This is a genomic window from Lagierella sp. ICN-221743 (assembly GCF_037890055.1).
Lineage (GTDB): Bacteria > Bacillota > Clostridia > Tissierellales > Peptoniphilaceae > Mediannikoviicoccus.
The window spans coordinates 1-45,019 of sequence record NZ_JBBKBD010000015.1; the positions used below are offsets into that span (position 1 = coordinate 1).

Below are 45,019 nucleotides of genomic sequence, written 5' to 3' on the forward strand. Positions count from 1 at the left end.
ATAATATAAGACCATCTAAAGATGCAAAAGAATACTATCTTATACAGGAAGGAAGTTGTGAGGGAGAACTTATAGGAGGAAACCTTTGCACACTGAATCTTTTGCAAGGAACAAAATTTATGCCTAACTTAAAGAACAAGATATTATTTTTGGAAGATGATAATATTATGGGGAATTATTTCGCTGCCGAGTTCGAAAGAAATTTGCAATCTTTAATTCAAATCTTAAAATTTAATGGAGTAAAAGGAATATTATTTGGGCGATTTGATGATAGTTGTAAAATAGATATAAATGTAATTCAAAGAATAGTATCAACTAAAAAACAACTTAAAAATATACCTATTGTATTTAATGTTGATTTTGGACACGTATTCCCCTTTGCAACATTTCCAATAGGTGGACTAGTAAGGGTGAATGCAACAGAAACTTCCATTTTATTGGAGGTAGTGAAGCATTAGTTAATAATCTCTAAAGGCATATAGAACACTTCTATCAACCATTAAAAGAGAAAAGTTAACCAAAGAGGGAGATGTTATAAATGAAAATGGAAGTTAGAAGGGTTTTAACAAAAGATGCTGATGATATAGATGGTATTATGTAAATGATGGAGAAAAACTTCCTTAGATTCCTACAAAAAACTTAAAAAATTACAACATAAAGTCTAGATTTATTGGTGAAAAAATAGAAGAAATTCTTAATAGCGATAAAATTATACATATTATCAATGCAGAGAATGTATTTTGAATAGAGGATGATGTTAATAATTTAATAAAGTAATCAAATATTAGTCTTCCAGATATAATTGTTTGATTTTCTATCCACAGGTACAGGTAAGTCATATGTTATATATGGAATAGCTCAGATTTTATTATCGGAAAAACTAGTAAAAAGGGTATTAGTTTTATGTCCTTCATTAACAATTGAAAAAGGGTTGACAGAAAAATTTGAAGATTTAGTTTCAAATCCAGAATTAAGGAATGCAATACCTGAAGAATCCAAAAATATACTACCTAGGATAATAAATGCAAATTCAACAATAATAGAAGGAGATATATGTATAGAAAATATACATGCAGTATATGAATCTACTGGATCTTCTATAAAAGATAGTTTTAAAAATGGAGGTGAAGATACACTTGTTTTAAACGATGAATCTCACCATATTTTTAATAAAACAAACGAAAAAGATATAAAAAAATGGAAAGCATTTCTTTTAAATGAAACTTATAATTTTAGATATATACTTGGATTTACAGGCACTGCATATATAGATGACGAATATTTTAATGATGTTATATACAGGTATTCGCTAAGAAGTGCTATAGATGATAAAGTTGTAAAATCTATAGATTATGTTCAGAAAGATGATGTTTCTAGAGATAGAGAATACAAATTTCAAAAAATTCATAAAAATCATGAAAATAATAAGATAAAATACAGTAAAATTAAGCCCATTTCAATTTTAATTACAAAGGATATTAGAAGTGCAAAGAATCTATATGAAGATTTTATTGATTTTTTATGTGATTTTGAACAAATAAACAGAGAAAAAGCTGAAAGAAAAGTTCTTATAGTAACATCTGATAAAAAGCATAAGGCAAATCTAAAAATGTTAGATTTTGTAGATGAGAAAGAAAATTCTTTTGAATGGATAATTTCGGTTAGTATGCTTACAGAAGGATGGGATGTTAAAAATGTATTTCAAATTGTGCCATGGGAAGATAGAGCCTTTAATTCTAAGCTATTAATTGCTCAAGTGTTAGGAAGAGGTCTTAGAATCCCACCTGAATATTCTACTCCTCAACCTTCAATTATAGTATTTAATCACGATAGTTGGAGTAAAAATATAAAATCTTTAGTTAATGAAGTTCTTGAAATAGAAACGAAAATAATAAGTACTGTAAAATTTGAGGGAGATAGGAATAAATATAATTTTTCAGTTAAAAATTTGCTGTACGATAAAGAGGAAAAAGAAGTTAATACGGAATCTAAGCAATTAAATTATAAAAAATCTTGGAATCAAGGTATAAAACTTAAAAGTCAAATTTTATCCTCAAAAAAAGAAACAGAATATGAAAATTTATTAACGGGTAAAAATACCAATATTAAATATGACATAAAGTTGAGAACTAAAACTGTAGATGAAGTTTTAGATAAGATATACCATGAATTTAGGTTAAGAGACTGGGAAACGGAAATACTAGGTCTTGGAGATGAAGTTTATTCAAAAGATAATTTACCCCCTAGAGAAAAGTTGAAAGAAATTATTAAAAATTCTATGCAAAATGCAGGTATAGAAGGAGATATCTTAATAGAAGAAAATGCGAATAAAATATTTACTGCATTTTCAACATTATTTAGATCAAGAAGTAAAACTGTAATAAATTCTATCAAATCAACTGATTTTATTGAGGTTAACACAAATGATATAAGAGATGAAACAAGAGGAATATTATCATTTAGAACGGATTCAATGCTTTTTTATTCAGATAGATATAAAGACGAAATCTCAAATGAAGAACAGAGGGAAATAATAGAAAAATTTTTAGAAGATGATAACTTGCCAAGAAAGGCTTGCAATGAAATAAATTTTTTTGATTTTAAAACACCCCTAAATCTAGTAATATCAACAAGAGATCCAGAATATAAATTTATAAAAAAATATCTTACAGATAATAAAAATGCTCAGAAAATAGATGCTTGGATTAAATCAAGAGATATGGGATTTTATAGTATAGAGTACTCATATAAAATGAATTCTCATACAAAAATTGCAAATTTTAATCCTGATTTTATACTAAAATTAAAAAGTGATGAAGATATTTACGTTGTTATTGAAATTAAAGATAATAAAGATGATTCTGCTGAAAATAAAGGTAAAAATAGAGCGGCAAGAGAACATTTTAAGTTGTTAAATGAAAAGTTAGAAGCGTCTGGAATCAAAGAAAAGTATCTTTTTCATTTTCTAAGTCCAAATGATTATGAAATATTTTTTGAATATTTAAGAAATGACAAACTAGATACTTTTGTAAGTGAATTGGATAATTTGCTTGATGAGATATAGAAGTAGAGAAGGTTTACCTCTCTACTTCCTTTCCATAATAATTTTCATAGTTTTTCCTATATTGAACAAGGTCAGAAAATTGTTCTTTATTTAAAGAATACTCTTGCATAAGGGTGTTCTTTTTTTCTTGCAATTTATCGAGATTTGATAGTATTTCTTTTGTTTTTGGAAGCTTTTTATAGTTTTCTAAAATTTCTTTAGCAGCTATTTTGTAGACGGAAAGTTCACTATAATACTCATCTACAAATTGCTTGTCTTCAGGATTTTTCTTATGGTATTTATAGATTTCACGATACTTATTTATAGTATTTATATTTTCCATATCTTGAGATAAACTCTTCATTTCAGTTTCAATCTTCTTTATTTTATCCAACAAGTCTTGTCTATCATCAGCAGATTTTTTGATTAGATCATCTAGTTGAGTGATTGAATTAATTCCTTGTTCTCTAAGTTTAATTATTGAATCAGCCATTGTTTTGATATTGTGTTTTCTTGCCCAAACTTCGTAACCTTTAGAGGATTGTGCTTTTTCATTAGTAGATATATCAATAACATTTCCTACTCGTTTTTTAATAGGATTAGCTTTATTTTTGATAGCTAAATCTATTCTTTCTTTGATTTTTTCTTCAGTATAATCTTCTCCGATAGTCTTCGATCTTGTAAATCTTTGCTTATCTTTATGACGAAAAGCAATGTGTTTACAAAACTTAATTTCATAATCAAGAGACTTCATATTTTCTAAAAACTCTTCCCACGTTTTAGACTTATTAATCATTCTATCTATATCAAATTGCAGTTTAGACTTCCAAGAATTTCCTTTCTTATTTTGGTCATATTCGTACCAAGACTTACCAGCAGTTTTATATTTTCTTTTGTAAGCTTCATAGTATTCATCAATGACTGTAAGCTTATTTTCTTTACATAATTCGTCACTTTGATACCTGATTTTGTGGTAAGATTTTTTGTTAGATTGGTAGCATTTACCAGTCTTGTAATTAACATTATTAAAAATAATATGGTTATGGATATGCCCTCTATCTACATGAGTTGCAAGAACAAATTCATAATCTTCTTTTAAAATTTTCTTACATAATTCCATTCCAATTTCGTGAGCTTTTATAGGATCAACCTCTCCTGGTAGAAAAGATTGGATTAAATGTCTAGCCAAAACTGTACCATTAGTATCATTGTCTTCTCGTGTTTTCATAAATTGAATATGGGCAGTAGATGGATGACATTTGAATGAAGATACCAAGACTTTTTCATCAGTTTTTTCACTCTTAGTTATATAATCTATTGCCAAATTAAGAGTTGACTTTATAGGATGTATTTTTGTAATTGCCATACTATTCATCAGAACTTTCTTTTGATTTATTAAGAAGTAGGGAATGGATCTGCCATATTTCTCTTGATAATTTTTCTATTTGATTATTCATTGATTCGATTTCATTTTTGTAAATAACACCAGTTGTATTAGTTGCTTTTGCAATCTGGTTTATATTATTTGTTGCATTTGAAAGCAGCCATTGTAGGTTTCTAAATGGTTCTAAGTCAACTACATAAATTTCTTTTTCCAATACGCATTTTCTAAGAAAGTGGGACATAGTTTTACAATTAGCAAGTTTCATTTTCTTTTCAAAAACTTCTTTTTCTTCATCTGTTAAATATATTTTTAGTTGATTATTTCTTTTTCTATTATCCATAGTAGATCTCCTTATCATAAATTATTGGGGTTTTAGGGTTCTCCCTAACAAGGTAAAATTGATAAAAAAAGAAGCAGTCCATAAAGGTTCTGCTTCATCAATTTTTCGTAAGTGGGTACTCACTTACTGTGCTTGCTATTAAAGTTATAAGCGTTAAGCGTGTATTAAGTTATTCTTCTAGTTTTTTAGTATCATCTTCTAATTCCAAGAATTTATCAAAATCACTTTTGTAGAGTCTATCTTGTGTAACTCTATATTTTTCAAATTCACTCTCTGCGTGTTTTTTAGCAAGAGCTGCAGACACTTTTCCTGCATCGTTTAAGATTTCTTTATCCCATAATTGTAAAAATCCATTTAATCTTTTTTCCCAATCTTCCATAGTCATAGGGATATGTCTTTCTGCTTGCAGTTCTGCCATGTCCAAATATGATGAAACAATTCTTTGCATTTGATTTAATTCTTCTTCATTTAGATAATTTTTTGCAACTACTACATCATATTTATGAATTTTTGAATTTGGAGAGCCTTCCCAAGTAGTAAGTCCCATATTTTTAGTTTTGTGATTGGCTCTATCTACAATTAATTCAGCTGCAGTTTTCCCATGAATTGCGTAGTGTAATTTGTTTTGAATAGCGGCAAAAAATCTTTTTGTTGCTTTTGCAGATGGATCATAGTCTAAAGAAGTGGCATAAATATCTGTGATTTTTTGATAGAATCTTCTTTCAGATAATCGAATCTCACGAATTTTTACAAGTAATTTTTCGAAATAATCCTTGGTAAGTTTTGTGCCAGAATTTTTGAGTCTTTCATCATCCACTGCCCAACCTTTAATTGTAAAATCTTTTACAATTTGGTTTGCCCACTTTCTAAATTGGACGGCACGTTCGTTATTTACTTTAAACCCTACTGCAATAATTGCTTGTAGGTTGTAGTGTTTTGTTTCTCTTGAAACATTTCTAGAACCTTCTTTTTGAACTATTAAGAAATTCTTAATAGTTGCTTCTTCTTGTAATTCATTGTCGTCAAATATTTTTTTTAAGTGCTGATTTATTGCTGCAGTGCTGACATCATAAAGAGCAGCCATCATCTTTTGAGTTAGCCAAATATTCTCATCTTCATATCTAATTTCGATAGCTTCTTGATCATCACCATTTGCTGCAATAAAAGTCAAGTATTCAGCAGCAGATGACCTAATTTGAAGTTCTTTTTTTTTCTGATTTTCGTCTTTATTTTTATCCATTTCTTTACTCATAATTTCCTCCAAATATAAATTTCATTCTACCTTTAAACACTGGAATACTAATCAAGAATACAATTACATAATGTATAAAGGAATTTATCATCATACTGTTTGTTATTGGTAATTGATGATAAGTTTGACCTATTATTTTAAAAGCGACTAGAGTGTTTGTTATAAAATCTAGTGCCAACCATAGGGCAACTGCTGATCCTATGAAAGCAATTATATAGTTTAAAAGTTTACTGATTTTTGGTAGCTTTTGATTTATTAAAACTAGCAATATCCCATAAATTATTACTACTGTAATTGAAAGGGGAATAGCTAATTTGTTATCTAATTTATCTTTTATGGATATATAAAATCCTAAACCTACAACTATAAAATCAATCAAAAATGCTGAGATTTTTACAGAGTATGTAGTGATGAGATAGTAGAAAACTATTCCAGAAAGGATTAATAAAAAATATCCTGCAATAAAAATTCCCATAGAGTCTCCTAATAATAATCATCATGTTCAGGACGATAGTTTTTAAGAAAATCTCCCTGAGGTATATTAACATTAACTGGTTTATTAAACTTGCCCATTTTTGCTAACTCAGAAATTTTTAGATTTAGTAAATTTATATCTACACCTAATTGTCCAGCGATTTCATAATCACAAACTTGATCATTGATATTATCTAGGATATCTTCATCACTTATTAATAAATGAGCTGCAAAAATATTAGCTTCAGTTTCAAATTTATTTGTAGGGTTTAGCACTGTTTGGTCATGAAAAGCTCCTCCACTCATACAATAATCTCTGTGAAGTTGATCGTGACCTAATTCATGTGCTAATATAGTTTTTCTATTAAAATTTGTGTTGCTACTGATAAAAATAAATCTGTTCCTTTGGATATAGTGGTACATTCCTAAAAGTATTTTTGTTTCAGGTAGATATACCAGGTTAATATTCAAAGCTTCTATTAATTCGATAGGATCTCGTGTCTTATATTTTTTTATAAGTCTATTAACCCTATCATATATATAGCGATTCATGCTCATAAAATCACCTAATCTTTTTTCTTACGACCGTATTTCTTGTTTTCTCTTTTAGCCTCCCAATAAGCACGAGTAATAGCTTCAAAAGCAGCATCTTTATCTTCGTCAGAAATTTCTCCACCAGCAAATAAAGAGCTTAGACCTTCTGTTAATGCTCTAGCTTTTTCTAATTCTCTTTTACCACCCATGTTATAAACTCGATTTAAAAACTCGTCACTTTCTTCTAGAAGATAATTGTAATCACAGTCCATAACTTCAGCTATTTTTTTGTAAACCTCGACATCTCTTGGGTATCTTTCTCCGTCTTCATAATGTACAAGAGTTCTTGTACTTATTCCTATCATTTTTGCAAAGTCTGCTTGACTTAACTTTTCTTTTTCACGAAATTCCTTTAATCTATCCGCAAAAGCCATAATTTTAACCTCCTGTACTAATGTGCATTTATAACTTTTAATACGAACAATGGTGCTTGAATTATTTTTCGATTTGAGATATAATACAAACTGAACTTATATTCATATTATAGCACAAACATTCAAGTTTGCAAATAAGTTGTATTGGGGTGATTAGATTGAGAATAAGTAAAACTTTAAAGAATATAATGAACTTGTATGCAGATAGCAACTTGAAATTTGAAGAAATTAGTTCAGCTGCAAAACTTATTTTAAGTTTATATAGACAAGTTACTTGGGCAGTAGATAGCAGGGCAAATTTTATGATGTTTGAGAGTAAAGAAAACTATGGGTCAACTTCAGAATCTGCTTACTTGTATCTTTCTACATTTGCTCCAGAAAGAGTTGAAGAAAAGTTTAATAATAGAGTTTCCAATGTAATGGATAGTAAACTTATGCTTTTAATAATTTATGATGCCTGTGTTAGGCTAAAAGTTTATCCAGAATATGGAGAAATCTATCATAAGATTATTTATAACTACTACATTTCTGAAAAAAAGATTACTGATAAAGCTTGTATGAGAAGTGTATCTTTAGAGAGAACTGTTTATTACCAAAGAAAAAAGGAAGCAATTGCATTGGTTGGTGTAATAATTTGGGGATATACTTTACCGACTGCTATTAGCCAGCTTGAAGACGGTCGTAGCATTGAAGAAATAATGAACATCTAAGAAATTAATTTATTACGAACTTATTGCGTACTATTTCCGAATGAAAAAAGTACCATATACGAATTTTATGTGTACTTAAGTGCATATATAATATCCATGATGGGTGATCTGCACCTAAATTTAATATTGGCATTTATTGACTGAAAGAATTTATTTTCTTTCGGTCTTTTTTTATGCCCAGGAGAATGTATGCAAAGAATTAGAAGCCCTCCTTGTGTGAATTTCATTTTTAAACAAAAGAAATTCATGTCAACAAGGAGGAAAAATTAATGGACAAAGAATATTATTTATTTGTAGAAGGAAAGAAAGTAGTTGTTAGCAAGGAAGTGTACCTTGCTTATCATAGTGAATTGAATAAAGAGAAATATCAAACGAGAAGAGACAGGTTAAATAACTGTTTCTTTTTTTGTTCCTATGATCATGATGGAAATTTTGAAGAAAATTTAGAAGATCTGGAATTTGATATTGAAAAAATTATCGAAACAAAGGAAATGATTGAAGAAGTAAGAAGAGCTATTTCAAAACTCAACCTTGCTGAAAGGGATTTGATAGAAAGTCTTTTTTATAAAGAAGAAACAATTAGAGAAGTAGCTGCTAAACTGAATATTTCTCATCCAGCCGTTATTAAAAGGCGTAATAAGGTTTTAGAAAAACTAAAGGAAATGTTGGAAAACTTTTAGATGACAGTTGCCAAGAGGGTCTAATTTTCACTGTTACTTATACAGTGGGAATTGGACCTTTTTATATACCAAAATTTATTTTTAAAAATTGGTTACCAATAAAGACTTCTTTTCACTGTTAAGTATAAGAGGGTAATTTTAAACAAGTTTGTTTCATCAAGATAAGTATTTTCTGATGGTCAAATTTAAAAAAGATTAATAACTCTCGATAAATTTTGAACCTTAACAACTGAATAGACCAAGACAAGACGTTAATCATTTTTGGAGCGTAATAACCTATCCGCCAAGATCTTTCTGCTGAATAATTCGGCAAAACAAGTACTGCTAAGCTAAAAGCAAGGGAAGAAGAAAGGGAGCGATAAGTAAGAGTTTGAATATAGGGAGGGATACCCTATTCGCTATGAAGAAAATGAGGATAATGATACTTCTAAGGTTGAAGCCGGCTCATCCTGAACAGAGGCGGAGGTGAGATTCCTATGTTGCTAATCCAAAGCACTTGTTAATGTCAAAAAACTTAAATTTACATAGGAGGTTATTATGAAAGCAATAAAGATTTATAGCATGAGAGTTGCTATGCTCTGTAGACTTTATGAACTCAATTTAATAAATGATAAGGAATATACAAAAATTAAAAATAGAATAGAAAATGATTATAAGAAGGTAGATAGAAAGTAGTTAATCTTGTGATATAATAACACTGTAGAAAGATACAAAATGGGAAGGAGGTAAAATGAATACTAAAGTAAAAGTAATAAAAGCTTCAAATACTGGAGCAAGAAATAGAAATTCAATACATTTAGATTTAAAACGTGTTGCAGCATATTGTAGAGTAAGTACAGATAGCAAAGACCAACTTGAATCATATAAATCGCAAGTTGATTATTATACAAATCTAATAAAAAATAATAAGAGTTGGACTTTGGCTGGTATATACGCAGATGAAGCAACCACAGGAACAACTGCAACTAAAAGAGCTGATTTTATAAGACTAATAAGTGATTGTCAAAATGGAGATATAGACATGATAATTACTAAATCTATATCAAGATTTGCAAGAAACACATTAGATACCTTAAAGTATGTAAGACTTCTAAAAGAAAACAATGTTGGCGTAGTATTTGAAGAAGAAAACATAGATACTTTGACTATGGATGGAGAGCTATTACTAACAATATTAAGTTCCGTAGCTCAACAAGAAGTAGAAAATACCTCAGCCCATGTAAAAAAAGGACTGAAAATGAAAATGGAAAAAGGGGAGCTAATTGGTTTTCAAGGTTGTCTTGGATACGACTATGACCCTACAACAAAAAGTATCTCTATAAATGAAGAAGAAGCCAAAATAGTCAGATACATCTTTAAAAGATATTTAGAGGGCAATGGTGGCTCGGTCATTGGCAGGGAACTAGAAGAGCAAGGATATCTCACCCCGAGAGGTAAAACAAAATGGTCTGATACTACAGTGTTAGGAATAATTAAAAATGAAAAGTATATTGGAGATATACTAATGGGAAAGACCTTCACAGTTGATCCCATAACAAAAAGAAGACTAGCAAACTTTGGTGAATCTGATAAATATCATATTGAAAATCATCACGAGCCAATTATATCAAGAGAAGACTTTGAAAAGGCACAGGAGATTAGACTCAGGAGAGCACAGAATAGAAACACCATTGCTAACAAGGATAGGAAGAGAGAAAAACTATCAAGACAATACGCTTTTTCAAGTATGCTGGAATGTGGATTTTGTGGTGAAATACTTTCAAGAAGAACATGGCACACTAGTTCAATTTATAAAAAAATTAACTGGCAATGTGTAAAGTCAACAAAAAAAGGTAAAAAATATTGCCCTCATTCAAAAGGAATACAAGAAGCAGCAATAGAAAAAGCATTTGTTGAAAGCTATAGGCAATTATGCCATGCAGATTCAACAGTAATAGATGATTTTTTAAAAATTGTAGAAGAAGAAATAAATGATAATACTTTAGTCAAAGATTTGAAAAAGTTAGAAAACCAATTAAACAGAATCATTAGTCAAGAAAGAAAGTTAGTTGATCTTCATTTGGAAGATAGTATAGACGAAGAAGTTTATGCTAAAAAGTATAAAAAACTTACAAAACAAAAAGAAGAATTACTTGATGAAAAGAAAACCCTAGAGCTAACTATCAAAGATGAAAACTCTATTAAAGAAAGACTAAAGCAATTTAAAAAGGTCTTAGAAAACAAAGAAATTATAGAGGAATTTAACAGAACAGTATTTGAAAGCATAGTTGATAAAGTCGTAGTGGGTAGAATTGATAAAGATGGAACAGTTCATCCTTATGACTTAACATTCTATTTCAAAACAGGAGTTAAAGATAGTCAAGATTCTAATAACTTTAAAGATAAAAGAAAAAATGCCAAAGACAATGACATTAATAAATTGTGTTCCTACAAGAATAACGAGGATAAAAAATTATGTTCCCAATCAAAAGACAACGCATGTGGAGACTATAGCGTTGATACAAAAGATGTAAATATAGAAATCCAGCATTTTAAGCAGTTTTATAAGCGTTTTGTCTTTGATAAAGATGAAGAAGGATACGTCAAAAAGACCCAAAAAAACTACATGTACGTAAGAGTTGTTTTGCAACTGGTATGAGGAAACACAAAAAATATAATTAACTCATTTTGTACTTTCTACAAGAGTAGCTTAAAAGGCTGCTCTTTTTTATTGAAGGGAGTAAGGATTCGTTACATTCTTTTCAAAATATGAAATATTCACAAGCCAGCTTTACATATTCGCTTTTATAACATATAATAAAAGCGTAAACGAGAGGAGGCGGACTATGGATACACTTAAAAATTATATACAAGAAAATTTAGTAATCACCAACAAAGAAGTAGAAGAACTTGGATATACTAGGCATAATCTATCAGAATTAACCAAAATCGGACAATTAGAAAGATTAAGACCAGGACTGTATCAATTAAAAGGAAAAGTAATAGACGATTTTGTTTTAATATCATCCAATAGTAATCGAATTATATTTTCTCATCAAACAGCCCTATACCTCTACGACCTATCAGATAGGACTCCAAATGTATTCCATATATCTGTACCCCAAGGCTACAATGCCAGCCATATCAAAAAGAGGTACGAAGATCTACAAGTTCACTATGTAAAAAAAGACTTATATGAAATTGGAAAGACAGAAATAAAATCACCCCAAGGCAATGTTATACCAGTTTACGATATAGATCGAACAATTTGCGACATAATAATAGACAGAGAAAGAATAGATAAGCAAATTTTTACAGAAGCCATAAAAAGATACTTTAAATCACAAAATAAAAATCTAAGGCGGCTCATAAAATACAGTAGACTATTTAAAATAGAAGATGAAATTAGAAAATATATAGAGGTATTATAATGATTAATATCGAGAGTATAAAGGGCAAGATAAGAAGTCTTGCAGAGAAGAAAAATCTAAAGTCGCAAGAAGTTCTGCAAATATATTTTTTTGAAAGATTTTTAGAAAGGCTATCTAAATCAAAGTACAAAAATAATTTTGTAATAAAGGGAGGATTCCTTATATCATCTTTAATCGGGATTGAAAATAGAACAACTATGGACATGGACACAACCATAAAAGGCATAGTCCTAAAAGAAGAGAAAATAAAAGAAATCGTAGAAGAGATTATAGATATCAATGTAGAAGATGGAATAAAATTTGAAATAAAAGACATCTCTTATATTAGAGAAGAGGATGAGTACGAGAACTTTAGAATTTCATTAATAGCAAATGTTGGAAAGACCAAAAACCCTATGAAACTAGACCTAGCAACAGGAGATGCAATAACACCAAAAGAAATAGAATACACCTATCCATGTATCTTTAGCAAAGAAGATATAAAAATAATGGTATATCCATTAGAAACAATTGTAGCTGAAAAATATGAAACCATAATCTGAAGAAATATAACAACAACACGAATGAGAGACTTCTATGACCTGTATACCCTCTACAAATTAAAAAAAGATGAGATAGATTATAAAATTTTAAAAGAAGCAATAGAAAGAACCTCAAACAAAAGAGGAAGTGATGAGATAATGCAAGACTATGGGGAAATAATCGAGGATATAACAGAAGATTCATACCTGAGATCCTTGTGGGAAGTATATCTCAGTGAAAATAAGTATATTGGAGATCTGAACTTTGATAAGGTTGTTGGTGTGGTTACAATTTTATCAAATAGAATTAACGAGATGTAAATTATAGAGGACAGGAGAGAAATAAAGTTGTTTTATTAGAAGAGTTTATGGTTGGTGAAGAAATAAGCGTTGAAAGCGTGTCTTTTCAGGGTAAAACAACAATTATAGGTGTGACAGATAAATCTTTAACAGGAACACCTTATTTTATAGAAACAGGTCATATGTTTCCGGCAATAATAGGAAATGACCAATACTTGCCTCTTATTGATTATGTGAAGAGTGTTTTGGAAGCAGTAGGATTTGATAATGGAGTTGCACATACTGAGGTAAAATTAACTAAAGATGGTCCTCGTATAGTTGAGATTAATCCTAGAACTCCAGGTGGATATATTGTTGAATTGATAGAGTATGTTACAGGAATACGGCTGTTAAAGGTATTTTTAGATCTCGCACTTGGTGTTTCCCCCTGTTTTAGAAAAGAAAACAACCGATATTAAAAGTGCTGCTGTGATGTTTCTTGTTCCTCCGCATGAGGGTGTTATTGAGGAGATTAGAGGTTTAGAGTTGCTCAATGCGGATGAAAATATCGTGAGGTATAGTATCCAAGATTGTAAAGATAAGGAAATTGGAGCATCTGTAGATAATGATTGTTATTTAGGGCACATTATAACAAAGGATACCGTTGGACAACAGGCTCGTAAATATGTTGAAAATGCGATTAAAAATATTGAGTTAGTATATAAAACCAGTAAATAAAAAATAAGGAGGATATAATGGCACATTTGTTAATGGTTGAGAGTTTTTTAGAAGGGAATGCCAAAATACTCCCTAATTTATTGAAGAAACTTGGACACTCATACACATTTGTTACAAGAAATAAAAACATTTATCCGAAGGATGAAGAATTAAATGATCATAATGTCATTAAGTGTGCTGATTCAATAATAGAAACGGATACTAATAGCATTAAAGAAATTTTAAACGCTATTAGAAATCAAAAATTTGATGGTATAATCACTACATGTGATTACTATATTGAGACAGTGCAGAAACTTTCTGAACAGTTGAATATTCCTTGTCCTTTTCCGAGGAAAGTTGATAATGTTAGATATAAACATAATTTGAGGAAAATATTGGATGAGGCAAAACTCTGGAATCCTAAATATGAAATAGCATGCAACTGGAACGAGGTTTTAGATGCTTCGAGAAAAATAGGCTTTCCTTTAGTTTTAAAGCCTGTTGATTTATCTTCGAGTGCATATGTTCGTCTTATTAGAAATGCAGAAGAACTGAGAGATGCTTTTGATTTATTGGAATCGTTTCCAATAAATTGGAGAGATCAAAAGAGAAATTGTATTTATCTCTTGGAAGAATATATGGTTGGAGATGAAATTAGTGTAGAAGCTATAACTTTTCAAGGAAATACTGAAATTATTGGTATTACAGAGAAATCTTTAACAGGGGAACCTTATTTTATTGAGAATGGACATATGTTTCCTGCTGATTTAACGGAGAAACGAAAAAAAGAAATTTCCGAATATGTAGTGAAAGCTTTACATGCAGCAGAGTATGATCATGGCATTAGTCACACTGAAGTAAAACTCACAAAAGATGGTCCACGCATAATTGAAATTAATCCTAGAGTTGCAGGAGATTACATTGCAGAACTAATTAATTTAGTGTGTGGTGTAGAAATTTTACGTGCATTTATAGATTTGTCATTAGGAGAAAAACCTATTTTCTCTCTAAAAAAAACAGATAAAGTAAGTACAAGTATTATGTTTTTAACACCAAAACAGGGAGGACGAATTTTAAAAATAGAAGGAAAAGACGTATTGAAAACAAATCCCAATGTAGTTTTTTATCAAATTGCAGATTGTGATGGGATGTGGATGGAAACTCCTGTTGATAATGTAGGAAGGTTAGGAAGAATTATTGTTAAAGATGTACAGGGATACAATGCAATGAAATTTGCGAGAGAGTTGATGAGTCAATTAGAAGTTAAATTCGAGTAAGTCAAATTTGTGTTGATGCTATTCCCTTTTAAATTATCATATCATATAACTATATTCTGCAACTTATCAAATGTTTTAGGTTGGTTATATCATTTTTGAGAGATATTTAAATTGGATAATAGTATTAACTTCAAAAAATAAAATGGAGTAGTGTAGTTTATGGATACAAAAAAAATTTGCAAAAATATAATTTGACGGACGGAAAAGCCTGGAAAATCATGTTGCAATTTGCAATGCCGATTTTTTTGGGAACTTTGTTTCAGTCGCTCTATACGACCGCAGATGCAATTATTATCGGAAGATTTGCCGGAAAAGAAGCATTAGCTGCCATAGAATCTGTATTCACATTAACGAAGATGCCGATCAATTTTTTTTCCGGACTTGCATCAGGTGCAACGATCATTATTTCTCAATATTATGGTGCAAAAAAAAATAAAGAGGTGTCTGATGCAAGTCATAATGCTATGTTGTTTGCTTTTGTCGGAGGGGCAGTATTGACTGTAATCGGCTGCATTTTGTCACCGTTTGCTTTAAAAACCATTCGTGTTCCAAACGAAATTGTAAACGATGCTCAGTGGTACATCCTTATTTATTTTTCGGGGATGGTTGTATCTATGCTCTACAATGTTGGGGCGGGTATATTGCGAGCACTTGGGAATTCTAAAACGCCTTTTTATTTTTTAATTGCAGCTAACTTTTTTAATGTAATTTTGGATTTGATTTTTGTAGCATTTCTTCAATTAGGCGTCGTTGGAGCAGCTATCGCTACTGTTGTGTCTCAATGTCTAAGTGCTGTTCTAGTTATAGTATCTTTGACAAAAACGAAACTGCCTTGCAAAATAAGCTTTAAGAATCTAAGATTTCATAAAACACATGTATTAGAAATCTTTAAGTTGGGCTTACCTATTGGGACACAATCTGCTTTGTATCCTCTTTCCAACACCATAGTTCAAACCAGCATAAATGATATAGGAGTTGACAGCATTGCTGCTTGGGCGGTTTGTGGGAAATTGGATTTTCTTATATGGGCCATATCCGATGCTTTCTGTGTTTCGGTATCGACTTTTGTCGCTCAAAATTATGGCGCACAAAAGTACGAACGAGCAAGAAGTGGTGTACGAGTGGGGTTAATTATGGCATTGACGTCAATAGCGGTAGTGAGTTGTATTTTATATTTCTGTAGTGGAGTTTTTGCACAATTTCTTATTGATGATGAAAATGTGATTTTGATTACTTCTCAAATTATACACTTCATTGCTCCATTATATCTTATTTATGTGTTTTGTGATGTCTTGCCTGGAGCGATACGAGGAATAGGAGATACTTTCAGATCTATGCTCATAACTCTTTTAGGAACCTGTGTTTCAAGAGTTTTGTGGGTGTTGTTTATTGTTCCGCTTAATCCTACTCTTATAACGGTATTATCGTGTTACCCCGTATCATGGGGAATAACAGCATTTATATATGTAGTATATTATGTAAGAATTTTTTCAAGGTTAGGCAATCAGCCTAAAAGTATTTAAATGAAGTGCAGCATTTACTATATATAGAAAGCAGGTGTTATAAAATGTTGTATACACAATAAATTTATTTTGTAGATTAAGATGTTTTTTAAAATGTATAAGTTCTTGTATTTATAAAAAAAATTAGAATCAAAGAAGAGGATTCGTCATGTCCAAATGCCGAGATCCTCTTTTTCTTGGCTATTTGTCAAATGTTGGGGTGAGATCTATTCTCGCCCCTTCTTATGCTCGAAAGACCATTAAAATACGACTCTTAAAGTTCTCAAAATTCCGATACCCATAGGAAACCCGTTTAATCACTTTGATTTTGTTGTTAAAGCCTTCTGTTTGTCCATTGGTGATGCCTGTGGAAAAGGCGTTTAGGATTTCTTCTTTCCAGTTTTCATAGGCCCGAATACTGGCTTTAAATTCCTTTAATCCACTTTCTTTAGCAACCCACAGCCACTTGTCTAAGGCCTGTCTTGCTTCTTCTTTGCTGGAGGCATCTAAGACGTCATAAAAGCGTTCTTTTAAGAGATAAGCTTTTTTGATTTCCTTGTCTTGCCAAAGCATCAGTTCCAATTTTTCTTTTTCTTCGGGGCTTAGCCGACTGCCTTTTTTCCGTAGGATGGACTTGGACCGTTTAAAGTAGAGGCGATACTTTGCATTCCTTGTCTTTTGTCGTGTCTTGCGGACATTCTCTAAGGCCCAAAAGACTTGTCTTGCAAAATGAAACTTATCCGCAATGAAGGTTGCCTGAGGGAAGAATTCCTTTAAGACGGCGTAGAAAAGATGACTCATATCCATAACCACATACTTCACCCTTCTTCGTTCTTCCTTGGGAAAAGAAGAAAAGTAGTCCATTAAAGCTTTTTTTCGTCGAGAGGGTAAAATATCCAGTACCTGGTGATGGATTGGATCCACTAAAATACATTGGTATTTATCCCCACCAGCATTTCCCTTAAATTCATCCATACTTAAGACCCGAGGAAGATTTGGCCGCCTCCTTGGAGCCAACTTTAGATAGCTTGTGAGACAAGAGGAAGATAAACCCAAGTCCTGAGCAATAGAAGATAAAGACCGGACCTGTTTTAATTGGTCTTGGATAAAGAAGTGGAGATCCTTAGTCCGTCTAGAATAGGGAGCTAAGAAATCCAAAGACTAATAAAAGCGCTTCTGACAATGAGGACAAACAAAGCGTTTCTTCCGGAGAAAAAGAAAGACCTTCCGCAAGCCAATAGGCGTGTGTTGGATCCTTTGCAGACGATAATCATGGATGCGAGAGGCCTTATGCCCACAAACAGGACAAAGTCCCTCCTTGTATAAAGAATGGAGTTTTACATCAATGTGGTCATCAAAAGAGACCACCTCGTCAATAGAGACACCTTTTAAATTCAATAGATTTGTGTTAGTATAGTTTTGCACTTATCTCACCCTTTCTGTTTAGTGTGGTAACTTTATTGTAAAGGAAAAAAGAGATAAGTGCATTTATTATGGCAAAAAATAAATGTTAGAGTCTAGGGGGACCCCAACATTTATTATAGAACCATAAAGTCGTGGTTGGTAGAATTGACAAAGACGGAACAGTTCATCCATATGACCTGACATTCTACTTCAAAACAGGAGTTAAAGATAGTCAAGATTCTAATAACTTCAAAGATAAAAGAAAAAATGCCAAAGATAATGATATTAATAAATTGTGTTCCTACAAGAATGACGAGGATAAAAAATTATGTTCCCAAGCAAAAGACAACGCATTGTGAGTGTGTGGCGTTATTGACAAGGGAAAAAATTGGAGTTAATGAAAATTTGTTTTTCAGCTAAAGGAAATTGAAATATTATAGTACCTCTGCAAAGAAGCAAAAAATAACCACCGGCATAATAGGTGGTTGTTTTTACAATTAAAAATTCTATTATCTGAGCTGTTACATTATACCAGAAACTACAACATTATTTATCATTTGTAAATCCTGTTTAATTTTTTGATATTTTATCATTAATAGAGTCCACAACTTCATCTTGTCGTATCTTTTTACCAAATATTAGTAATCTTCCGTCTTTGCTTTCGTAACTACACGTTACTAAACACATAACTTTATCATTAGGAGTAACTTCTACTGGGATGTTATAAATAGATCTTTTTTTCAGTTCTTCTGTTAACTTTTCTATTTCTTTTTCTCCAGTCTTTAGTTCTTCGAATCGTCTAAGATAAAAATAGTTTTTTTCACTTTTTAGCATGGAGGATTCAAATACGGAAAATACTACATATTCTTCAGGTTCATCTGAATAGATGGTATTCCACTCAAAAGTAAAATTGTCTTTTAAATCTTTTATGTTTTTGTATCTTTTTAAATTACCAAACTTTCCGCCATTTTCCAGATAGTGACCATATAAAATTAGATATTTGCTGTGTTCCCAGTCGGAGTTTTCGACGTCTATAAAGACTGTTCCGATACTATTTTTATTTCCGTAGAAATCGTAGTTTAAATAATGTTCATTATCTCTAAAAACAACAGGTTCATCTGCTAATTTTCCTACTTTTATCCAACCTATCGTTTCAGGATTTATTTTCAATAGCTCTTCAAAATTCTTCTGAATTTTGCGAGGCTCCAATATGGGAGCCTCACTTTTTTTAGATAATTCTGTTACATCTATGTCTCTATAATAAAGTTTTCGTAAATCGTCAGTTTTTTGCAACGCTCTTTCTCGAAAGACAATCGTAGAAATAAGAATCATACTTAGAACTATTGATACTATTAGCGATGCTTTTGATAATTTTTCATAACGAAAACTTTTATTGTTTGACCTATTATCAGGATTATCAAAATTCATTATTTTTTTCCTTTTTAGTTTTGAAATATGTTCCAGCAAAGAAGCTTATTAGAGCTCCACACATAAGAATTATTTGTGTTTGATATAGAGAGTCACCAGTCTTAGGAACTTTGTAATTTCTATTTGATTCTCTTGTAACCTTAGACTTTTCAGTGCTTTTTTTCTTTTGGTTTTCATGAGTATCAACTTCTGTAGTTTCTTCGACTTTATCATGCTCTTCATCATCTTCTTCAGTGTCATCTGTGTGGTCATCAAATGAAGTTTCTTTATATGTGTAATATAGAGCTTCCCATTCAAGTGTAGTTGCTTCATTTTCAGATTCTAGAGAAGCATAATTCACTTTTTCTTTTACATTGAATTCAAGGTCAACATTTAAATCTATATCTTCCTTTGATTCACCTGCTCCTATAAGTGTTTGTGCAGGATGTCCATTTGGCCCTTTATCGCATGAGAAGATATAAACACCGTCTTTTAGGTTTTGTACTCCTTTAAGATTTATGTTAAACTTTCTGTTTCCTCTTAAAGCCAATCCTGCAAGAGTAAAGGAGCCATCAGGATTTTTTGTGGCCTTCTTTTCGCCTTCTTGCAGTGTTCCTGCTATCCTAAATTCATCAACCTTTTTGCCATCTGCTGTAACATAGAGTTTAAGATCACTAGTTTCATCGTCAAACTCTACTGCCATGGCAATTTTTACATCTGTGTTATATTTATCGTCATCTAGCTTTTCTTTGACAGTAAGGTCGACCATTGTTGCAAAGTCTTCTTTATTAAGAATAGTATTAGATGCAGTAGCTGGTGTTCCTTCCATTCCAACTAGGTACTTGTAAGTTTTATTAATTATACTTGCTTTTGGTTCTTCAAGTCCCCATGGGAATTCAAGTTTGTCACCTAACATACTTTCTCCACTGTTACCATAACGCCAAATTGCAGCTTGTGTTGCTAAAAGCGCCATGCCATGGGTTAGATTGTTAGACTCTTCTTCTGTCAATGCATGATTATCAAGTAATATTTTTCTAAAAGCATCAAGAGAACCTGCACTTGGATTACTAGGGTCGGTACTTTCATTTTTAACTCCCCAATATCCCTTTAGTACGATTGAACGAATTTTATCCTTATGCTCTATATAGTTAGTGTCTTCAAGCCTTTGCATATTATAGTGGGCACCTTCTTGAGCATAAACATTTAAATCTGCACAATATGCGTAATATTTTTTGCCATCTTTTCCCTCAATTTCAAATTGGTCTGCAACTACGGTATTTCCATCGCCATCTCTAATATAGATTTGGCTGTATAGTCCAAGTTGACCCAACCATTGAAAATATTGGCCATTTTCGTCATAATTTGCTAATGAAGTAATATTTTCTCTAGCAATATCTTGATCATCATTAAAACCTTCTCCATCAGGTCCTGCAATTGTGAAGTCTGGCAAAAATGTTTTAAGGCTGTCATAGTCAAAAACTACATCGCCATTTATTAGCCCCATATTGCCACTTACAGTTCTTTCTCCGTCACTAACTGAACCAGATGTTTTTTTGCCACTAGTTCTTGTAAGGGTGGTCTTGGTTACGGTATATTTTTTTAAACCATTTTCAAGAGTTTCAACCTTTGTTTCTTTTGAAACTAGTTTGCCTAGTATAGGATCGGAGTATTTAACAACCTTGCCGTCTCTTATTTCGACTTCGGTATAGCCTGCTACATTTCCGTTCTTGTCGTGAATTTCCACTATTACCTTTCCGTTTTTAATCTTGCCATTTTCGTCCATTTCAGGTTCTTCAACATGTGGCTTTTCAGGAAGTTCATAGACTAATTCTTTCCAACCGCCATCAGCATGTATCTCAGCGTTTGCTGGAGGAGTAGTTTCAACTGTAGTTTCAGATACAGTTTCTTTAGTCTCGGTTTCATATCCAGTTATTCTACCATTTTCATCGTGAGTATAAGTAATCTTTTCTTCAGTTACTTTGCCGTCAGGTGTAGTAATCTTTCTAGTATAGGTTGTAGAGTTTTCTGCTTTTGTAATGGTGATATTTGTAATACTTCCATCTTCCTCATCACTGCTATCTTCAATAATCCAGTTGGAAGTGTCACCGTCTTTCTGTCTAATCCAATCTGGTATGCCTAGAGTATCTTCATCAAACCAGGCATTCATATCTACAGTTACTTCTTTTTCTTCACCAGGTTTTAGTTCAATTGTAACTTCTGGTTCATCTGTGTTTATATTCTTACCATCGATAGTTGTAGCTTTGCTATCCTCAACTTTAATTTCTTCTTCTACTTTTAATTCAGTATCTTTTTCATCTTTAATAGTAGTAGTTTCTTTTCCTTGAGCTTCGCCGCTAGCACTAATAAGATTTCCATCTTCGTCAACTGTTTCAACAGTTTGACTATCTTCATTTCCCATCACATTTTCGTCTTGCCATTCTTTTTCTTTTTTGACTGTGGTCGTAGTTTCATTGTTTTCTTCATCCTTAACAACAGTAGTTGTTGTGGTTACCTTTGGATCTTCAGGTGTGCCAGCGCCTTCACTTTTTGGCGCTTTAGCTGGAGTATCTTTTGCATCTTTTATAGTAATTGAAACTCCTAAATCTTCAGGCCCATCTTCTGAAGCCATTACTACACTTGGCAACAAGATTGTAATTATAAGTACCACCGCAAGTAAACAAGAAATCAACTTTTTAATCTTCTTTTTCATGGTTACACCCCCTTTATTAATTAATGTAGAAATGAAGATTATATTTAAAGTTACTACAAAGTTTATGTAGAAACTTAAAAACATAAACGAAAATAACAACAATTACTTTACTATCTAAAATTATTGTAACAACGCTATAAACTTTGCACATCACCCGTAAAGATGATATTTATAAAATCTTTTAAAATTTTTTTGATTTTTTAGGTTAGGATAATAAAACAAGAAAATTTAAGTAAATCTATTTTCAATAGACATGTTATATAATATATGGGTATAATTTTTTTTGAAGGAGTAAAATATGAAAAAAATAGAAACAGAACGTTTAATACTTAGAGTTCCCACTCTTGATGATTTTGATGAATTATATTCGATTCATGCAAATCCTGAAACAAATATTTTTAATCCGGGATGGGAAAAGCCAAGTAGGGAAGAATTTCTAGATACATTAAATATAATTATCGACCATCATAAAAAACATGGATTCGGATATTATGCTTTAGTAGATAAAGCTGACAATAGAGTTTTCGGTCTGTGCGGTTTAAGATTTACAACAATTAATGATAAAAAGTATTTGAACTTGTATTACAGAATAGATCCATCTAAGATGAGGAGAGGCTTTGTAAAAGAAGCGGCTACTAAAATAATTGATATTATTACAAGTGAATTAAATAACGAATACAAAGTAGTTGCGTTGACTTTAAATAAAAATATTCCTTCAAGAAAAACTGCAGAGTCATTAGGTTTAAAATACAATAGAGATTTTGATGATTTGGTAGGAGAAGGAAACGTATATTATTTTAGTTAGGTAAAAGGTTAGGGAAAAATATTGGGACAGATATATTTCTTAATAAGACATCGATATTAAATCTTTTGAATTATTGTCGGAATTGTTTTGGTTAGATGAGAAATAATTTTTTGTCAATTCTTGTATTCAAGCTTTACAATTCATATAATAAAGCTTGAAAGGAAGTACTATTATGAATAAAAGTAAAATAAAAAAGATAATAGAAAAAAATAATGGTATAGTCACAGCATCTGAAGTAGCGGAGAATAGCATAGATTCATGGTATCTTATAGATATGGTTCGAAATGGCAAACTTGAGAGGGTGACAAACAGTTTATCTTTAATGACAAGTTATCGTTAGTGTGTCATTGTTGACAAAAAATAAAAATTGGAGGGAAAATGTTAAGTGACAAAGGATTTGATTTATGGGCGGATGATTACGATGAAAGCGTAGATATTTCTGATGATGAAAATTCCTATCCATTTGCAGGATATAAGATAATACTAAATGAAATATATAATCGTATATTAGACGCGTCCTTTAAAAATGTTTTAGACATTGGTTTTGGTACAGGAACTTTGATATCAAAACTATATGAACATGGATGTGAAATTTCTGGACAGGACTTTTCTGAGAAAATGTTCGAGATAGCACAAGAGAAAATGCCCGATGCCAAACTTTTTATTGGAGACATTTCTAATGGACTGGTAGAACCACTATTAGAAAATAAATACGATGCAATAATTGCCACATATTCGCTTCATCATTTAACCGATGATGAAAAAGTTACATTTTTAAAAGATCTACTTAATCAATTAAATGAAGGTGGAGTTATATACATTGGAGATGTAGCATTTGAAACCCGTGCTGAGCATGACAAATGTAGAAATGAAGTAGGGGAAGCTTGGGACGAAGATGAATTCTACTTTATTGCAGATGAGATGAAGAAATATTTTCCAGAAATGAAATTTGAAAAATTTTCAGACTGCGCAGGATTAATTACATTGAAAAAATAAAGGGAGTCAGAATTTTACTTCTGGCTCCTTTACATTTCGTTTTTAATTTTTTTCTATAATTGTTTTAATTGCCGCATGAACAGCTTGGTATCTATCTTTATTCGACTTAGCTGCCAAGCATGTTATTAAATATCTTTTGTCATTTTTTTCATACAACGCAATTATGTTATATGATGATGCCATGGTTCCTGTTTTGACACCCTTAATATTTTCGTTGTAATACAATGAATCTTTGTCTAGTAATTCATTGGTATTTTTCCAAGTGAAATTTCCTTGCGCAGTTTTTATGGTAAATGAACTTTCACCTATACATTCTTTTACAAAGTCATAATCAATAAGCTTTAGAGTACCTTATTAACATCCTTTAAATTAGTGTAAGCCTGGAATGAAAATCCGCTAGGGTCAAATAAATCCGTGTCATTATATCCATTACTTTTTACATATTTTTCAAGATTTTTTACAAAATATTCTACATATTCTTTTGCACTATGACCATCACCTAAATCATTTTTTCCAATACTATATGCTAGAGCATAAGCTGCATCATTGCCAGATGGTACTAGCATTGCTTGCATTATTTGCTTTGCCGTATATTCTCCACTCTTTAAATTAGCTAGGGAAGATCCTTCGGGAACAAGTTTCAATAACTCATCATTTACCTCTAAAGTGTCATCTAAGTTTACCTTAGTCATAGCATAGTCGATTACAAAAAGTTTTGATAAGCTTGCAACAGATGGTAATTGATTGCCGCCTTCAAAAAATAAATATTCTCCCTTGTCAATGTCATAGACTGAAAAAGAAAGGGCATCTTCAGGAACTTTTATATCTTTAGTGTTTACAATAAAGTCAATTTTATCATGTAAACTTCTGTAAACTCTAGATTGAAAAATTCTATTTTTAAATACACCAAATATACCAAGAAAGATTACTAGAAGGACAGTTCCTACAATTAAAGCTTTCTTTCTTTTATTTTTATTTTTTCCATTTTTCATCTTCGTATTTTAACTATTTTCTTTTTAATTATAAGATTTTTAGGAATGAATTTCAATTATTGGAATTTTGTTAGACAATAATTTTGAAGAATTAATACATTGGCTTTTAAGGTTTCGCAAGGAACTTTGGAAGCTTTTTTTATTATTGTATTGTTCCGATAAGGGCAATATGTTATTCCGATAAATTAATATTATTCCGATAAAATTGTATAGTAAAGAAAATTAGATGGATGAATTATGCATAAAACAGTAACAAGCGAATGAAAATCTAAATTATTTTCATGATAGTTGTCACTAGAATTTCATCCAACTATAATGTAATATATTAAGCATATTAAATTTCGTGGAGGCAATTATGCAGATTAAAGAATATACAGAGTTTAATTTTGATGAGATAAAGAAGCTTTATGATGCAGTTGGTTGGACAGCTTATACAGATGATATGGATTCTTTAGTTAAAGGTTATGAAAAATCCTTGAAGGTACTGGCGGCATATAAAGATGATAAATTATTAGGAATAATACGTGCAGTAGGTGATGGATTCACTGTTGTTTTTATTCAAGATATTTTGGTGTTTCCTGCGGAACAGGGGAAGGGAATTGGGAAAGCCCTTATTAAAGCTATGTTAGATTCCTATCCAAATGTTAGACAAATTCAATTAACAACTGACATTGATTCAAAAACAATAGCATTTTATAAGTCTGTAGGATTTAGTGAACTTTCGGAAATAGATTGCTGTGGATTTATGAGACTATAATAAAAATATATTTTGAGATAAGCCTTGGAGATTTTGTCTTCAGGGCTTTTTTATTTATAAATACAAGTATGACATTGCTGCAAAACAGGCTTAATGTTTAATGCGGTATTGCTACACTATATTAAAATATGAGAAGAAAAGTGCTATAATATAGATGATAACTAATATCAATCAGATAAAAATGTTTAAGAACAGTAGAAAAAAATTCAAAAGGTTGTAATTAAGGTAAGTGAAAATTGTTTAATGGTAATAATTTAAGGTGAATGGAGGTACATAATGAGTTTGACTTATAAAATAGCTTCAGAAATAGTTAAACTTCTTGGAGTCAAAAAATATTTTTAAAGAACAAAGAAGAGATACTTGAGTATGCAAAGGGAGAAAATGCAAAAGTAGTATTTGATTTAGAAAAAGCGATGAAGAGAGCAGAAAGAAAAAATATTTTCTTTTTGAAAGAGATGTTATGGGTATAGATTACTTTCTTATCAAAAAAAACAAAAGTTTTTCAAAGGAGGCAGTTCTATATCTCTTTGGTTGTGGAATGATTACACAACCAAATAAACTAGATTTTAAATTAGCGGAAAGAATAATGGAACAAACTGATAAAGATGTTTGGTTTTTATTTTATCCTCTTTGCTCGGAAGAAGTAAAGGTGGATAAGACATATGAAGTTTGCTTTGAAACCTATAGGTTGATGACAGAAACTTATAATGAACAAAATATAAGCGTACTGGGATTTTCTTCAGGATCCTGTTTATCTACTGGAATTTTTTTACACAACAATGCTTTAGGAAGAACTCTTAAAATGCCAGGTAAAATTATTTCAGTTTCCCCAGGAGGGATTCCCGATGTGAATCTTGATGAAAACAGAGATTTATGGGAGAAACTAAAAAAACTTAACAATAAAGATATAATGATTGAACCAACGTATATTAAAACTGCAAGAGAAATTCTAAAGGGGGATAAAGATTTACCTGAATATATGTTAGATGGAACTGTAGGAGACTTTACTGAATTTCCGAAAACTTATTATTATTTTGGAGAAAATGAATGCCTTTATGCCTTTGCAGAAGAGTTTAAAAAAGCCATGGAAAAATATAATGCTCCATATGAAATTATTGTTGGAAAGGGAATGTGCCACTGCTATCCACTGGCAAGATTTTTTAAAGAAGGCAGAGAGGCGCAGGATGAAATTATTGAACTGTTAAAATACTGATAGAGGACATAAAATGAAATCACAAGAATTTAAAATGCCATCCTTTGGAGTTGGACCAATATATGTTATAATCTGTTTATTTTTAACGATAGCAGGAATATATTTGCATATTAAGGGATATCTAAGTGTGGGAGAAATAAACAAAGGGAAAATGTTTTTTATCCTTTTTGGAATTCTCTTAATATTATTTGGCCTATACTTATGGGTACAAGCAGTTATAGTTCAGAAAATAAACAAAAATGTAAAAGAAAATAAGTTGATTACAACGGGAGTGTATAGCATTGTAAGAAACCCTGTTTATTCAGCATTTATTTTTATATTTACAGGTGTTTTATTATTTACAGCAAACTATTTCTTATTAATATTACCATTTATATTCTGGGCCTTCTTAACAATATTAATGAAAAACACAGAAGAAAAATGGTTAAAAAATGAATTTGGGAAGGAATATGAAATATATTTAAACGAAGTAAATAGAGTAATACCATGTATCAGAAGAAAAAATAATTAACTTGAAAATAGCATCTACTAGAGTAGGTGCTATTTTTATGGGATATGATGTTGCCACAATACTTCAAATGTTGCTCTTATTAATTAATACTGTTCGGGTAAGATGGTACAATATAAGTGATTAGAATAGAGATGGAAATAAAAAACCACATTTGCAAATGTGACTCATAAAATTTAATGGATAATTGTAAGGAGAAATTAAGGACAATAAAAAGACAATACACAACGTCCTTTTAAAAAGTATACTTAATGACTATAGTAAAAGCAGAAAGAAAAGTTACTTTAACCATGGAAAGAATTATTTACAGAGGAATTGTAATAAATTAATTGTCTGGAGGAAGATATATGTACGATCAAAATCATTTTATTTGGGAAGAATTTTATACTGAGTTTGCTTTAAAGCTATTAGAGTACAAAAACAAAAGAAGTGAACTTATTGAAAAGGTAAAGGCGATTTACGATATTACAGATATTGATATGCCCAAACTGGAAGAGGATAACAATCTTATTGATATTGATCCTTTTACTGTGTTTGGTCTTTTTAACAAGCGGATTACAGAAGAGAATCGTAGAAAGATATTAAAAGCAATAAAAAAATTATTTGATATTAAGACAGAAGTTCCAACATCTTTTAGTGGCTTGCCAGTTCTAAATGTTCAAAATGCTCTTTACTATAAATTTATTGGAGAACGTGGAGAAAATGATATTGATGATTTATGGAATCTCTTTGAATCTGCCATTGCCTATGAAAAGTCTCCAACTGTAGAAAATAAAGAAAAATTTTCAAAATATTTTGACTTGGCAATTAATTTAAAAGGTAATGCTAATGGCAAAATCACCATGGGATTATTTTGGATCTTACCAAATACTTTTTTAAACTTGGATAGTCGTAATGAATGGTATATTTATAAATCGGGAAAAATACCAGAAGATATTGTAAAAAAACTTCCTAAGCTTAAAGGTAAGATTTCTGCTAAAGAGTACTTTGGAGTTTTAGACAATTTAAAAGATTATATAAACAGTGAAGAAAGTGACCTAAAAGATTTTAAATACCTTTCCTATAGTGCATGGAACTATTCGGAGGAAGTGAATCAACAAAGAAATGAACAGGAAAAGTGCAAAACTTCAAAAGCATCTTTCCTTAGATGGTTTGCTCCACTAATTAAAGCTCTTCGTGATTTGGGAGGTTCTGCCACCCCACCTGAAGCAAGAGAAAAAATAATTGAAAATGAAAAATTGTCGGAAGAGGAACTTAGTGTTACAAGAGGCAAAAATAAGGTAAATAAATTTGAAAATGAAGTTGCTTTTGCTCGTAGTTATCTTGCAAGCGCAGGATACATTGATAAAAGTGTTCATGGAGTATGGACTTTAACTGATGCTGGCATGTCTGTTAATATGACGGATGAATTGGCATTAGAAATTTATAGAGAAGTTGTACTATCAAACCAAAATGAGACTGTTAATGAACCCTCTGCTTTTGCAGACGAAGATGTTCATACTATTAGGTACTGGATATATTCTCCAGGAGAAAATGCATTAATGTGGGATGAATTTTATAACTCTGGAATCATGGCGATTGGTTGGGGTGAAATTGGTGACCTAAAAGCTTTTGATAGCAAGGATTCCATGAGGGAGAAGATGAAGGAAGTTTTTGATGAGGATTTATCTTTTAAAAATTCAGCACATGCCACATGGCAATTTGCAAATGAAATGAAAATTGGAGACATAGTCTTTGTAAAAAAAGGAATGAACAAAATAATCGGTCGTGGTGTAGTTATGTCTGACTACGAATTTGATAGTTCCAGAGAGGACGAATTTAAAAATATCCGTCAAGTGGATTGGACAAATAATGGAGAGTGGGAGCATCCTGGACAAGCTGCAATGAAAACTCTTACTGATATTACTCCATATACTGAATACGTTGAAAAACTAATTAAAATATTTGACGAAGACTCTGAAGAAATTGAAGAAATTGAAAAAGTGTATCCTGTTTATACAAAGGAAGACTTTTTATCTGAAGTTTATATGACTGAGGAAGATTATGAAAGATTGAAGGGAGTACTTCGTTTAAAGAAAAATATTGTCTTACAGGGAGCTCCAGGAGTTGGAAAGACTTTTGTTGCAAGAAGATTAGCCTTTTCTATGATGGGCGTTAAAGATATAGAAAGGGTTATGATGCTTCAGTTCCATCAAAGCTATTCCTATGAAGATTTCATTATGGGATTTAGACCTTCAGCAAATGGTTTCGAACTTAGAAGAGGGGCCTTTTATAATTTCTGTAAAAAAGCAGAAGTAGATGGAGATAATGATTATTTCTTTATAATTGATGAAATCAACAGAGGAAATTTAAGTAAAATATTTGGTGAGCTTTTTATGCTTATTGAAAATGACAAGAGGGGTCTGTCTTTACAACTATTGTACTCCGATGAAAAATTTACTGTACCAAAGAATGTTTATATTATTGGCATGATGAATACAGCTGACAGAAGTCTAGCAATGCTTGACTATGCGCTTAGAAGAAGATTTGCCTTTTTCAATATTGAGCCTGGCTTTGATACTGAAGGTTTTATAAAATACAAAAATAGTTTGCGAAATGAAAAGTTCGAAATGCTAATCTCTTGCATAAAAAATTTAAATGAAGTTATTTTGGCGGACGATTCACTAGGTGAAGGTTTTTGTATTGGTCACAGCTATTTTTGCAACCTAAATCCATCAACAATGGATGATGAAGTTTTACTTGGTATTGTTGAATACGAACTGATTCCTCTTTTAAAAGAGTATTGGTTTGATGAACCGACAAAATTAAATGATTGGATTAACAATTTAAGGAGCGCTATTAAGTGATACCAGTTAAAAATATTTACTATATGCTATCCTATGCCTTTAAAGTTCTTAATCAAAACGGTTACAAGAGAATAGCTACGGAAGAGTTTGATAATACTGCAGATCTAATGGCATCTATATTAGAAAAGGGTATTACTGTTCAGTTGAAAAGGGGATTAATAAGGAAGTATATTCCTCAAACAGATGAATTATCTTCAATCAGAGGGAAAATTGATATTGCTGAGTCTATAAAGACGCAGAGTATGCACAGAAAGAAACTAGTGTGCACATTTGATGATTTTTCCGAAGACAATGCAATGAATCAAATAATAAAATCAACGGTTGGCTTCTTCTAAAGTCAGATATATCGAAAACTAGGAAAAAAGAACTTCGTAAATTGATGATGTACTTTACAAATGTAAAAACCATTGATTTAACTAGAGTAAATTGGAATCAACAATATAATCGAAATAATCAGACCTATCAAATGTTGATTTCTATTTGTTACTTAGTGGTAAAGGGACTGTTACAGACCAATACCCATGGCAAAACAAAGTTACTGGACTTTCTTGATGAGCAGAGAATGAGCCGTCTATATGAAAAGTTTATTTTAGAATATTATAAAAAGCACTATCCAAAACTTTCCGTTAGTTCATCACAGATACCATGGTCATTGGATGATGGAGTTGGAGATATGCTCCCAGTGATGCAAAGTGATATACATCTACAACGAGAAAATACAGTATTAATTATTGATGCTAAATACTATGCAAGTACAACACAGTCACAGTTTAATAAGCACACAATACACTCTAGTAACTTATATCAGATATTTACTTATGTAAAAAATCGTGAATATCAATTTGGCGATATGGATAACACCGTTTCAGGAATGCTCTTATATGCAAAGACCGATGAAGCAATTCAACCTAACAATGTGTATCAGATGCATGGAAATAAAATAAGCGTTAGAACTTTAGATTTGAATCTTACTTTTGAACATATTGCAAGTCAAATGGATAACATAGTTAACGAACATTTTGATGGAGTAACAAGAAATTAATTTCTCTATAGTAATGAAAAATAAATCATTTGTAAATATTTGCTAGAACAGTTTAAAAAACATGAAAAAAATGCAACAAAAGTGTTGACTTATGCCTGATGGTGCCTTATAATATTAAAGGTCAACGTAATAGGTTGACAGACAAGAGGTTATAAATGAAAAAATTAGTTGAAGTAGGAATATTATTTGACTACTATGGCAGTCTTCTTTCTGAAAGGCAGAGGTCCATGGTGGACAAGTACTATAACGAAGATCTATCTTTAAATGAAATTGGAGACTTGTATGATGTTTCGAAGCAGGCCGTTTCTGAAAATATAAAGAGGGCCGAGAGAAGACTTTACTCTTTTGAAAATAAACTTCATCTTAAGAAGAGGTCTGAAAGGACTACTGAGTTTCTTAAGTTTATAAAGGAAGAGTTAAATAATTCTATTTCTTTTGAAACAAGTGAAAGGGAAGTTCTATTAAAGAAGATAGATGATTTCATAAAGGAGGATATGGGAGAGCTATGATATTTGAAAATTTATCTGACAAGTTACAAAACGCCCTGTCCACACTTACTGGTAAGGGAAAGATTTCTGAAAAAGACTTAGACTTAGCTTTGAGAGAGGTTAAGCTTGCCCTACTGGAAGCCGATGTTAACTTCAAGGTTGTAAAGGACTTTACAAAGACTGTAAAGGAAAGAGCTCTTGGAGCGGAGGTTATGGAATCTTTAACTCCGGGGCAACAGGTTATTAAGATAGTTAACGAAGAGCTTACAGCGCTTATGGGTGAAGAAGAAGCTAAGATAAATTTCTCTTCTAAACCACCTACTGTTGTTATGTTATGTGGACTTCAAGGAGCTGGTAAGACTACTCATGGAGGAAAGCTTGCATTACATTTTAAGAAAAAAGGAAAGAAGCCTCTTCTTGTTGCATGTGATGTTTACAGACCTGCAGCTATAAAGCAACTTCAAGTAGTTGGAAACTCTGTGGAGGTTCCGGTGTTTTCCATGGGGGACAAGATAAGTCCTGTGGAAATTGCAAAAAAAGGTATTGAGGAAGCTAAGGCAAAGGGCAATGACTTTGTTATTATAGATACTGCGGGGCGTCTTCATATTGACAACGAACTTATGCAGGAACTTCAAGATATTAAAACTGAAGTTAGCCCTGATGAGATTTTACTTGTTGTTGACTCTATGACGGGACAAGACGCGGTCAATGTTGCAAAGACATTTAATGACAGACTTGATATCACTGGCATTATACTTACAAAGCTTGACGGTGATGCAAGGGGCGGAGCTGCTCTATCGATTAGAAGAGTTGCTGAAAAGCCTATAAAGTTTATAGGTGTAGGTGAAAAGCTTGATCAACTGGAACCTTTTTATCCTTCCAGAATGGCTTCAAGAATTCTTGGTATGGGAGATGTATTATCTCTTATTGAAAAGGCGGAAGCTGCTATTGATGAAAAGAAGGCAAGGGAACTTGAACAAAAGATTCGTTCTTCAAAGTACTCTTTCAATGACTTCTTAGATCAACTGGAACAGATTAGGAGCATGGGACCTTTGGAAGAACTTTTAGGGATGATTCCAGGTGTCAATTCCAAGGCTTTAAAAGGGCTATCCCTTGATGGTAAGGAGATAGGAAAGGTTGAAGCGATGATTAAGTCTATGACCTTGGAGGAAAGAGAGAATCCCGAAATTATTGATTCTTCCAGAAGGAAGAGAATAGCAAAGGGATCTGGTGTTACGGTTGCTGAACTGAATAAGTTATTAAAGCAGTTTAAGGAAACCAGAAAAATGATGAAACAATTTGGAAACATGAGTAAAGGTATGAAAAAGAGAGGTAAATTCCAAATGCCTTTCTTTAGATAAAATTGGAGGTATTTAAATGGCAGTAAAAATAAGATTAAAGAGAATGGGTTCAAAGAAGAATCCTTTTTACAGAATTGTAGTTGCAGATATCAGAGCACCTAGAGATGGTAAGTTCATTGAAGAGATTGGATATTACAATCCTCTAACTGAGCCAAAGGTTGTTAAGGTAGATGCAGAAAAAGTTAACAAGTGGATTAAGAATGGTGCAAAACCAACTGACACAGTTCACAGATTATTCAAAGAAAATGGCGTTTATGAAGAAAAAGCACAAGAAGCTAAGAAGGAAGTAGTAACAGAAGAATCTTCACAAGAGGTAGCTGAGTAATCCTTTAGGGGGTATTATGTTAGAATTAGTTGAACTAATTGCTAAGGAATTGGTTACAAAGCCTGAAGAGGTTGTTGTTACCAGTAGGCAAGAAGGAAACACCTTTGTAATTGAGATAAGAGCTGACAAGGATGATCTTGGAAGAATTATAGGAAAAGAAGGACGTATAGCTAAGGCTATAAGAACAGTTGTAAAGGCTTCTGCTATCAAGGATGGTACAAAGGTAGCAGTTGACATTCTTCAATAATATGGAGTTTATTAAAGTAGGATATATAACTAATACTCATGGTATCAAGGGAGATATAAAAATCTATCCGCTAACGGATTTTCCTGAGAGATTTAAAGAGGATATAGACTTTTATATCGATGAAAAGATAAAGGTAAATATTACCAAGGTAAGATATTACAGAGGATTGGTATATGTAAGTCTTAAAAATTACGACAACATAAACGAAGTTTTAAAATTCAAGGGCAAGTACATCTATGTTAATAAGGATGACTTGGTTGAGTTGCCAGAGGACACATATTTCATTCATGACCTTGAAGGGATGGATGTTATTGATAGTGGTAAGTGTGTTGGAGTGGTTAAGGAAGTTTTGTTTAATCAAACTAACGATATTTACAGATGTGTTTCAAAGGACGGAAAGGAATTTATGATTCCTGCTGTAAAAGCTTTTGTTAAAGATGTGGATGTTGAAAATAAAAAACTCTATGTTGAATTGATTGAAGGAATGTTGGAATGAAATTTAATATACTCACACTGTTCCCGGAGTTTTTCAACTTGTTAGATGATTATGGAGTTATTGGAAGGGCAATCGAAAAAAAAGTTATTGAAATTAACAAGATAAACATTAGAGACTTCTCTATGGACAAACACAAGAGAGTAGATGATGAGCTATATGGCGGTGGTGCAGGTATGCTGATGACACCTCAACCTCTTTATGACAGTATAAATTCTGTTAAAAGGGAAGGGGTTCCTGTAATATATCTTTCTCCACAGGGGCGTGTGCTTAATCAGACACTTTGTAACGAATTGTCCAAGCTTGATGAAATGACATTATTATGTGGCCATTACGAGGGAATCGACTCTCGTATAACCGATGAATTTGTCGACATGGAAATCTCCATTGGAGATTATTGTCTGTCAGGTGGAGAGATAGGAGCGCTTGTACTTATCGATTCTGTTTCAAGACTTGTAAAGGGAGTGCTTGGAAACGAAGAGAGTCCTCTTACGGATTCCCACTACAACTTTTTATTACAACATAATATTTACACAAGACCAAGGGACTTTATGGGACACAAGGTGCCGGAAGTTCTCTTTAGTGGAAATCACAAACTCATTGAACAGTGGAAAGAAGAGTCGGCCTTAGAAAACACTAAGAAGAAAAGACCTGATTTATACAAAAAATATTTAGAAGAACATGGTCCTAATAAAGGATTTTAGGAGGATAGAATGGATATAATTAAACAAATTGAAGATGAACAATTAAGAAAAGAAAATTATGATTTTCGTGTTGGAGACACAGTAGTTCTTGACTACAGAATCAGAGAAGGTGGAAAAGAAAGACTTCAAAAGTTTGAAGGAACAGTTATTAAGATTCAAGGAAGCGGACTTAGACAAACATTTACTGTAAGAAGAGTTGCTTATGGAACAGGCATTGAAAGAACTTTCTTTGTTCATTCTCCAAGAATTGAAGCTCTAAAGGTAACAAGAAGAGGTAGAGCAAGAAGAGCAAGACTTTACTACTTAAGAGACAGGGTAGGTAAGGCTGCTAAGGTAAAAGAAAAGAAAAACTAGTTTTACAAGCACTCATTTTTTGAGTGCTTGATTTGGTTAAGGAGGAAAAAATGACAAATCTAAATATTAACTGGTACCCTGGCCATATGAAAAAGACCATGGACAATATAAAATCTTCCTTAAAACTTGTGGATGTGGTTTTAGAGATAGTTGACGCAAGAATACCAATAGCGTCAAGAAATCCACTTCTTGATGAAGTGTTAGGAGATAAGCCAAGGGTTGTGCTTTTAAATAAAATGGATTTGGCGAATGAAGCCATGAATAAGAAATGGCTGGAATATTTTAAAGCAAAGGGATATGAAGCGATTTTAATCGACTCTGTTAAAGGCACTAACTTAAATAAAATTGAAAGCACTTCCAGGGCTCTTCTAACAGAAAAATTCAAAAAGCTTGAAGAAAAAAACTTAAATTTAAAAAGAGTTAGGGCTATGATAGTTGGTATTCCAAATGTAGGTAAGTCCACACTGATAAATAGAATTGCCAATAGAAGATCTGCAAAGGTTGGAAACAGGCCTGGAGTTACAAGACAAAACCAGTGGATAAAAACTGGGAAGGACTTTGAACTATTAGATACGCCGGGAGTTTTGTGGCCAAAGTTTGAAAGTGAAGAGATTGGATTAGACCTTGCTTTCACTGGCGCCATAAAAGATGAGATTATGGACACAGAGACCCTTGCATTTAAACTTATTGAAAAACTAAACCACATAGATAAAGGTATTATTGAAACAAGATACAAAATTGAAACAGAAGGGCTAAGCACATTAGAAATTATGGAAGCCATAGGACAAAAGAGGGGCTGCTTAATTAGAGGTGGAGACTTTGACTATGAAAAAATTTCAAATATAGTTCTTGATGAGTTTAGAAAGGGAGTCTTAGGTAGGATAACCCTTGAAGGGCCAGATGATTACAATGGATAATGATATTTTAAAAGAATATTCAGGGAAGTTAATCTGTGGTGTTGACGAAGTGGGAAGAGGGCCACTTGCAGGTCCCGTAGTAGCCTGCGCCGTTATTATGGAAGGTGAACACATAGAGGGAGTTAAGGACTCAAAAAAACTTTCCGCAAAGAAAAGAGAAATTTTAAATAAAGAGATAATTGAAAAGGCAAAGGCCATTGGCATTGGAGTAATCGACGAAAAGGTTATTGATGAAATAAATATTAAACAGGCCACAAGGCTTGCAATGAAAATAGCTGTGGAAGACTTAAAGGACAAGCAGGGGAGAGTAGTTCGTCCAGATGTTGTTATGATTGATGCGGAACATATTGATATAGACATTGAACAGGTTTCGCTTATTAAAGGTGACGAGCTAGTATATGAAATATCATGTGCATCAATTGTGGCAAAGGTATTAAGGGACTCATACTTTATAGAGCTTGACGAAAAATATCCTGGATATGATTTTTTAAACAACAAGGGATATGGAACAAAGAAACACAGGGAGGCGCTATTAGAACTTGGTCCAACTCCTATTCACAGAAAGACCTTTTTAAAGAAGATACTTGGAGCAAAAAAATGACAACTAAAGACATTGGTAGTAGAGGTGAAACCCTAGCAAAGGAATACCTGGAGAAAAAGGGGTATAATTTTGTGGAGAGAAACTATTCCTGGGGCCTTGGAGAGATCGATTTAATCATGCATCATGAAGAAACGCTAGTTTTTGTAGAAGTTAAGCTTAGAAAAAATGATGACTTTGGAAGGCCAAGGGACTTTGTAACTCCATTAAAGCAAGACAGGATAATAAAAACTGCACAAAATTATATTGCAATTAATGAACTATATAATTATCAACCAAGGTTTGATGTGGTTGAAATTTTGACAGAAGATAATTATATTGAACATATTGAAAATGCATTTCCATAAGGAGGATCTATGTTTAAAGTTGGAGTTTTAACGATTTCAGATAAGGCATCTAGAAATGAAAGAGTAGATGAGAGCGGCAAGGTAATAGAAAATATTGTAGAAAACTTTGGTTATGAAGTGAACTACTACAACATCATTCCCGATGAAACAAAGGACATAAAGTCAGAACTAATAAAATGTTGTGACCAATTAAAATGTGATTTGGTTTTAACTACGGGAGGTACGGGATTTTCAAAAAGAGATGTAACACCGGAAGCGACCCTTGAAGTTATGACTAGAAACGCTTTTGGAATAAGCGAAGCCATAAGAGCCTACTCCATGACCATAACTAAAAGGGCTATGCTGTCTAGGGCGGTTTCTGTAATTAGAAACGAAACACTAATTGTAAACCTACCTGGCAGTCCAAAGGCAGTCAAAGAGTCATTGGAATATATAATTAAGGATTTGGATCATGGCCTTAAAATTCTTAAGGGCGTGGATTCTGAATGTGGGGGAAAATAATACCTATATTAATTGTACCTATTCTATTAAGGTGTTATAATAAGAATAGAATTTAAAAACGGGAGGAATATTTATGATTTCAGCTGGAGATTTTAGAAAGGGAACAACTTTTGAAATGGACGGTGACGTTTGGCAAATAGTTGACTTTCAACACGTAAAACCGGGTAAAGGGGCAGCATTTGTTAGAACAAAGATTAGATCCGTCATGACCGGCGCTAACAAGGATACAACTTTTAACCCGTCAGAAAAATTCCAGGAAGCCAGAATTGAAACTAAAGAGATGCAATATCTTTACAATGATGGCAACCTATACTACTTTATGGATTCACAAACATATGAACAAATTCCAATTGAAAGGGACGCAGTGGAAGATGCAATGCAATATATAAAAGAAAATGACAATGCAACCATTAAGTTCTATCAAGGGAAACCTTTTAACGTTGCACCACCTAACTTTGTAGAGTTAGTTGTAACAGAAACTGAACCAGGAGTTAGAGGAGATACCGCAACAGGAGCAAACAAACCTGCAACTGTTGAAACAGGCGCAACTGTTCAAGTGCCTTTATTCATCAACGAAGGTGATGTTATAAAGATAGATACAAGAAGCAACGAGTACTTATCAAGAGTATAGGGAGGTAGAATATGAGAGATCTATATGAAAATATTGCTTACTTAAGAGGACTAGCTGAAGGAATTTCAGTAGAAGAGGAATCTAAAGAAGGGAAACTATTAGTTGGTATCATCGATGTTTTAGAAGATTTAACTGCTGAAGTTGAAGACTTATGCTATGACTTTGATGATGTGGAAGAGTATTTAACCTTCCTGGATGATGATTTAACTGACGTTGAAGAAGTTGTTTTTGATTTCGATGAAGATTATTTCGATTTTGATGACGACTTTGACTATGAAGAATTTCTAGAAGATGAAGATCTAGAAGACGAAGATGAAGAATAAGATTATTAAAATCTCCTGCGTTGGTGGGAGATTTTAAATTTAATCAAACAACGCTAAAAATAGCAGTTTTAATTGACATGACATGTAAATTATGGTAAAGTATTTGGGTATGGATATTCCATAAATCTAACATGGAGGTGTGCTAATGAGAGATTCTATAACTTTAGAATGTACTGAATGTAAGAACAGAAACTATACAAGTTCAAAGAATAAGAAAAATACTACTGATAGAGTTGAACTTAAAAAGTATTGCAAATTCTGTAAGAAACATACTCCGCATAAGGAAACGAGATAAGTCAGTATTGGAGGGTTTAAATGGCTCAAAAAAATATGGGTAAAAAGACATTTACCAAAGGTGTAGCCGCTGAATGGAAAAAGATTATATGGCCAACACCAAAGGAAGTTTTAAACTATGCAATTGTAGTGGTTCTTATATCACTGGCAGTAGCGCTTATAGTTTTCGGTCTAGACTCACTTTTCCATTTTCTATTTAGTTTAATTATTAAGTAGTAGGACTATAAAGGGGGAAATGAAATGACCGATGAAAACAAAACCTTTAGCGAAAGAGAAAAAGACGCTAAATGGTATGTTGTACACACTTATTCAGGACATGAAAATAAGGTAAAAGTAAATATTGAAAAGATGGTTGAAAACAGAGGACATATAGACGATATCTTCGAGGTAATGGTACCCACAGAAGAATATGTGTCCAAGGTTGGCGGCGTTTCAAAGACAAAAGAGAGAAAACTCTTCCCAGGATATGTTTTCGTTAAGATGATAATCAATGATGTTTCTTGGTATCTAGTTAGAAATACCAGAGGTGTTACGGGATTTGTAGGCCCAGGTTCAAAGCCAGTACCATTGACAGCAAGAGAAATGAAATCCTTCGGAGTTGGTTCTGCTCCAGTAGTAGATATTGACGTAGAAGTAGGAGATAGTATTAGAATTATCTCAGATGCTTTTGAAGGTGTTATAGGTACTGTTGAAGAAGTAAATAAAGAAAAGAAAAAAGTAAAAGCACTAGTTTCTATATTTGGTAGAGACACTTCAGTTGAAGTAAACTTTTCTGATATTGAAAAAATTTAATTTGAATATTATGATTTAATCGTTTTTATATATTCCAGTGGGAGGGAAAAACCGCTAAAACCACATTAGTTAATTTAGGAGGACTAAAATGGCAAAAAAAGTACAAGCAATTGTTAAATTACAAATTCCAGCCGGTAAAGCAACTCCGGCACCACCAGTAGGTACTGCACTAGGACCTCACGGTGTTAATATAATGCAGTTCACAAAAGAGTTTAATGCAAAAACTCAAGATCAAATGGGAATGATTATCCCGGTTGTTTTGACTGTATACCAAGACAGATCATTCACTTTTATAACAAAGACTCCACCAGTTCCAGTTTTAATCAAAAAGGAATTAGGATTAAACAAGGCATCAGGTGTGCCTAACAAGGACAAGGTAGGAACTTTGACAAAAGCACAAGTTGAAAAGATAGCTGAAATAAAGAGACCTGATATCAATGCTGGTTCACTAGAAGCTGCAATGAGCATGGTTGCAGGTACAGCAAGAAGTATGGGTATCACCGTAGAAGATTAGTGGGAGAAAAAATTCGTTAATACCACAAGGAGGTTTAATATGGCAAAAAGAGGTAAAAGATATCAAGAGGTATCAAAATTAGTAGATAGAACTAAATTATATGATACTTCAGAAGGAATAGAATTATTATTAAATACTGCAAAGGCAAAATTTGATGAAACTGTTGAGCTTCACGTTAAGCTTGGAGTTGACTCAAGACATGCAGACCAACAAGTTAGAGGAGCAATAGTTCTTCCTCATGGTACAGGTAAAGAAGTTAAGGTTTTGGTTTTCGCTAAGGGAGCAAAGGCTGAAGAAGCTGAAGCTGCTGGAGCAGACTATGTTGGTGGAGACGAACTAGCTGACAAGATTAAAAACGAAAACTGGTTTGACTTTGACGTTGCTGTTGCAACACCTGACATGATGGGTGTTGTAGGTAAGATTGGTAGAATCCTTGGACCTAAGGGACTTATGCCAAACCCTAAATCAGGAACAGTTACATTTGATGTAGAAGCTGCTATTAAAGACATTAAAGCAGGTAAGGTTGAGTATAGAACTGAAAAAGCTAACATAGTTCATACACCAATCGGAAAAGTATCTTTCGGTAAAGAAAAGATAGAAGACAACTTAGACGCTTTAATGGACGCTATTATAAAGGCAAAACCAGCTTCATCAAAAGGTAAATACCTAAGATCAATTTCCATTTCATCTACAATGGGACCTGGAATTTCATTAAATCCAGCTGACTTTGTTAATAGAAGCAAATAGATAACATAACCCTTAATATTTGATTATTATAACCATATCGAATATTGAGGGTTTTTTAGTATTAAATAAATGGAGGGCTATATGTTTATTACATTTGAAGGTCCTGACGGATGTGGCAAGTCAACTATATTAAAAGAAGTTTATGAAAAGTTAATTGACCTAGATATTCCCGTAATTAAAACCAGGGAGCCTGGTGGCACTAGAATTTCTGAAGAACTTCGAAATATTATTTTAGATGAGAACAACAGAGAGCTTACGGCTGTGACAGAAAGTTTGCTTATGGCAGCTTCAAGAAGCCAACATGTGGAGGAACTTATTATACCTGCCATAAATGAAAACAAGATAGTTTTATGTGACAGATTTGTAATATCAAGTCTTGTGTATCAAGGTTATGCTAGAGACTTAGGAATAGATAAAATTCTTAAACTCAATGAGTTTGCAACACTGGGCACTAAACCTGACATGATTTTATTTTTTGATGTTACTGAAGAAAATCTTTTAAGTCGAAGAAAAAAGAGAAACACATCTGATAGATTAGAAAAAGAAGAACTTAACTTTCACAAAAAGGTCTATAAAGGGTATAATTATATTAAGGAGAAATTTCAAGATGATGAAAATTTTTATGTAGTTGATGCAAATAAAGACATTTCAGAAATTACATCATATTGTATTTCTGTTATTTTAGATAATTATAGGAGGAAAAAATGAAACTTATAGTAGCAATTGTACAAGATCAAGACCTTTATTTACTTAGAGAGGACTTGGCTAAAAAAGATTTCAGAATGACAAAACTGTCTTCATCAGGTGGTTTTTTAAAGATAGGGAACTCAACTCTTTTAATTGGTGTGGAAGATGAAAGGCTTGATGAGTGTTTACAAATAATAGAGGAAGATTGCAAATCAAGACAAGCAGACTCATCACTTTTAAACATTTCTGCTCCAGTTGATTCATTTATTCCATATCCTGTAGAAGTAACTATAGGTGGGGCAACGGTATTTGTAATCGATGTTGATAAATATTTTAGATTTTAGGTGATTTAATGAAACTGATGATTGCAATTGTCGAAGACGACATTGCTCATGATATTATAAAGATGCTAGCAATTGGCAAAGTGAGATGTACAAAACTTTCATCTACAGGAGGAGCTCTTCGAAAGGGTAACACAACCTTGATGATAGGTTATGAAGAGGATATGGAAGATGAAATTTTAGATCTTATGGATGATATGAGTAAAAACAGACTTAGGGATCCAGATGATGATACTTCTTACAATATAAATATATTTGTGCTAGACTTGGAAAGTATGAAAAGAGTTTAATCGTGTTAAATAGAGTACTGGATGCACAAATAAAAAACAATAATTTGAGTCACGCTTATATTTTTCAATCTTATGATGAAGGGCTATTAGAAAAAAATACGATAAAGTTTATTAAAGAAGTCTTTAAAGAAGAATCCAACAATAAAAACTTAAGTGATTACTATAGTCCAGACTTATTGAGAGTGAAGCCAGATGGGAATGTGATTAGGATTGCATCAATTAGAGATGCTATTAAATTCTTAAACACAGCTCCCACGGTAAAAGAGCGAAAAATTATATTAATAGAAGAAGCTCACAAATTTAATAAGGAGTCTGCCAATGCACTACTAAAAGTGCTGGAGGAGCCACCAAGCTACGCTCTATTTATTCTTCAGACAAATAATGAGATGGCAATTATTGAAACCCTTTATTCAAGATGTCAAATTATAAATTTCTTTTTTAGTGAAACTGAAAAACTTGCTTCATGGAAAGAAATAAACGATATACTGATTAGGTGTTTTAAAAGGGACATCTTAGTAATGTTTGACGAAAAGGAGTATTTAAATAGCTTAAAACTTGAGCAAGATAAACTATACAACTATGTTTACAGTTTTTTTTATGACTTATACCTGTATAAAACAGAAAATAAAAAGAACTTAGACCTAATAATTCCAAATAACATTTCCATATACAAAAATGTTTCGAACTTCAATCGTGAAAATATATATTTAATTCTCGATAAAATAGTGGAGATTTGGGATAATTTTAAAACTAATGTTAATTTTCAGCTTTCATATGAGAAGCTTTTACTATATATAATGGAGGAACAAAATGGTTAAGGTCGTTGGCATACGATTTAAAAAAGCCGGTAAAGTTTATTATTTCGACCCTAACGGTTATGAAATAAAACTGAATGATCCTGTTATTGTTGAAACAGCAAGGGGAATCGAATATGGTCATTGCGTAATTGAAACAAAGGAAGTTTCTGGAGATGAAATAATTTCTGATTTAAAACCTGTTTTGAGAATAGCAGACGAGACGGATAAATATATAAATAGAGAAAATTTAAAAAAATCTAAAGAAGCTATGGAGCTTTGTAAAGAGAAGATTAAAGAGCATAATCTAGATATGAAGCTTGTGGATTGTGAATACACTTTTGACAATAACAAAGTTATTTTTTATTTTACATCCGATGACAGGGTTGACTTTAGAGAACTTGTTAGAGATTTAGCAGCAATATTTAGGATGAGAATTGAGCTAAGACAGATTGGTGTCAGAGATCATGCGAAAATTGTATCTGGTCTTGCAACTTGTGGCCAAGAATGCTGTTGTGCAAGATTTTTATCTGAGTTTGCTCCAGTGTCCATAAAGATGGCAAAGGATCAAAACATTTCACTTAATCCCACAAAGATATCAGGAATGTGTGGTAGACTTATGTGCTGCTTGAGATATGAACAAGAGGGCTACGAAGATAATTTAAAGAGGATGCCAAAAATTGGTTACCATGTAAAGACAAGCCTAGGACCTGGAGAAGTTGTTGATACAAATACACTTACGGAGTTTGTTAAGGTCAAGATAAAAATAGATGAAGAAACTGAAGAGATACTTCCATTTCACGTTGATGAAATAGAATTTAAGAAATTTAAATCACAAAAGAATGAAGATGAAATTTCTTGATTTTATTATAGATATATGTAATAATAATGGTGAAGATATTTAAAGGGGGTAACAAAATGGCACATTTTATAACTGACGCTTGTATCGCATGCGGTTCATGTCAACCAGAATGTCCAGTAGATTGTATTTCTGAAGGAGACATTTACGTAATTGACGCTGATGCATGTACTGATTGTGGAGCTTGCGCTGACGTTTGTCCAACTAGCGCTATTGAAGCAAAATAAGGGGTACATAAGTGAACTAAAGAGGAGCCTATGGGCTCCTTTTTGATATTAAAAATAATTTAAAGAAAATCTTTATGATTTTGGGGGAAATATGGGAAAAGATAATGTGTTATTAGTTAATGACTGGCCAGGATATAGCAGAGTTGCCCTTTCATCCATGAATCCAATTATGTATTACATGGGTTATTCTGTTTTAAGTTTACCAACAATGGTTATATCAAACACTTTGGACTATGGAAAGTTTTCTATACTTGATACTACGAAATACATGGAAAATGCCTTAAAGGTTTGGGAAGAACTTGGATTTAATATATCTGCCATGGGCATAGGCTACACTACAAATTATAAACAGATTGAAATCTGTGAAGAAGTTATAAAAAAGCAAAACAATCCATATGTAATGGTGGATCCTATTATGGGAGATAATGGCTCTTTGTATAATGGAATTGAAAAAGATAGAATAGAGATAATGAGGGAGTTAATTTCCCTTGCAGACCTTTCAATACCGAATATTACTGAAAGCTATTTACTTCTTGATGAAAAGTTTAACCGTGTTGATGTAGATAGCGACGAAGAGCTTAGGGATTTAATAAATGGAATTAGAAACATAGGTTCAAAGTCTGTTATTATAACTTCCGTTTGTGACAACGACAAAAATTATTTTATCGCAGGCTATGACGAAAAAAATAACGAGTACTTTAAGGTTCCATATAAAAAAATCGATGTAAACTATCCTGGAACAGGGGATATTTTTTCGGCGATTATCTTGTCATACACATTAAAAGGCTACTCTTTGAAGGACTCTTCCATAATTGCAAGGGACTTTATTTATCACGCCATCGTTGAATCTGAAAAGAGAGAGCATATCGACAGAACCGAAGGAATAAGTATTGAAAAATATTTGCATATGTTAAAGAATGATTAAGAAAGCTTTCGCTTTCTTTT

General features: G+C 32.3%; 57 protein-coding genes and 2 pseudogenes. 47 read left to right on the forward strand and 12 right to left on the reverse strand.

Features of this window, described 5'->3' with window-relative positions; translation table 11 throughout:
• Together WKS98_RS07210 and WKS98_RS07215 are read left to right on the forward strand one after the other, a co-directional pair.
• Positions 1-458 (forward strand): hypothetical protein (locus WKS98_RS07210; RefSeq protein ID WP_498918135.1); only part of this gene is annotated, 458 nt, incomplete at its 5' end.
• 344 nt (positions 459-802) lie between these two features.
• Positions 803-3,064: a DEAD/DEAH box helicase gene (locus WKS98_RS07215; protein ID WP_498918137.1), complete on the forward strand. Its 2,262-nt coding sequence runs from the start codon at positions 803-805 to the stop codon at positions 3,062-3,064.
• 13 nt (positions 3,065-3,077) lie between these two features.
• Here WKS98_RS07215 and WKS98_RS07220 read toward each other — a convergent pair whose 3' ends face one another.
• The 6 genes from WKS98_RS07220 to WKS98_RS07245 form a co-directional block, all read right to left on the reverse strand.
• Positions 3,078-4,409: a relaxase/mobilization nuclease domain-containing protein gene (locus WKS98_RS07220; RefSeq protein ID WP_498918139.1), complete on the reverse strand. Its 1,332-nt coding sequence runs from the start codon at positions 4,407-4,409 to the stop codon at positions 3,078-3,080.
• A 1-nt stretch (position 4,410) separates the two neighbouring features.
• On the reverse strand, positions 4,411-4,767 hold the full coding sequence (locus tag WKS98_RS07225; protein ID WP_347162072.1) for a plasmid mobilization protein: 357 nt from the start codon (positions 4,765-4,767) through the stop codon (positions 4,411-4,413).
• A gap of 169 nt (positions 4,768-4,936) precedes the next feature.
• Complete coding sequence (locus WKS98_RS07230) at positions 4,937-6,019, reverse strand: virulence RhuM family protein (RefSeq protein WP_498918141.1); 1,083 nt, start codon at positions 6,017-6,019, stop codon at positions 4,937-4,939.
• Positions 6,012-6,494 (reverse strand): hypothetical protein, encoded by a 483-nt coding sequence (locus WKS98_RS07235; protein ID WP_498918143.1) that lies wholly within the window; start codon positions 6,492-6,494, stop codon positions 6,012-6,014. The genes WKS98_RS07230 and WKS98_RS07235 overlap by 8 nt, the downstream gene beginning before the upstream one ends.
• An 8-nt stretch (positions 6,495-6,502) precedes the next feature.
• Positions 6,503-7,051 carry an ImmA/IrrE family metallo-endopeptidase gene (locus WKS98_RS07240; RefSeq protein WP_347162100.1) on the reverse strand — a complete coding sequence of 183 codons (549 nt, stop codon included), beginning with the start codon at positions 7,049-7,051 and terminating at the stop codon, positions 6,503-6,505.
• An 8-nt stretch (positions 7,052-7,059) separates the two neighbouring features.
• Positions 7,060-7,461 carry a helix-turn-helix domain-containing protein gene (locus tag WKS98_RS07245; protein ID WP_004026815.1) on the reverse strand — a complete coding sequence of 134 codons (402 nt, stop codon included), beginning with the start codon at positions 7,459-7,461 and terminating at the stop codon, positions 7,060-7,062.
• 188 nt (positions 7,462-7,649) lie between these two features.
• Between WKS98_RS07245 and WKS98_RS07250 the strand changes: the two genes are divergently transcribed.
• From WKS98_RS07250 to WKS98_RS07295, 10 genes and pseudogenes are all read left to right on the forward strand, one after another.
• Positions 7,650-8,171, forward strand: coding sequence for a hypothetical protein (locus WKS98_RS07250; RefSeq protein ID WP_192828259.1), 522 nt, complete (start codon positions 7,650-7,652; stop codon positions 8,169-8,171).
• Positions 8,172-8,440: 269 nt separating this feature from the next.
• Entirely contained in the window at positions 8,441-8,851 is a 411-nt protein-coding gene (locus tag WKS98_RS07255) for a sigma factor-like helix-turn-helix DNA-binding protein (RefSeq protein ID WP_023078884.1), read from the forward strand.
• A 537-nt stretch (positions 8,852-9,388) separates the two neighbouring features.
• Positions 9,389-9,526, forward strand: a complete 138-nt coding sequence (locus WKS98_RS07260; RefSeq protein WP_192828258.1) for a hypothetical protein — start codon at positions 9,389-9,391, stop codon at positions 9,524-9,526.
• 55 nt (positions 9,527-9,581) lie between these two features.
• On the forward strand, positions 9,582-11,489 hold the full coding sequence (locus WKS98_RS07265; RefSeq protein WP_498918147.1) for a recombinase family protein: 1,908 nt from the start codon (positions 9,582-9,584) through the stop codon (positions 11,487-11,489).
• Between the two features lie 187 nt (positions 11,490-11,676).
• The gene (locus WKS98_RS07270; RefSeq protein ID WP_498918149.1) at positions 11,677-12,261 is read left to right on the forward strand and encodes a type IV toxin-antitoxin system AbiEi family antitoxin domain-containing protein; all 585 of its coding nucleotides are present in this window, start codon (positions 11,677-11,679) and stop codon (positions 12,259-12,261) included.
• Positions 12,261-13,103 (forward strand): annotated as a pseudogene (locus WKS98_RS07275) (nucleotidyl transferase AbiEii/AbiGii toxin family protein). The gene WKS98_RS07270 and the pseudogene WKS98_RS07275 overlap by 1 nt, the downstream one beginning before the upstream one ends.
• Positions 13,104-13,135: 32 nt before the next feature.
• A pseudogene (locus tag WKS98_RS07280) lies at positions 13,136-13,540 on the forward strand (ATP-grasp domain-containing protein); the annotation flags it as partial.
• 13 nt (positions 13,541-13,553) lie between these two features.
• Positions 13,554-13,799: a hypothetical protein gene (locus WKS98_RS07285; RefSeq protein ID WP_498918151.1), complete on the forward strand. Its 246-nt coding sequence runs from the start codon at positions 13,554-13,556 to the stop codon at positions 13,797-13,799.
• Positions 13,800-13,816: 17 nt separating this feature from the next.
• Positions 13,817-15,058: an ATP-grasp domain-containing protein gene (locus WKS98_RS07290; RefSeq protein ID WP_498918153.1), complete on the forward strand. Its 1,242-nt coding sequence runs from the start codon at positions 13,817-13,819 to the stop codon at positions 15,056-15,058.
• Between the two features lie 176 nt (positions 15,059-15,234).
• Positions 15,235-16,581, forward strand: coding sequence for an MATE family efflux transporter (locus tag WKS98_RS07295; RefSeq protein WP_498918155.1), 1,347 nt, complete (start codon positions 15,235-15,237; stop codon positions 16,579-16,581).
• A 222-nt stretch (positions 16,582-16,803) separates the two neighbouring features.
• Here the strand turns inward: WKS98_RS07295 and WKS98_RS07300 are convergent, their stop codons facing one another.
• Both WKS98_RS07300 and WKS98_RS07305 read right to left on the reverse strand, forming a co-directional pair.
• Complete coding sequence (locus tag WKS98_RS07300; protein WP_498918157.1) at positions 16,804-17,718, reverse strand: ISL3 family transposase; 915 nt, start codon at positions 17,716-17,718, stop codon at positions 16,804-16,806.
• A gap of 3 nt (positions 17,719-17,721) precedes the next feature.
• Positions 17,722-17,985, reverse strand: coding sequence for a transposase family protein (locus WKS98_RS07305; RefSeq protein ID WP_498918158.1), 264 nt, complete (start codon positions 17,983-17,985; stop codon positions 17,722-17,724).
• 131 nt (positions 17,986-18,116) lie between these two features.
• Here WKS98_RS07305 and WKS98_RS07310 point away from each other — a divergent pair, with 131 nt between their 5' ends.
• On the forward strand, positions 18,117-18,323 hold the full coding sequence (locus WKS98_RS07310; protein ID WP_498918160.1) for a recombinase: 207 nt from the start codon (positions 18,117-18,119) through the stop codon (positions 18,321-18,323).
• Between the two features lie 211 nt (positions 18,324-18,534).
• Here WKS98_RS07310 and WKS98_RS07315 read toward each other — a convergent pair whose 3' ends face one another.
• Positions 18,535-19,392, reverse strand: coding sequence for a class B sortase (locus WKS98_RS07315; RefSeq protein ID WP_498918162.1), 858 nt, complete (start codon positions 19,390-19,392; stop codon positions 18,535-18,537).
• The gene (locus tag WKS98_RS07320; RefSeq protein WP_498918164.1) at positions 19,382-22,081 is read right to left on the reverse strand and encodes a Cys-Gln thioester bond-forming surface protein; all 2,700 of its coding nucleotides are present in this window, start codon (positions 22,079-22,081) and stop codon (positions 19,382-19,384) included. Before WKS98_RS07320 ends, WKS98_RS07315 begins: the two co-directional genes overlap by 11 nt.
• Before the next feature lie 298 nt (positions 22,082-22,379).
• Between WKS98_RS07320 and WKS98_RS07325 the strand changes: the two genes are divergently transcribed.
• The 3 genes from WKS98_RS07325 (at position 22,380) to WKS98_RS07335 (ending at position 23,882) form a co-directional block, all read left to right on the forward strand.
• Positions 22,380-22,886, forward strand: a complete 507-nt coding sequence (locus tag WKS98_RS07325) for a GNAT family N-acetyltransferase (protein ID WP_498918165.1) — start codon at positions 22,380-22,382, stop codon at positions 22,884-22,886.
• A gap of 172 nt (positions 22,887-23,058) precedes the next feature.
• Positions 23,059-23,226 carry a hypothetical protein gene (locus tag WKS98_RS07330; RefSeq protein WP_498918166.1) on the forward strand — a complete coding sequence of 56 codons (168 nt, stop codon included), beginning with the start codon at positions 23,059-23,061 and terminating at the stop codon, positions 23,224-23,226.
• Between the two features lie 38 nt (positions 23,227-23,264).
• Positions 23,265-23,882: a class I SAM-dependent methyltransferase gene (locus WKS98_RS07335; protein WP_498918168.1), complete on the forward strand. Its 618-nt coding sequence runs from the start codon at positions 23,265-23,267 to the stop codon at positions 23,880-23,882.
• Between the two features lie 42 nt (positions 23,883-23,924).
• On the opposite strand, the gene WKS98_RS07340 is transcribed toward WKS98_RS07335, so the two are convergent.
• A complete protein-coding gene (locus tag WKS98_RS07340; protein WP_498918170.1) occupies positions 23,925-24,107 on the reverse strand; it encodes a hypothetical protein in 183 nt (60 codons plus the stop codon).
• 116 nt (positions 24,108-24,223) lie between these two features.
• Complete coding sequence (locus WKS98_RS07345; RefSeq protein ID WP_498918172.1) at positions 24,224-24,874, reverse strand: serine hydrolase; 651 nt, start codon at positions 24,872-24,874, stop codon at positions 24,224-24,226.
• A 355-nt stretch (positions 24,875-25,229) separates the two neighbouring features.
• Between WKS98_RS07345 and WKS98_RS07350 the strand changes: the two genes are divergently transcribed.
• The 31 genes from WKS98_RS07350 to WKS98_RS07500 all read left to right on the forward strand — a co-directional run bounded on the left by WKS98_RS07350 (position 25,230) and on the right by WKS98_RS07500 (position 44,999).
• Positions 25,230-25,631: a GNAT family N-acetyltransferase gene (locus WKS98_RS07350; protein WP_498918173.1), complete on the forward strand. Its 402-nt coding sequence runs from the start codon at positions 25,230-25,232 to the stop codon at positions 25,629-25,631.
• A 460-nt stretch (positions 25,632-26,091) separates the two neighbouring features.
• Entirely contained in the window at positions 26,092-26,844 is a 753-nt protein-coding gene (locus tag WKS98_RS07355; protein WP_498918174.1) for an alpha/beta hydrolase fold domain-containing protein, read from the forward strand.
• Positions 26,845-26,857: 13 nt separating this feature from the next.
• Positions 26,858-27,355, forward strand: coding sequence for a methyltransferase family protein (locus tag WKS98_RS07360; RefSeq protein ID WP_498918176.1), 498 nt, complete (start codon positions 26,858-26,860; stop codon positions 27,353-27,355).
• A 344-nt stretch (positions 27,356-27,699) separates the two neighbouring features.
• Complete coding sequence (locus WKS98_RS07365) at positions 27,700-30,198, forward strand: DUF8426 domain-containing protein (protein ID WP_498918178.1); 2,499 nt, start codon at positions 27,700-27,702, stop codon at positions 30,196-30,198.
• Positions 30,195-30,533: a 5-methylcytosine restriction system specificity protein McrC gene (locus WKS98_RS07370; RefSeq protein WP_498918179.1), complete on the forward strand. Its 339-nt coding sequence runs from the start codon at positions 30,195-30,197 to the stop codon at positions 30,531-30,533. Before WKS98_RS07365 ends, WKS98_RS07370 begins: the two co-directional genes overlap by 4 nt.
• Positions 30,534-30,577: 44 nt before the next feature.
• Positions 30,578-31,240, forward strand: a complete 663-nt coding sequence (locus tag WKS98_RS07375; protein ID WP_498918181.1) for a 5-methylcytosine restriction system specificity protein McrC — start codon at positions 30,578-30,580, stop codon at positions 31,238-31,240.
• 155 nt (positions 31,241-31,395) lie between these two features.
• Positions 31,396-31,749, forward strand: coding sequence for a YlxM family DNA-binding protein (ylxM, locus tag WKS98_RS07380; RefSeq protein ID WP_498918182.1), 354 nt, complete (start codon positions 31,396-31,398; stop codon positions 31,747-31,749).
• Positions 31,746-33,089 (forward strand): signal recognition particle protein, encoded by a 1,344-nt coding sequence (gene ffh, locus WKS98_RS07385; protein ID WP_498918183.1) that lies wholly within the window; start codon positions 31,746-31,748, stop codon positions 33,087-33,089. The genes ylxM and ffh overlap by 4 nt, the downstream gene beginning before the upstream one ends.
• A 16-nt stretch (positions 33,090-33,105) precedes the next feature.
• Positions 33,106-33,414, forward strand: a complete 309-nt coding sequence (rpsP, locus tag WKS98_RS07390; RefSeq protein WP_498918184.1) for a 30S ribosomal protein S16 — start codon at positions 33,106-33,108, stop codon at positions 33,412-33,414.
• Between the two features lie 16 nt (positions 33,415-33,430).
• Positions 33,431-33,661, forward strand: coding sequence for a KH domain-containing protein (locus tag WKS98_RS07395; protein WP_237036574.1), 231 nt, complete (start codon positions 33,431-33,433; stop codon positions 33,659-33,661).
• A gap of 1 nt (position 33,662) precedes the next feature.
• Positions 33,663-34,157, forward strand: a complete 495-nt coding sequence (gene rimM, locus WKS98_RS07400) for a ribosome maturation factor RimM (protein ID WP_498918186.1) — start codon at positions 33,663-33,665, stop codon at positions 34,155-34,157.
• Entirely contained in the window at positions 34,154-34,858 is a 705-nt protein-coding gene (gene trmD, locus WKS98_RS07405) for a tRNA (guanosine(37)-N1)-methyltransferase TrmD (RefSeq protein ID WP_498918187.1), read from the forward strand. The genes rimM and trmD overlap by 4 nt, the downstream gene beginning before the upstream one ends.
• A 9-nt stretch (positions 34,859-34,867) precedes the next feature.
• Complete coding sequence (rplS, locus tag WKS98_RS07410; protein ID WP_498918188.1) at positions 34,868-35,212, forward strand: 50S ribosomal protein L19; 345 nt, start codon at positions 34,868-34,870, stop codon at positions 35,210-35,212.
• A 50-nt stretch (positions 35,213-35,262) separates the two neighbouring features.
• Complete coding sequence (ylqF, locus tag WKS98_RS07415) at positions 35,263-36,129, forward strand: ribosome biogenesis GTPase YlqF (RefSeq protein WP_498918189.1); 867 nt, start codon at positions 35,263-35,265, stop codon at positions 36,127-36,129.
• Positions 36,113-36,730 carry a ribonuclease HII gene (gene rnhB / locus WKS98_RS07420; RefSeq protein ID WP_498918191.1) on the forward strand — a complete coding sequence of 206 codons (618 nt, stop codon included), beginning with the start codon at positions 36,113-36,115 and terminating at the stop codon, positions 36,728-36,730. Before ylqF ends, rnhB begins: the two co-directional genes overlap by 17 nt.
• Positions 36,727-37,074 carry a YraN family protein gene (locus WKS98_RS07425; protein ID WP_498918193.1) on the forward strand — a complete coding sequence of 116 codons (348 nt, stop codon included), beginning with the start codon at positions 36,727-36,729 and terminating at the stop codon, positions 37,072-37,074. The genes rnhB and WKS98_RS07425 overlap by 4 nt, the downstream gene beginning before the upstream one ends.
• Before the next feature lie 9 nt (positions 37,075-37,083).
• Positions 37,084-37,575, forward strand: coding sequence for a MogA/MoaB family molybdenum cofactor biosynthesis protein (locus tag WKS98_RS07430; RefSeq protein ID WP_498918195.1), 492 nt, complete (start codon positions 37,084-37,086; stop codon positions 37,573-37,575).
• A 73-nt stretch (positions 37,576-37,648) separates the two neighbouring features.
• Positions 37,649-38,206 (forward strand): elongation factor P, encoded by a 558-nt coding sequence (gene efp / locus WKS98_RS07435; protein WP_498918197.1) that lies wholly within the window; start codon positions 37,649-37,651, stop codon positions 38,204-38,206.
• Between the two features lie 11 nt (positions 38,207-38,217).
• Positions 38,218-38,529, forward strand: coding sequence for a CD1247 N-terminal domain-containing protein (locus WKS98_RS07440; protein WP_498918198.1), 312 nt, complete (start codon positions 38,218-38,220; stop codon positions 38,527-38,529).
• Positions 38,530-38,674: 145 nt separating this feature from the next.
• A complete protein-coding gene (rpmG, locus tag WKS98_RS07445) occupies positions 38,675-38,824 on the forward strand; it encodes a 50S ribosomal protein L33 (protein ID WP_498918200.1) in 150 nt (49 codons plus the stop codon).
• A gap of 20 nt (positions 38,825-38,844) precedes the next feature.
• Positions 38,845-39,039, forward strand: coding sequence for a preprotein translocase subunit SecE (secE, locus tag WKS98_RS07450; RefSeq protein ID WP_498918201.1), 195 nt, complete (start codon positions 38,845-38,847; stop codon positions 39,037-39,039).
• A 24-nt stretch (positions 39,040-39,063) separates the two neighbouring features.
• Entirely contained in the window at positions 39,064-39,615 is a 552-nt protein-coding gene (gene nusG, locus WKS98_RS07455; RefSeq protein WP_498918203.1) for a transcription termination/antitermination protein NusG, read from the forward strand.
• Positions 39,616-39,703: 88 nt separating this feature from the next.
• Entirely contained in the window at positions 39,704-40,129 is a 426-nt protein-coding gene (gene rplK / locus WKS98_RS07460; protein WP_237036562.1) for a 50S ribosomal protein L11, read from the forward strand.
• A gap of 39 nt (positions 40,130-40,168) precedes the next feature.
• Positions 40,169-40,876, forward strand: a complete 708-nt coding sequence (gene rplA, locus WKS98_RS07465; RefSeq protein WP_498918204.1) for a 50S ribosomal protein L1 — start codon at positions 40,169-40,171, stop codon at positions 40,874-40,876.
• An 81-nt stretch (positions 40,877-40,957) separates the two neighbouring features.
• Positions 40,958-41,584: a dTMP kinase gene (gene tmk, locus WKS98_RS07470; RefSeq protein ID WP_498918206.1), complete on the forward strand. Its 627-nt coding sequence runs from the start codon at positions 40,958-40,960 to the stop codon at positions 41,582-41,584.
• The gene (darA, locus tag WKS98_RS07475; RefSeq protein ID WP_498918208.1) at positions 41,581-41,907 is read left to right on the forward strand and encodes a cyclic di-AMP receptor DarA; all 327 of its coding nucleotides are present in this window, start codon (positions 41,581-41,583) and stop codon (positions 41,905-41,907) included. The genes tmk and darA overlap by 4 nt, the downstream gene beginning before the upstream one ends.
• An 8-nt stretch (positions 41,908-41,915) precedes the next feature.
• The gene (locus WKS98_RS07480; RefSeq protein ID WP_498918210.1) at positions 41,916-42,194 is read left to right on the forward strand and encodes a cyclic-di-AMP receptor; all 279 of its coding nucleotides are present in this window, start codon (positions 41,916-41,918) and stop codon (positions 42,192-42,194) included.
• Positions 42,195-42,196: 2 nt separating this feature from the next.
• Positions 42,197-43,012, forward strand: coding sequence for a DNA polymerase III delta subunit-related protein (locus WKS98_RS07485; RefSeq protein WP_498918212.1), 816 nt, complete (start codon positions 42,197-42,199; stop codon positions 43,010-43,012).
• Positions 43,005-43,850 carry a PSP1 domain-containing protein gene (locus tag WKS98_RS07490; protein ID WP_498918214.1) on the forward strand — a complete coding sequence of 282 codons (846 nt, stop codon included), beginning with the start codon at positions 43,005-43,007 and terminating at the stop codon, positions 43,848-43,850. The genes WKS98_RS07485 and WKS98_RS07490 overlap by 8 nt, the downstream gene beginning before the upstream one ends.
• Before the next feature lie 56 nt (positions 43,851-43,906).
• Positions 43,907-44,074, forward strand: a complete 168-nt coding sequence (gene fdxA / locus WKS98_RS07495; RefSeq protein WP_498918215.1) for a 4Fe-4S ferredoxin — start codon at positions 43,907-43,909, stop codon at positions 44,072-44,074.
• Between the two features lie 91 nt (positions 44,075-44,165).
• Positions 44,166-44,999: a pyridoxamine kinase gene (locus WKS98_RS07500; protein WP_498918217.1), complete on the forward strand. Its 834-nt coding sequence runs from the start codon at positions 44,166-44,168 to the stop codon at positions 44,997-44,999.
• Positions 45,000-45,019 lie beyond the last annotated feature (20 nt).

Coding starts and splice junctions, on each gene's coding strand:
- WKS98_RS07395 (WP_237036574.1), top strand. CDS start 33,431: ATGTTAGAATTAGTTGAACTAATTGCTAAGGAATTGGTTACAAAGCCT.
- WKS98_RS07265 (WP_498918147.1), top strand. CDS start 9,582: ATGAATACTAAAGTAAAAGTAATAAAAGCTTCAAATACTGGAGCAAGA.
- WKS98_RS07500 (WP_498918217.1), top strand. CDS start 44,166: ATGGGAAAAGATAATGTGTTATTAGTTAATGACTGGCCAGGATATAGC.
- tmk (WP_498918206.1), top strand. CDS start 40,958: ATGTTTATTACATTTGAAGGTCCTGACGGATGTGGCAAGTCAACTATA.
- WKS98_RS07345 (WP_498918172.1), bottom strand. CDS start 24,874: ATGAAAAATGGAAAAAATAAAAATAAAAGAAAGAAAGCTTTAATTGTA.
- WKS98_RS07360 (WP_498918176.1), top strand. CDS start 26,858: ATGAAATCACAAGAATTTAAAATGCCATCCTTTGGAGTTGGACCAATA.
- rplA (WP_498918204.1), top strand. CDS start 40,169: ATGGCAAAAAGAGGTAAAAGATATCAAGAGGTATCAAAATTAGTAGAT.
- WKS98_RS07325 (WP_498918165.1), top strand. CDS start 22,380: ATGAAAAAAATAGAAACAGAACGTTTAATACTTAGAGTTCCCACTCTT.
- WKS98_RS07365 (WP_498918178.1), top strand. CDS start 27,700: ATGTACGATCAAAATCATTTTATTTGGGAAGAATTTTATACTGAGTTT.
- WKS98_RS07285 (WP_498918151.1), top strand. CDS start 13,554: ATGTTTCTTGTTCCTCCGCATGAGGGTGTTATTGAGGAGATTAGAGGT.
- WKS98_RS07490 (WP_498918214.1), top strand. CDS start 43,005: ATGGTTAAGGTCGTTGGCATACGATTTAAAAAAGCCGGTAAAGTTTAT.
- WKS98_RS07315 (WP_498918162.1), bottom strand. CDS start 19,392: ATGAATTTTGATAATCCTGATAATAGGTCAAACAATAAAAGTTTTCGT.
- WKS98_RS07350 (WP_498918173.1), top strand. CDS start 25,230: ATGCAGATTAAAGAATATACAGAGTTTAATTTTGATGAGATAAAGAAG.
- WKS98_RS07240 (WP_347162100.1), bottom strand. CDS start 7,051: ATGAGCATGAATCGCTATATATATGATAGGGTTAATAGACTTATAAAA.
- WKS98_RS07260 (WP_192828258.1), top strand. CDS start 9,389: ATGAAAGCAATAAAGATTTATAGCATGAGAGTTGCTATGCTCTGTAGA.
- ylxM (WP_498918182.1), top strand. CDS start 31,396: ATGAAAAAATTAGTTGAAGTAGGAATATTATTTGACTACTATGGCAGT.
- WKS98_RS07270 (WP_498918149.1), top strand. CDS start 11,677: ATGGATACACTTAAAAATTATATACAAGAAAATTTAGTAATCACCAAC.
- WKS98_RS07255 (WP_023078884.1), top strand. CDS start 8,441: ATGGACAAAGAATATTATTTATTTGTAGAAGGAAAGAAAGTAGTTGTT.
- rnhB (WP_498918191.1), top strand. CDS start 36,113: ATGATTACAATGGATAATGATATTTTAAAAGAATATTCAGGGAAGTTA.
- trmD (WP_498918187.1), top strand. CDS start 34,154: ATGAAATTTAATATACTCACACTGTTCCCGGAGTTTTTCAACTTGTTA.
- rpsP (WP_498918184.1), top strand. CDS start 33,106: ATGGCAGTAAAAATAAGATTAAAGAGAATGGGTTCAAAGAAGAATCCT.
- rplK (WP_237036562.1), top strand. CDS start 39,704: ATGGCAAAAAAAGTACAAGCAATTGTTAAATTACAAATTCCAGCCGGT.
- WKS98_RS07440 (WP_498918198.1), top strand. CDS start 38,218: ATGAGAGATCTATATGAAAATATTGCTTACTTAAGAGGACTAGCTGAA.
- WKS98_RS07290 (WP_498918153.1), top strand. CDS start 13,817: ATGGCACATTTGTTAATGGTTGAGAGTTTTTTAGAAGGGAATGCCAAA.
- WKS98_RS07225 (WP_347162072.1), bottom strand. CDS start 4,767: ATGGATAATAGAAAAAGAAATAATCAACTAAAAATATATTTAACAGAT.
- nusG (WP_498918203.1), top strand. CDS start 39,064: ATGACCGATGAAAACAAAACCTTTAGCGAAAGAGAAAAAGACGCTAAA.
- WKS98_RS07320 (WP_498918164.1), bottom strand. CDS start 22,081: ATGAAAAAGAAGATTAAAAAGTTGATTTCTTGTTTACTTGCGGTGGTA.
- WKS98_RS07355 (WP_498918174.1), top strand. CDS start 26,092: ATGGGTATAGATTACTTTCTTATCAAAAAAAACAAAAGTTTTTCAAAG.
- WKS98_RS07480 (WP_498918210.1), top strand. CDS start 41,916: ATGAAACTGATGATTGCAATTGTCGAAGACGACATTGCTCATGATATT.
- ffh (WP_498918183.1), top strand. CDS start 31,746: ATGATATTTGAAAATTTATCTGACAAGTTACAAAACGCCCTGTCCACA.
- WKS98_RS07250 (WP_192828259.1), top strand. CDS start 7,650: ATGAACTTGTATGCAGATAGCAACTTGAAATTTGAAGAAATTAGTTCA.
- rimM (WP_498918186.1), top strand. CDS start 33,663: ATGGAGTTTATTAAAGTAGGATATATAACTAATACTCATGGTATCAAG.
- WKS98_RS07375 (WP_498918181.1), top strand. CDS start 30,578: ATGATGTACTTTACAAATGTAAAAACCATTGATTTAACTAGAGTAAAT.
- WKS98_RS07245 (WP_004026815.1), bottom strand. CDS start 7,461: ATGGCTTTTGCGGATAGATTAAAGGAATTTCGTGAAAAAGAAAAGTTA.
- WKS98_RS07230 (WP_498918141.1), bottom strand. CDS start 6,019: ATGAGTAAAGAAATGGATAAAAATAAAGACGAAAATCAGAAAAAAAAA.
- ylqF (WP_498918189.1), top strand. CDS start 35,263: ATGACAAATCTAAATATTAACTGGTACCCTGGCCATATGAAAAAGACC.
- secE (WP_498918201.1), top strand. CDS start 38,845: ATGGCTCAAAAAAATATGGGTAAAAAGACATTTACCAAAGGTGTAGCC.
- WKS98_RS07430 (WP_498918195.1), top strand. CDS start 37,084: ATGTTTAAAGTTGGAGTTTTAACGATTTCAGATAAGGCATCTAGAAAT.
- WKS98_RS07220 (WP_498918139.1), bottom strand. CDS start 4,409: ATGGCAATTACAAAAATACATCCTATAAAGTCAACTCTTAATTTGGCA.
- darA (WP_498918208.1), top strand. CDS start 41,581: ATGAAACTTATAGTAGCAATTGTACAAGATCAAGACCTTTATTTACTT.
- WKS98_RS07235 (WP_498918143.1), bottom strand. CDS start 6,494: ATGGGAATTTTTATTGCAGGATATTTTTTATTAATCCTTTCTGGAATA.
- fdxA (WP_498918215.1), top strand. CDS start 43,907: ATGGCACATTTTATAACTGACGCTTGTATCGCATGCGGTTCATGTCAA.
- WKS98_RS07335 (WP_498918168.1), top strand. CDS start 23,265: ATGTTAAGTGACAAAGGATTTGATTTATGGGCGGATGATTACGATGAA.
- rplS (WP_498918188.1), top strand. CDS start 34,868: ATGGATATAATTAAACAAATTGAAGATGAACAATTAAGAAAAGAAAAT.
- WKS98_RS07425 (WP_498918193.1), top strand. CDS start 36,727: ATGACAACTAAAGACATTGGTAGTAGAGGTGAAACCCTAGCAAAGGAA.
- rpmG (WP_498918200.1), top strand. CDS start 38,675: ATGAGAGATTCTATAACTTTAGAATGTACTGAATGTAAGAACAGAAAC.
- efp (WP_498918197.1), top strand. CDS start 37,649: ATGATTTCAGCTGGAGATTTTAGAAAGGGAACAACTTTTGAAATGGAC.
- WKS98_RS07330 (WP_498918166.1), top strand. CDS start 23,059: ATGAATAAAAGTAAAATAAAAAAGATAATAGAAAAAAATAATGGTATA.